The organism is Petrotoga sp. SL27 (assembly GCF_002924605.1).
Classification (GTDB): Bacteria; Thermotogota; Thermotogae; order Petrotogales; family Petrotogaceae; genus Petrotoga; species Petrotoga sibirica.
This window is the reverse complement of record NZ_JAIP01000015.1, coordinates 6319-62543: the sequence shown is the minus strand read 5'-3', so window position 1 is coordinate 62543 and position 56225 is coordinate 6319. Positions and strand designations below refer to the sequence as shown.

50 protein-coding genes and 3 tRNA genes are annotated in these 56225 nt (G+C 33.6%); 18 read left to right on the top strand and 35 right to left on the bottom strand.

All coding sequences use genetic code 11. The annotated features are described in order from the left end of the window. Positions 1-434 precede the first annotated feature (434 nt). The 18 genes from AD60_RS06355 to AD60_RS06270 all read right to left on the bottom strand — a co-directional run bounded on the left by AD60_RS06355 (position 435) and on the right by AD60_RS06270 (position 18293). Positions 435-1886 (bottom strand): lipopolysaccharide biosynthesis protein, encoded by a 1452-nt coding sequence (locus AD60_RS06355; protein ID WP_103927479.1) that lies wholly within the window; start codon positions 1884-1886, stop codon positions 435-437. After that, positions 1879-3090, bottom strand: a complete 1212-nt coding sequence (locus AD60_RS06350) for a glycosyltransferase (protein WP_103927478.1) — start codon at positions 3088-3090, stop codon at positions 1879-1881. The genes AD60_RS06355 and AD60_RS06350 overlap by 8 nt, the downstream gene beginning before the upstream one ends. Positions 3091-3134: 44 nt before the next feature. Further along, entirely contained in the window at positions 3135-3632 is a 498-nt protein-coding gene (locus AD60_RS06345; RefSeq protein ID WP_103927477.1) for a winged helix-turn-helix transcriptional regulator, read from the bottom strand. A gap of 81 nt (positions 3633-3713) precedes the next feature. Further along, the gene (locus tag AD60_RS06340; protein ID WP_103927476.1) at positions 3714-4880 is read right to left on the bottom strand and encodes a nucleotide sugar dehydrogenase; all 1167 of its coding nucleotides are present in this window, start codon (positions 4878-4880) and stop codon (positions 3714-3716) included. A gap of 352 nt (positions 4881-5232) precedes the next feature. Next, entirely contained in the window at positions 5233-6495 is a 1263-nt protein-coding gene (locus AD60_RS06335; protein WP_103927475.1) for a glycosyltransferase family 4 protein, read from the bottom strand. Positions 6496-6925: 430 nt separating this feature from the next. Continuing rightward, entirely contained in the window at positions 6926-7858 is a 933-nt protein-coding gene (locus AD60_RS06330) for a GDP-L-fucose synthase (protein WP_103927474.1), read from the bottom strand. A 26-nt stretch (positions 7859-7884) separates the two neighbouring features. Then, positions 7885-9006 carry a GDP-mannose 4,6-dehydratase gene (gene gmd, locus AD60_RS06325; RefSeq protein WP_103927473.1) on the bottom strand — a complete coding sequence of 374 codons (1122 nt, stop codon included), beginning with the start codon at positions 9004-9006 and terminating at the stop codon, positions 7885-7887. A 163-nt stretch (positions 9007-9169) separates the two neighbouring features. Next, positions 9170-9985 (bottom strand): glycosyltransferase family 2 protein, encoded by an 816-nt coding sequence (locus tag AD60_RS06320; protein ID WP_158248401.1) that lies wholly within the window; start codon positions 9983-9985, stop codon positions 9170-9172. A gap of 123 nt (positions 9986-10108) precedes the next feature. Beyond that, complete coding sequence (locus tag AD60_RS06315; RefSeq protein WP_103927471.1) at positions 10109-11149, bottom strand: EpsG family protein; 1041 nt, start codon at positions 11147-11149, stop codon at positions 10109-10111. Positions 11150-11518: 369 nt separating this feature from the next. Continuing rightward, positions 11519-12544, bottom strand: coding sequence for a glycosyltransferase (locus AD60_RS06310; RefSeq protein ID WP_103927470.1), 1026 nt, complete (start codon positions 12542-12544; stop codon positions 11519-11521). A gap of 33 nt (positions 12545-12577) precedes the next feature. Continuing rightward, positions 12578-13660 (bottom strand): ATP-grasp domain-containing protein, encoded by a 1083-nt coding sequence (locus AD60_RS06305; protein WP_103927469.1) that lies wholly within the window; start codon positions 13658-13660, stop codon positions 12578-12580. A 49-nt stretch (positions 13661-13709) separates the two neighbouring features. Further along, positions 13710-14387, bottom strand: a complete 678-nt coding sequence (locus tag AD60_RS06300) for a PHP domain-containing protein (protein WP_103927468.1) — start codon at positions 14385-14387, stop codon at positions 13710-13712. A 275-nt stretch (positions 14388-14662) separates the two neighbouring features. Further along, entirely contained in the window at positions 14663-15529 is an 867-nt protein-coding gene (locus AD60_RS06295) for a polysaccharide deacetylase family protein (RefSeq protein WP_103927467.1), read from the bottom strand. Beyond that, entirely contained in the window at positions 15526-16806 is a 1281-nt protein-coding gene (locus tag AD60_RS06290; RefSeq protein WP_103927466.1) for an exopolysaccharide biosynthesis polyprenyl glycosylphosphotransferase, read from the bottom strand. Before AD60_RS06290 ends, AD60_RS06295 begins: the two co-directional genes overlap by 4 nt. A gap of 294 nt (positions 16807-17100) precedes the next feature. Next, positions 17101-17496 carry a hypothetical protein gene (locus AD60_RS06285; RefSeq protein WP_103927465.1) on the bottom strand — a complete coding sequence of 132 codons (396 nt, stop codon included), beginning with the start codon at positions 17494-17496 and terminating at the stop codon, positions 17101-17103. A gap of 82 nt (positions 17497-17578) precedes the next feature. After that, positions 17579-17788, bottom strand: coding sequence for a DUF2922 domain-containing protein (locus AD60_RS06280; protein ID WP_103876959.1), 210 nt, complete (start codon positions 17786-17788; stop codon positions 17579-17581). A 17-nt stretch (positions 17789-17805) separates the two neighbouring features. After that, positions 17806-18006, bottom strand: a complete 201-nt coding sequence (locus tag AD60_RS06275; RefSeq protein ID WP_103076711.1) for a hypothetical protein — start codon at positions 18004-18006, stop codon at positions 17806-17808. Between the two features lie 71 nt (positions 18007-18077). Next, entirely contained in the window at positions 18078-18293 is a 216-nt protein-coding gene (locus tag AD60_RS06270; protein WP_103876958.1) for a hypothetical protein, read from the bottom strand. Positions 18294-19134: 841 nt separating this feature from the next. On the opposite strand from AD60_RS06270, the gene AD60_RS10200 reads away from it, so the two are divergent. The 4 genes from AD60_RS10200 (at position 19135) to AD60_RS06250 (ending at position 25923) form a co-directional block, all read left to right on the top strand. Further along, complete coding sequence (locus AD60_RS10200) at positions 19135-20112, top strand: hypothetical protein (protein WP_158248400.1); 978 nt, start codon at positions 19135-19137, stop codon at positions 20110-20112. 79 nt (positions 20113-20191) lie between these two features. Next, positions 20192-20788 carry an ATP-binding protein gene (locus AD60_RS10095; protein WP_158248399.1) on the top strand — a complete coding sequence of 199 codons (597 nt, stop codon included), beginning with the start codon at positions 20192-20194 and terminating at the stop codon, positions 20786-20788. Further along, positions 20772-24278 (top strand): N-6 DNA methylase, encoded by a 3507-nt coding sequence (locus AD60_RS06255; RefSeq protein WP_103876952.1) that lies wholly within the window; start codon positions 20772-20774, stop codon positions 24276-24278. The genes AD60_RS10095 and AD60_RS06255 overlap by 17 nt, the downstream gene beginning before the upstream one ends. Positions 24279-24639: 361 nt before the next feature. Continuing rightward, complete coding sequence (locus AD60_RS06250; RefSeq protein ID WP_103876951.1) at positions 24640-25923, top strand: alkaline phosphatase; 1284 nt, start codon at positions 24640-24642, stop codon at positions 25921-25923. A gap of 27 nt (positions 25924-25950) precedes the next feature. Here AD60_RS06250 and AD60_RS10195 read toward each other — a convergent pair whose 3' ends face one another. Further along, positions 25951-26121, bottom strand: a complete 171-nt coding sequence (locus AD60_RS10195) for a hypothetical protein (RefSeq protein WP_158248398.1) — start codon at positions 26119-26121, stop codon at positions 25951-25953. A 124-nt stretch (positions 26122-26245) separates the two neighbouring features. Here AD60_RS10195 and AD60_RS06245 point away from each other — a divergent pair. Continuing rightward, a tRNA-Ile gene (locus AD60_RS06245) sits at positions 26246-26322 on the top strand. Positions 26323-26589: 267 nt separating this feature from the next. Further along, a complete protein-coding gene (locus AD60_RS06240; protein ID WP_199177860.1) occupies positions 26590-26835 on the top strand; it encodes a hypothetical protein in 246 nt (81 codons plus the stop codon). Positions 26836-27028: 193 nt separating this feature from the next. On the opposite strand, the gene AD60_RS06235 is transcribed toward AD60_RS06240, so the two are convergent. After that, positions 27029-27196, bottom strand: a complete 168-nt coding sequence (locus AD60_RS06235; protein ID WP_103876950.1) for a type II toxin-antitoxin system HicB family antitoxin — start codon at positions 27194-27196, stop codon at positions 27029-27031. A gap of 255 nt (positions 27197-27451) precedes the next feature. On the opposite strand from AD60_RS06235, the gene AD60_RS06230 reads away from it, so the two are divergent. From AD60_RS06230 to AD60_RS06220, 3 genes are read left to right on the top strand one after another with little or no spacing between them, the layout of a single operon-like run. Then, on the top strand, positions 27452-27850 hold the full coding sequence (locus AD60_RS06230; protein ID WP_103876949.1) for a type II toxin-antitoxin system RelE/ParE family toxin: 399 nt from the start codon (positions 27452-27454) through the stop codon (positions 27848-27850). A 12-nt stretch (positions 27851-27862) separates the two neighbouring features. Beyond that, entirely contained in the window at positions 27863-28432 is a 570-nt protein-coding gene (locus AD60_RS06225) for a hypothetical protein (protein ID WP_103876948.1), read from the top strand. After that, a complete protein-coding gene (locus tag AD60_RS06220; protein WP_103876947.1) occupies positions 28401-28841 on the top strand; it encodes a hypothetical protein in 441 nt (146 codons plus the stop codon). Before AD60_RS06225 ends, AD60_RS06220 begins: the two co-directional genes overlap by 32 nt. Positions 28842-29880: 1039 nt before the next feature. On the opposite strand, the gene AD60_RS06215 is transcribed toward AD60_RS06220, so the two are convergent. Beyond that, on the bottom strand, positions 29881-31239 hold the full coding sequence (locus tag AD60_RS06215; protein WP_233186834.1) for an ATP-binding protein: 1359 nt from the start codon (positions 31237-31239) through the stop codon (positions 29881-29883). Further along, complete coding sequence (locus AD60_RS06210) at positions 31199-34048, bottom strand: TrlF family AAA-like ATPase (RefSeq protein ID WP_103876946.1); 2850 nt, start codon at positions 34046-34048, stop codon at positions 31199-31201. Before AD60_RS06210 ends, AD60_RS06215 begins: the two co-directional genes overlap by 41 nt. A 423-nt stretch (positions 34049-34471) precedes the next feature. Here AD60_RS06210 and AD60_RS10190 point away from each other — a divergent pair, with 423 nt between their 5' ends. Continuing rightward, positions 34472-34639, top strand: a complete 168-nt coding sequence (locus AD60_RS10190; protein ID WP_158248397.1) for a hypothetical protein — start codon at positions 34472-34474, stop codon at positions 34637-34639. A gap of 138 nt (positions 34640-34777) precedes the next feature. After that, positions 34778-35362 carry a hypothetical protein gene (locus AD60_RS06205; RefSeq protein WP_103876945.1) on the top strand — a complete coding sequence of 195 codons (585 nt, stop codon included), beginning with the start codon at positions 34778-34780 and terminating at the stop codon, positions 35360-35362. Positions 35363-35489: 127 nt separating this feature from the next. On the opposite strand, the gene AD60_RS06200 is transcribed toward AD60_RS06205, so the two are convergent. Together AD60_RS06200 and AD60_RS06190 are read right to left on the bottom strand one after the other, a co-directional pair. Further along, complete coding sequence (locus tag AD60_RS06200; RefSeq protein WP_103877193.1) at positions 35490-37238, bottom strand: proline--tRNA ligase; 1749 nt, start codon at positions 37236-37238, stop codon at positions 35490-35492. A 237-nt stretch (positions 37239-37475) separates the two neighbouring features. Then, complete coding sequence (locus AD60_RS06190) at positions 37476-38540, bottom strand: ERCC4 domain-containing protein (RefSeq protein WP_103877195.1); 1065 nt, start codon at positions 38538-38540, stop codon at positions 37476-37478. 164 nt (positions 38541-38704) lie between these two features. On the opposite strand from AD60_RS06190, the gene AD60_RS06185 reads away from it, so the two are divergent. Then, positions 38705-38780: transfer RNA gene (locus tag AD60_RS06185), tRNA-Pro, on the top strand. A gap of 33 nt (positions 38781-38813) precedes the next feature. Here the strand turns inward: AD60_RS06185 and AD60_RS06180 are convergent. The 6 genes from AD60_RS06180 to AD60_RS06155 all read right to left on the bottom strand — a co-directional run bounded on the left by AD60_RS06180 (position 38814) and on the right by AD60_RS06155 (position 43444). After that, positions 38814-39419 carry an isochorismatase family protein gene (locus AD60_RS06180; protein WP_103877196.1) on the bottom strand — a complete coding sequence of 202 codons (606 nt, stop codon included), beginning with the start codon at positions 39417-39419 and terminating at the stop codon, positions 38814-38816. 130 nt (positions 39420-39549) lie between these two features. Then, positions 39550-40095, bottom strand: a complete 546-nt coding sequence (locus tag AD60_RS06175; RefSeq protein WP_158248396.1) for a YdcF family protein — start codon at positions 40093-40095, stop codon at positions 39550-39552. A gap of 205 nt (positions 40096-40300) precedes the next feature. Continuing rightward, positions 40301-40678, bottom strand: a complete 378-nt coding sequence (locus AD60_RS10715; protein ID WP_370445635.1) for a prepilin peptidase — start codon at positions 40676-40678, stop codon at positions 40301-40303. 95 nt (positions 40679-40773) lie between these two features. Then, positions 40774-41850: a tetratricopeptide repeat protein gene (locus AD60_RS06165; RefSeq protein ID WP_103877199.1), complete on the bottom strand. Its 1077-nt coding sequence runs from the start codon at positions 41848-41850 to the stop codon at positions 40774-40776. A 245-nt stretch (positions 41851-42095) separates the two neighbouring features. Then, positions 42096-42527 (bottom strand): Hsp20/alpha crystallin family protein, encoded by a 432-nt coding sequence (locus AD60_RS06160; protein ID WP_103877200.1) that lies wholly within the window; start codon positions 42525-42527, stop codon positions 42096-42098. A 170-nt stretch (positions 42528-42697) separates the two neighbouring features. Continuing rightward, entirely contained in the window at positions 42698-43444 is a 747-nt protein-coding gene (locus tag AD60_RS06155; RefSeq protein WP_146049059.1) for a CPBP family intramembrane glutamic endopeptidase, read from the bottom strand. Between the two features lie 144 nt (positions 43445-43588). On the opposite strand from AD60_RS06155, the gene AD60_RS06150 reads away from it, so the two are divergent. From AD60_RS06150 to AD60_RS06130, 5 genes are all read left to right on the top strand, one after another. Next, the gene (locus AD60_RS06150) at positions 43589-44878 is read left to right on the top strand and encodes an SLC13 family permease (RefSeq protein WP_103877202.1); all 1290 of its coding nucleotides are present in this window, start codon (positions 43589-43591) and stop codon (positions 44876-44878) included. A gap of 92 nt (positions 44879-44970) precedes the next feature. Next, positions 44971-46128, top strand: a complete 1158-nt coding sequence (locus AD60_RS06145) for an amidohydrolase (protein WP_103877203.1) — start codon at positions 44971-44973, stop codon at positions 46126-46128. Positions 46129-46274: 146 nt separating this feature from the next. Beyond that, on the top strand, positions 46275-47324 hold the full coding sequence (gene tdh / locus AD60_RS06140) for an L-threonine 3-dehydrogenase (RefSeq protein WP_103877204.1): 1050 nt from the start codon (positions 46275-46277) through the stop codon (positions 47322-47324). Between the two features lie 2 nt (positions 47325-47326). Next, complete coding sequence (locus AD60_RS06135) at positions 47327-48508, top strand: glycine C-acetyltransferase (RefSeq protein ID WP_103877205.1); 1182 nt, start codon at positions 47327-47329, stop codon at positions 48506-48508. 222 nt (positions 48509-48730) lie between these two features. Then, positions 48731-49876, top strand: coding sequence for an SBBP repeat-containing protein (locus tag AD60_RS06130; RefSeq protein WP_103877206.1), 1146 nt, complete (start codon positions 48731-48733; stop codon positions 49874-49876). A 45-nt stretch (positions 49877-49921) separates the two neighbouring features. Here the strand turns inward: AD60_RS06130 and mnmG are convergent, their stop codons facing one another. The 4 genes from mnmG to AD60_RS06110 all read right to left on the bottom strand — a co-directional run bounded on the left by mnmG (position 49922) and on the right by AD60_RS06110 (position 54826). Continuing rightward, positions 49922-51799: a tRNA uridine-5-carboxymethylaminomethyl(34) synthesis enzyme MnmG gene (gene mnmG, locus AD60_RS06125; RefSeq protein ID WP_103877207.1), complete on the bottom strand. Its 1878-nt coding sequence runs from the start codon at positions 51797-51799 to the stop codon at positions 49922-49924. A gap of 239 nt (positions 51800-52038) precedes the next feature. Continuing rightward, positions 52039-53130, bottom strand: coding sequence for an N-acetylglucosamine-6-phosphate deacetylase (gene nagA, locus AD60_RS06120; protein WP_103877208.1), 1092 nt, complete (start codon positions 53128-53130; stop codon positions 52039-52041). A gap of 7 nt (positions 53131-53137) precedes the next feature. Further along, positions 53138-54070, bottom strand: coding sequence for an SIS domain-containing protein (locus AD60_RS06115; RefSeq protein ID WP_199177859.1), 933 nt, complete (start codon positions 54068-54070; stop codon positions 53138-53140). Positions 54071-54100: 30 nt separating this feature from the next. Then, positions 54101-54826 carry a GntR family transcriptional regulator gene (locus AD60_RS06110; RefSeq protein ID WP_103877209.1) on the bottom strand — a complete coding sequence of 242 codons (726 nt, stop codon included), beginning with the start codon at positions 54824-54826 and terminating at the stop codon, positions 54101-54103. A 159-nt stretch (positions 54827-54985) separates the two neighbouring features. On the opposite strand from AD60_RS06110, the gene AD60_RS06105 reads away from it, so the two are divergent. Further along, positions 54986-55675 carry a hypothetical protein gene (locus tag AD60_RS06105; protein WP_103877210.1) on the top strand — a complete coding sequence of 230 codons (690 nt, stop codon included), beginning with the start codon at positions 54986-54988 and terminating at the stop codon, positions 55673-55675. Positions 55676-55758: 83 nt separating this feature from the next. Here AD60_RS06105 and AD60_RS06100 read toward each other — a convergent pair. Continuing rightward, positions 55759-55833: transfer RNA gene (locus AD60_RS06100), tRNA-Val, on the bottom strand. Positions 55834-56225: the final 392 nt, after the last annotated feature.

Sequence of the window (56225 nt, the reverse complement as noted above, 5' to 3'; positions counted from 1 at the left end):
ATTTTGTATCTGAAAAATCAAATACATTATCTATTGATTTAATAACATTATAGACAAAATAAGATTGATTTGAAGATTCCTCTGGATTTCTTGTTCCAAAAAACAAAATAACTCCAACCCAAAAAATTAAAAAAATAAATGATATTATTATATATCTTCTTCTTTTCATATAATCACCTGTTTTATTCTATAACAAAACCACCTCAAATGATACCCCCAAAGTAAGTTAGGTGGCCTAAGATGGACAGGATGCAGGTCGGAACCCTCTTACTCCCCCGAATTTAAGGGACCATAGGGCCCATAAAAATGGATGGGAAGCGTGGGAAGGGCGCTAACAAAGCTCCTTTTCCTCACGGTTGGGGAGCTGGGTGAACGGAATGCTAAAAAACTTTTTCCTTATGGGTGGGAAGCTGGGGTGAAAGGGCGCTAATTTCTCACCTGCTAGCAACCCTCTCCTTCACTTCTCTCATCAAACCAACCCCCAAATCAAACACATATTTCACCTGATCTCTATACACAAACATCACAACCATCAAACCAAAAACAGCAGACACAACCTGAAAAAACATATTAATAACAAAAGTGTTTATAAAAGCAACGACCACAAAAACAAACGTACTAATAAAAAATTTACTCAAATGATAATTCACAGGGAACAAACTTCTAGATATAAACGTCCTCATACAAAAGAAAACTATATATGACACCCCTGTAGAAAATGCTGCACCCTTTGCACCATATACAGGAACAAGCATCAAATTCCCAAACACGTTAACCCCTGCTGCCACACTTGCTATCAACATATGCCAAAATGTTTTTTTCTTAAAATTGATACCAACAACCGTCGTTTCAGAAACGGTATACATAATAGGCATCAGAATCAAAAAAGAGCTAATCCCAGCAGCCTGCCTATAAGAACTTTCTAAAAGCAAAAATATCACGTCTTTAAACACAACGATCAGAAGTCCAAATACAAACATAGCTGCAGCAATAAACACAGAAGTCTTCTCAAAGATCCCCTTACTCTCAGGCTCTTTTTCATAACTCTCGTAAGAAACGGGGGTCCAAAACGTAGTAAACCCCGTTTGAATTAAATTCATCACCGCAACCACTTTGAAAGCAGCAGAATACAAGCCTATCTCCGTAAAATCAGAATAATTTCTTAAAGCCAACCTATCTATTGACTGAAAAAGCCAAGTTATAAGGAAAGTAGGAACAAAAGGAAGCCCATATCTAACAATCGATTTTATCGATTTAAAACTGACCTTGAACTTCCCAAACCACAATTCCCTTTCAAAAAAGATCGCTAATAAAGCGGTAACTATATGAGAAAAAAACAAACCAACAATAACAGCATAAAAACTTCTTGAAACGAATAATGCGTATAAAATCGTAAAAACCGCATTTGTTATTCCGTTTACTACCCTCAACGTCGAAAAAGCAATACCTCTTTTTTTCATCCGAACAGCAAGAGTGGAAAATCTCTCTAAAATACCAATTAATATAGTAACCCCCAACAAAAAAATCGGAAGAAAATGGTTATAATCCCCAAAAAGAACAAAAGAAAGCTCTTTCCAAAAGATACCAATTACAACAAAAACCACAACGCCTATACTCAAACTAGGCAGCAAAGAATCCCAAAGTAAATCCCTTCTCTTATCTTCAGACCTTTCATAAAACATCCGAACAAAACTCTGATCCGCTCCAAGAAGTGCAACATTGAGAAGTAAATTGAAAGCCAAAGTGAACATCGACGCCCTACCAAACTCTTCTGGGATTATAACCCAAGTGGTAATAGGAGTAGTGATGAAAGAAATCAAAGCAGCTATCCATTGCCCCATTGAAAATTGAAAAAAAGATTTAATAAATTCTCTCTCTTTAGGCATTGCTTCCTCCAAATCTATTTAAAGTTTCATTATAAACCTCTATTTCCTTTTCTACAATATTCTCCCACGAAAAACCCAAAGCCCTATTTCTTAAATAACTTCCATCAATTGGATTTTCTAATAAATTTACAACCGATTCAGCAAACCTTTTTTCAAAGTTTTCCCCTTCCTCGACGACTATTCCTCCATCTCCAATTGCCTCAGGTATACCTCCGTTACTGCTACCAACAACAGCCACCCCACATCCCTGTGCTTCTATAACAACAGCCCCAAATCCTTCATTCCTACTCGGAAGTATCATCACATCCATAGCATTCATATAATAAGGTACGTCTTCATGAGAAACACGACCAACAAATTTAACCTTCAAATTTCTTTTCTTACATTCATTTTCAATGCCTTTTCTTAACTCACCATCTCCAACAACTAAAAACTCAGTATCGTAGATTGAAGTTATATAAGAAAAAATTTCGGGCAATTTATCTGCCCTTTTTACATTAATAAGATTCCCTACAAACCCAACAACCTTTTTAGACAGCCCCAATTCTTTTTTTATCTTTTCTTTATCCAAAGGCTTAAAGGTATCTGGTTCAATCCCGTTGGGAATAACAACAGAATTCTCACCAGCATATCCAAATGATTTAGCTTTGTTCAATAAGGCATTACTTACAAAGATAACCTTTGCAGCATTTTCTAAAACATCAACGTACAATTCTTTTGCCTTAGGCATCGCTAAGTTTATATCGCTACCATGGCAAGTAACCATATATGGAATATTTAACTTTTGCGATAAAAGTTTTGCAATTAATCCAGCAGGTGCGCCATACATCCCATGGGCATGGATTATATCAAACTCATTATCCTTAATTTTATCAAACAGATCCTCCGCAACTTCTTTTGAATCTTTAATTTGATTATTTTTCTTTAATATCTTTGAGTTAAAGATATCAATTACATTCCTCCTAAAAGACGCATATTTGTATTTTACACCATGGACTTCATAAAATGAAGCAGTAACACTTGCATTAGTTTTTGAAAGAATCTTTCTTAAAAGTTTTACTCCAAAAGTATCTTTAGAAGTAATGCCATAAACATCGAAATTTATATCAAAGCTTTGTAGAGCTTTAAGTCTGTTTGTTATGAATGTTCCAGCCGAAGGAATATGAGGAAAAGGAAACAAATTTGTTATGAACAGTACCTTCACTATTTATCAACTCCGAATGTAATTGTAGTTATAATATTGAGAAATTAAGAATATATCAAAAACTCACATTTCCAACCTTCGAGCTTCTCTCTATCTTCAACATTCCAGTACAGTACAACGTTTGTACTTTCTATTTTCTCAACATCGTTTTCTGTTATGTATTTAACTCTTAACTCTTTCAATATCCCTTCTATTATTTCCTTCATTTCTTTATCTTTACTAAATAGAACGTAAGTTCTATTTCTTCCATATGTTTGTATTATTCTTTCTATGTTTTGTTTTATCAGCAATGTCCTTCTGTAGTATATTTTCATATACTCTATTGTCTTTTTACTCTTTTCTTTGAATCCTTCTGGGGTTAGTATGTACCTGAAACTCTTGCTATTCAACCTTTCTAATTTGACAAACCCTTTTTTGATGAACTTTTTTAAAAGTAAATTCACCATTCCTAAGGATAACCCTGTTTTTTCTGAAAGGTCTCTTTGAGTTATATCAGAATTCTTTTCCAATTCTTCTAATATGAGTATCTCATTATCTTGCATAATATTCAACACCTTCGTTCAATTTTTGAACAATGTAAAAAGATTATACTATAAAAAATAGAATTTTGCAAACATTGTTTTTCAATCCCTCTGGTACAAATCTCTAGTATAAACTTTTTCTATAACATCTTTTAATTCTTCATGCATTCTGTTCGTCAGTATTAACTCTGATTTTTGTTTGAAATGGTTGATGTCGTTAATCACTTCTAAATTGTAAAAGTTGTTTTCCTTTAGTTCTGGTTCGTAAATAATTATTTCAATTCCATATTTTCTTAAGATCTGCATAACATCTAAAATAGCTGATTGCCTGAAGTTATCTGAATCCTTTTTCATTGTTAATCTATATATTCCAACTACTTTTGGATTTCTTTTTATTACCATGTTTGCTATGTGTTCTTTTCTTGTTCTGTTTGCTTCTACTATGGCTGTCATTAAACTATTCGGTACATTTTCATAATTTGCCAATAATTGCTTTGTATCCTTCGGAAGACAGTACCCACCATAGCCAAAAGAAGGGTTGTTGTAGAAATTTCCTATTCTTGGATCTAAACATACTCCCTCTATTATTTGCTTTGTGTCTAACCCTCTTATTTCAGCAAAGGTGTCTAATTCATTGAAGAAAGATACTCTCATAGCTAAATATGTGTTGGCAAATAATTTTATCGCTTCGGCTTCTGTGGAGTCTGTGAATAATGTTGGGACATCTTTTTTTATCGCTCCTTGTAATAACAGATCTGCAAATATTTTTGCCTTTTCACTCTTTTCTCCAATGACTATTCTTGAAGGGTATAAGTTATCATATAAGGCCTTTCCTTCTCTCAAGAATTCTGGAGAAAATATAATATTCTCGGTTTTAAATTTTTCTCTTGCTTCTTTTGTATATCCAACAGGAATAGTTGATTTTATTATCATTGTTGCCTTTGGGTTGATCTCAAGTACATCTTTTATTACACCATCAACAGAACTTGTATCAAAATAGTTTCTTTCCGTGTCATAATCTGTGGGGGTTGCTATTATTATATATTCTGCATTTTTATAAGCCTTTTGCTTGTCAGTTGTGGCTGTTAAATTGAGATCTTTTGTATTTAAGTAGTCTTGTATTTCTTTGTCTGTTATCGGTGATTTTTTATTGTTAATCATGTCTACTTTTTCTTCTACCACATCTAAGGCTAATACTTCATTGTGTTGAGAAAGCAGTACTGCCAATGATAGTCCCACATATCCCAGACCTACAACTGTGATTTTCATTTGTTAATCAACTCCTTTTAGCGAATAAAATAAATCGTTAAAGTTAAGGAAAACTATTTCTTTTGATTTCCTTCCAGAAATAGTGAATAGGTAAAATAAAGTATGAGCAAATGTTTAAAGAATTTGGTATTATTTATAAAAGTGCAAAATATAAGAGGTTAGAAAAGCACTACCCAAATTGTTTGAACACATACCGAATATGACAGAAGCAGACTAAACATCAAAGATAGAACAACAACGTAATACAATTAACCTATCTCCGAATTCCAAAAAAAGCAGCTAAGTTCCAATTCTTCAGTAAAGTTTTTTTGCATTTCTTTTTGGACATGCGTATACTTAATTCAATTCCAACTTAATTGCCTGCTGTTTTCGTTAGAGAACCATTACCATTCAAAATTTCTCGATAAAGATCTATATATTTTTTAGCCACTATTTTGCTGTCAAACTCCCTAACTACTTTTTCTCTAGCATTTTTACAAAGTTCATCATAGTTTTCAGCGTTTGAAACCCACTCGATACCATAAGCTAAATCTTTGCTTTCATATGGTTTGGCTTTATATCCATCAACTTTATGCGTTACTATATCTTTTGGCCCTGTTGCGTCAAAGCATACAACAGGAGTACCACATGCCATAGACTCTGCCAATGTTTTACCAAAAGCATCCATCAGACTTGGTGCAACAAAAAGATCTGCACTACTGTAAGCAAGCCTTAAAGAAATATTATCATGCAAATATCCAAAACTTTTATATTCAAATCCTAAATCTTCAACTACACTTTTATCTACATTACCAAAAAAGCATAAAAAGTAACTCTCTTTATCTAAATAATTCAGCGCCTCTATATACTTACTAAAACCTTTATAAAAATCATGAAGATTAATGGCCCCACATAAAACCACTTTTTTATCTGTGTTAATACCTAAAATAGCTCTCGCCACATTTTTATTCACCGGAAAAAACTCATTTGTATCAATATTGTTAGGTATTGTCCGAACATCGAACTTCCGAAACAGTTCGCTTTCCTTTGCTTCATCAGACAACCACTGGCTTATTCCAACCAATTTCATGCTTTTTGGGAGATATTTCTTTTTTCTATTTAAGACTAACTTTGAAAGATCATAACTCCTAGTACTTTTCAATTGTTCACAATTACCGCAGCCTGTTTTGTACTTTTTGCATCCCATAGAATAGTGGCATCCACCTGTCATCGGCCACATGTCTCTCATAGTCCACACTATTGGCTTATCTACCTTTCTCAAATGCTTGATATTCACAAATCCTCCATTTATCCAGTGTAGATGAATAATATCAGCTTCCTTGTATTCTTTTACTTTTGTAAAATTTACTCCGAACATTCCAGTGCTGAATGGTACCCGTTTCCCTTTGGGATAAAAGAATAAAAGCAAGTTATCAACCTGCCCTCGTATGATATTAAGAACTTTATCTTTTTTTGACTTCACAGTCGTAATAACATTATCGTCGTCATAAGTGATTTTACTATTTGTAAATACCTTGCTTTCTACTCCCAGTTCTCTTAATCCACAATGTAGCCAATATGCTCCCCGTGCAGCACCACCGCTTAATTCGCCTGCTACTATGTGTAATACTTTCATTATTTTTCATCCCCTAACAACTCCATTAATTCGCTTGATATGGCTAACCGAATACTGGTTCTTTCCACTGATTGTTGAATTATCCATTATTCCCAAGAAAAAGAACTTTCTGTCTCAACATCTCAAATTTGTTTCTTCCATACATTATCCTTTTAATAACTTTTAGTTTATTCACAGAACCTTCTGCTAGTCCATTGTTGTATTTATATATAATGCTTTTCTAACCGCTTGCATATCTCTTTTTAACCCATTCACAAATTTATCTATCTTTCTGATCTTTAAATTATTGGCTTTTTCTATCTATTCTTCAACTTTTTCAACGTTCTTTGATTTCAACATCTGATTGATTTTTGTTAACTATATCAACTAAGGCTAATCAACGCAATTGTTAGTAAAAAGAATCACTTTTATTTTAGTGAATGCAACCTCTTTAACTTCCCCAATTCTCCTTAAACCACTGGTATGTGAGTTTTAACCCTTCTTTCAATTCTATCTTATGTCTCCATCCAGTGTTATACAATCTTGTTACATCTAAAAGCTTTCTTGGTGTTCCATCAGGTTTGGTTGTGTCGAATCTTATTTCTCCTTCGTATCCTACAACTTCTTTTATCAATTGTGCGAGTTCTTTTATCGTTAAATCTTCTCCTGTCCCTATGTTTATTGGTTCATTTCCATCGTAGTTGTTCATAAGATGTAATACAGCGTCTGCCAAATCGTCTACATGCAGGAACTCCCTTCTTGGATCCCCCGTTCCCCATACCTCAACGTATGGTTTGTTGTTTATTTTTGCTTCATGGAATTTTCTTAGTATAGCTGCTAATGCGTGGGATGTTTCCAAATCAAAGTTGTCGTTTGGGCCGTACAAGTTTGTTGGCATCACACTTATGAAGTTAGTTCCATATTGTTTGTTGAAGTATTGGCACATTTTTAATCCCGCTATCTTTGCTATTGCATACGCCTCGTTTGTTGGTTCTAAAGGTCCTGTGAGTAGATAATCTTCCTTTATTGGTTGTGGACATAGTTTTGGATATATACAAGAACTTCCTAGGAAAAGTAATTTTTTCACTCCGTAGTCATATGATGCTTTGATTACATTACTTTCTATCATTATGTTGATGTAAGCAAAATCTGCTGGATATGTGTCGTTTGCTTTTATTCCTCCAACTTTTGCCGCTGCTAAAAATACATATTCAGGCCTTTCTTTTTGAAAGAACTCTTGTGTTTGTTGTTGGTTTGTTAAGTCTAACTCTTTGTGTGTTCTTGTTATTATATTCGTGTATCCTTCATTTTTCAACTTTCTGTATATAGCTGATCCTACCAACCCCGTGTGTCCAGCTAAGTATATCTTACTGTCTTTGTTCATTAAAAAGAACTCCTTTCAAATATTTTCTACTCTTTTATCCATTCGTTTCTTTGATTTTCTTTCAAGGCGAGTTTTAGATCGTTTTCTACCATTATTTTTACAAGTTCTTTGAATTTCACTTGTGGTTCCCAGTTTAGTTTTTCTTTTGCCTTTGTTGAGTCTCCAACTAACAAATTAACTTCTGTAGGTCTAAAGTATACTGGATCAACTTCTATTATTGTATCCCCTAATTTTAGCGGTGTTTTTATATCGTCAAGCACTGCTTCGAGTTTTTCTTTATCTAAACTGTCTACTATTCCTTTTTCATTGCTTCCTTTGCCTTTCCATTTTATGCTAACTCCTAAGTTACTAAAGGTTTCTTCACAGAATTCCCTTACACTGTGTGTTTCTCCCGTTGCTATGACATAATCGTCTGGTTCATCTTGTTGGAGCATCAACCACATGGCTTTTATGTAATCAGGTGCGTATCCCCAATCCCTTTTGGCTGATAAGTTTCCTAAGTATAACTTTTGTTGCCTTCCAACAAGGATCCTTGTCGCTGCCCTCGTGATTTTCCTTGTAACGAAAGTTTCTCCTCTTCTTGGTGATTCGTGGTTAAATAGTATGCCGTTTGAGGCGTGTAATCCATAGGCTTCCCTGTAATTTATGGTTATCCAATAGGCATATAATTTTGCAGCAGCGTATGGGCTTCGTGGATAAAAAGGTGTTTTTTCTGTTTGAGGTATTTCTTGCACTTCTCCATATAATTCAGATGTGCTTGCTTGATAGAACTTTGTCTTTTTTTCTAATCCTAATAGTTTAATCGCTTCAAGAATCTTTAGTGTACCTAAAGCTACCGTTTCAGCTGTATATTCAGGTGATTCAAAAGAAACCTTAACGTGACTTTGAGCAGCTAAATTGTATACTTCATCAGGTTCAACTTCTTTCATGATTCTTATTAAGTTTGTGGAATCAGTTGAATCCCCATAGTGTAGGATCAATCTCCTATTTTTTTCATGAGGATCTTGGTATATGTTATCTATTCTTTTTGTGTTGAATGAAGAAGATCTTCTTATTATTCCGTGAACTGTATATCCTTTTTTAAGCAGATATTCTGCTAAATAGCTTCCGTCTTGTCCGGTTATTCCTGTGATGAGTGCAGTTTTCATTTGGGCTCCTCCTTTTTCCCCTTCACTACAGCAATCTCAAAATATAATTAAAAAACAAAAATTGCAGTGTTTACGTCTATCGTTCCCCTGTTAGAAAGGCTTTTATTTTTGAACTTTTTCAATTCCATGTTAAATGATTTAGATCAATGATTAATCATCACGTTTATTCATTTTGAAATATAGAATTTCTCCACCTTCTAAGCTGATAGATGAATGAAGGAGAAGATAATTTTCTTATAATAAATTTTAAAATATTAATATAAAACACTATGTGTATTTTTATTTTTTGCGTTTTTTTGGGTGCATATTTTAGTGATATTTCTTTAGTTTCGCGATAAGACTTTAGTTTGTTCTTTGAGGAAACACCTGTTTCTTCAAAATTTGATATAATGAGACCTATTTCTTTAAATTTTCGTTTTTTTTGGTACATATGTAGAAAGAAATCATAATCTGAACATATTTTATAACTATTTGAAAATAAATTATTCTTTAATAGCTGAGCTCTTACGAAAACAGATTGGTGTGCAAAAATCATTCCATAATTTATATTCTGTAATCTTTTAGGTTTGCTGATCATCTCTAACTTTTCATTAGCTATTAAATTGGTTTTTCCATAGATAATGTCAGCTTCCTTAAAAATAGAGTCATCTTCAAATATTTTGGAAATAACTTCTTCATCAAAAAAAGTATCCCCAGCATTCATAAAAATGATCCAATCTCCCATTGATGCTTTTATCCCCTTGTTCATTGCATCATATATACCGTTGTCTTTTTCATATATATACATAAATCGTTTTAATTTATTCTCTATTAAATTTTTATTGGTTTTTATGTATTCTTCTGAACCGTCTTCTGATTTTCCATCGACAATAATTAGCTCGATATTATTATATTTTTGTTTTAAAACTGAATCAAGAGTCTTTTTTAAACCAGTTTTATTGTTCAAAGTGACAGTTATAATAGTAACCAACGGGCCCATTAGTGTCCTCCAGTTTTTATTAGGCGGAAGCTTGTTCATCCATAAATAATGTGCTAAAGTAATTGGTTAAAAAAATCTTTTCGCTAGGTGTTCTTTATTATTTGAAATTTTTTGTGTGCATTTTTATATTTTACCAATAACATTTATCGCATTTATAGCAAAAGCATAGCTTAAATTTATAATTAGGGCACCTTTTTTATAGCCTTTTACATAAGATAAAGATAATATAAACATTTCCAAAGTAAAGTAAAAGCCCAAAATTCTAGAAGCCATTTCATTTAAAGAATTGAAAAAAATGAACATAAACATAAAAATTATAAAGAATGTTCTAACAATCCTTAATTGAGAAAAAATGTAGTCTTCTTTTTTTATCTTTCCGAAAAAGTACTCACTTAATAAAAATATCAGTAATATAGGTAAATACTTTATTGTAAAATCAACTCTACCTTCGGTAAGATTCCTATTAAGATAACCAGAATAAGGAGTATAACTAATTATAATCGGAAGTAATATTATAAGAACTATACTGATAGTTAGAAATAACAACTTTACTAAATTAATATTAAGACTGAGTTCTAATCTAGAAGTGGGGTCTTTTTTTTCAAAGAAATATTTCTTTTTTGCAAAGTAAATTATAAAAATAATAAGAAAATAAAACATCGACGAACTTAAATGAATAAAAGGGGCAAAAGCAAAAGTAATTAAAGAATAAATAATTTTATTATTCAAAAAAAACCAAATAGCTATAAAAACAATTAAACTCGCCATGTATTGCCTTAGCCCATTATTAACCCCTAAAGTAAAAGCGGTAGAAAAAAAAGCAAAAATTAATGATATACATTTATTTACCTTGTTTTTAGAATTTTTGATATATAGTCTAATGCTTAGGTAAGTTAATACTCCTATCAAAAACTGAATAACAAGGATTACGTTTCTATTATTTAAAAATGGCCTTAAAAGTATTATTAAAAAAGAGAATAAAGGTTCATAGTAAGGATAATCTACGTAAGCGACGTAATTTGGAATGTCGTAAGTGTCAGGTTTTAGTAAATATATTATAATAAAAATAGCAACAGAAGAAACTATGAAGAAAAACTTAAATTTTTTGTTATAAACAAGTATAGATATAAGATGTTGCAAAGAATATAAAAATCCTAAAATCATTTTTTCTCTCCTAAATATATTTAATTATTTAATGGCTTCCTTCTATCGCAAAAGTTGTGGTGTCTCTTCTTAAAATTTGCTATGTCCATAATTAGAACAAGGTTCTATTACAAAAGGTGTAAGAAAAATGCTGAATTAAATTAAGCTTATCAAGGGCAATAAAGAAAACTTAAAATCGACTTACATGTTGATTGCATCTCCTTGTTGTTCTATCTTTGCTATGTACCACTGCACTATTATATTCAGAATCTGCTCAAAGAATTTGGTTAGCTATTTTCTCATTTGATATCACTTCAGATGTATCTAGGGTTCTTCCAATTATACTAGATTATTTAATCATTTATTCATATTAATTTTTCCTTCAACTTTCTAATATTTTACTCTATACAAAATATTGTCGAACTTATTAATTTGTCTCATAATAGCTATATAAAGACGAGGAAAATGTAATAATAATAACAATAAGATTTTGGCAACTTTCACTTTTTTCGTTTTAGGTTGGTAGATTTTTAATTCTTTTCTTATAAACTTATTTTTTAATAATCTAATAACCATTTTTTTGGTTTTTTTATCTTTCTTATCGAATGACACCAGTCCTCCACTTACCATATTCCAATAATATCGTGGTTTAAATTTATTTCTAAAAATTTCTTTTTCTTCTGTTCCATTTTGGAGAAAACTTTCAATTAAAAACATAGCTTTCATAATATGCAGAGATTTAATACTGGATGTGTGTGTAGCAGAGTTTTTATGATAAAAATAGTAACTTAAAACTTTTTTTATACACACGATGAATTTTGCTTTCAAAAAGGCATTAAATGTGAACACAATATCCTCACCCTGCGCTATTCCTTTAGGAAAGTAAATATTATTATCATTCAAAAAAGATTTTTTGTATAAAGCACTCCCTATTCCAATCCAAAGGTTCTTTAGCATATATTCTTTTATTAACGAATCATTCTTTTCTATATACATGTAATGATCTTCATATTTTCTTAATGGTTTTCCCTTTGGATTTATTATATCGTATCCCCAATAAACAATATCTGGTATAGTTACCATCTTTAATTTCTGATTTATATCCTTAATTAAATCCTCATGAATAATATCATCAGCGTCTAAAAAAAAGACGTAATCTCCTTTTGCTTCTTTAATGCCCACATTTCTTGCAACACTCACTCCTTCATTTTCTTTATCTATTATTCTATACATAAAATCACAATCTTTTAATAATTCCTTTAGAAGCTCTTTTGAATTATCCTTAGAACCATCATTGATAAAGATTACTTCAAAATTTTTTTCTTTTTGTTTTTTTATACTATTCACACTGTTACTGATTAATTTTCCAGCATTATAAAATGGGACTATTATAGATATTAATGGTTTCTCTTTCATAAGAAATTTCTCCTTTTACTATCTTTTTATTCGCTATTTATTTTTTAAAATTGAATATAATAATGTTGTAAAAATTGGTTTTATGTCATGAACATCTATTATTTGATAGATAACATTATCATGTTTTTCAAAAATCTTTTGCATTTTTTCTTTAAAACTTAGCTTTTTATCTTTCAAAATACTCATCAAATCTCCTGGGAAAAACCATCTAAAATAATAATTTTCGTTGTAAGTTTTATCTACTTCACAAGGTTTTATATTTTCGAGATAAACTTTTAGAAGTGAATCAAGAAAATTTTTTCCTGCAAATAAAGCTAATCCAATTGTTCCCCACATTCTAGGATTTATTTCCATTAACACAAGCTGTGAATTCCTTGGGTCCTCTTTGAATTCAACCATGGCAAGGCCACTCCAATTTAAACTGTTCAAAAGTTTTCTTCCAATAGATAAAGCATCATTATCATAAACTGAAATAGCCAAAGTACTTGGTCCACCACTAGGTGGGTATTCTCTGATTCTTTGATGGCAAAACCCGAATACCTCTTCTCCATTGTAGTATAAAAATGATGCTCCGATAGCCTTCCCACCATTTGGTATGTACTCCTGAATTAAAGGGAAACCATACTTTTCAATGTATTCTGAATTTAAACTATTCAACAAATCTTCTTTGTTGCTTAAATAAACGATACCCCTTGAACCCGAACTTTTTCGAGGCTTTAATACGAGTGGGAAGAAGTCGATTTTAGCAATATTTTTTTTAAAATCTTCAAGATTTTCAAAAATAAACGTTTTTGGTACGCGAACACCTAACTTTTCGGCAAATTGGATTGTTTTTAGTTTATCTTGACATATTTCAAAACTTGTTAAATCTGGAGCCACTACAGGAACTTTAAACGTCTGGGTATTCTTAGCAAAAAATTCGACACTTTTTTCATTACATGGTATAACCAGATCAATTTTATTTTTATTGATTATTTCCGTTATTTTGTTCCGACTCAGTTCTTTAAAATAATAGTTTTTTTTAACGTATTTACTAGAACCACCAATAGAATATTTATTTAAACTGAATGTATACACGTTATGCCCTATCCTTCCCATTTGCCTTATTAAAGGCAAAACTTTTCTGTACTCCGCCTCAACAAATAAAATATTGTATATTTCTTTTTCACCTCAGCTTTTTTAAAACTGTTTTAAAAAAGCTTCTTTTTATTTCAACAGTTTTCAAAATTTTAGATTCGTCTGATAACAGTTTTAGTAATGTCTCTCTGTTTACATTATCATTGTCTGATCTTACTGTAATATAGCCTTTGGCTAAATCCTTCGATTTATGAGCATCGCTGCCGTAGCCCTTGATTTTTTTGTATCTTTTTGCCAACTTGTAGGATTTTTGAATTTCAAACTTGGTAAAATATTTTGCGTTGAAAACTTCTATTATGTCAATTTCATCTATGTAAGGTAATACTATCTTAAGTTTTGGTTTTCCTTTTCTGTATAAATCATATGGATGAGGTAAATAGGCTATTCCGCCTTGATTTTTAATTTCTTTTAGTGTTTTGCTAAAAGTTAATTGGGGGGGAATCCTTTTTTTTATAAAAAGACCAATAACTTCTCCTGCGTCTGAGGTCATAATTTCTTCACCGGTAATGAACCATTTATTTTCTATTTTATAAAACTCTTTTCCTCTTGAGTATTGTTCATGAAATTCAAAATTATCATGATCTGTAACTGCAAAAACGTCTATTTCATCATTTTTTAAAAAATCTTCTAAACTTAATTTAGCGTCATACGAATAAGAACTATGATTATGAAGGTCAATCGATAATTTTCCAGATTGTTTATTCATTGTTAATTATATCTCCTAAACTTTATCAATATAACTATTCCTCCCAACTAACAAAAAGCAAATCAATTTCACAGACATAAATACTATCTAACTAAATATCCAATTACTGTGTCAACTAACTACGAAATAATATGTTTCAAGGATTTTTTAAATTTTTCCATTCAAACCAATTTCTATCTCTATTTAGAGCAAAGTGTTCTTGTTGTGAAAAGACAGTCTGATTTAAATATATTATTTGATCAATATCTTGTTCAGTATATTCTCTTATGACCAATTTAAATGGACCTTCCTTCGTAATTATATATTACTTCGGATATTGTTCTGCTTTTATCAATTCTAACAATTTTACGAACCTTTTTATGAAAATTTCTTACGCCTATGTATGTTTTTATATACTTATTAACCTTCAAATTATGCAATCTTGGATGATCCCCTATCACTTCTCTTGGATGGAAATAAAACATGAAGTAATTATTGTTTTTCTTTTTTGTTTGTTTTATTAAATGTTTTTGTACAAATAATGGGATAATTCTTGAAAATCCCCCGCCTATTGGTATTCGAAAAAATCTGTTTTTGTATACAGAGATAGGAAACTCATAAAACTTTTTGTTTTTAGATTCTATGCTAAAAGGGCACGAAGTGAATTGAGAATTACCTCCTGTTTCTCTTTTTGCAGGGAAAACACTTGCATCATAGTTAAAACCTATTTCGGATAAAATATCTATTAAATGTAAATAATCATGAGATGAAAATCCAGGCGCCCTATAACCGATTACTTCTTTGCCTATTATTTGTTCTAGAAGAGTTTTACTTTTGAGTATGTCGTGGGATATTTCTTCATCATTTAATTTGTTTAATTCTTTATGGTAATAACCGTGGCACCCTATTTCATGTCCCCTTCTGTCAATTTCTTTTATGAGCGAAGGATGCTTTTCAGCGATCCAACCAAGGACAAAAAAAGTAGCTTTGCTATTATTTTCATCTAATAAATCTAAAATTTTGTGGGTACCTTCCTCTACTATTGATGGTAACTCATCCCATCGATCGTACGGGGGAATGTTCGCATTCAAAATGTGGAACCAGTCTTCCACATCTACCGTTATAAATGTATAGGGAATATCTATATAATTTATTCGATTCACCTTGTCCCCCTCATTCCTACCATTGTTTCAAGTGTCTTGAGCATTATTTTAATATCTAGAAATATGTTCCTGTTTTTTATGTAATACAGATCGTATTCTGTCTTTTTCATGTAGTCTTCAAGGGTTGATGTGTGTTTGTAGTGTATCTGTGCCCATCCTGTTATTCCTGGGTTTAGTTTGAGTCTGTAATTGTAGAAAGGAATTTGGTTTGACATCATGTTATGAAACTCTAACATTTCTGGTCTGGGACCTACAATAGACATATTCCCTTTTATTATATTCCAAAATTGGGGTAGTTCGTCAAGTCTCAACTTTCTTATTATTTTCCCACTTTTTAAAACACGTTTTTCTATATCTTTGTTTGGGTCGTTTGGGTCTATTTCCGCTTCTTTCAAAGATCTAAATTTGTTGATAATGAATATTTGTTCGTCTTTTCCCATTCTTTTTTGTTTGTAAATAATGGGTTTGCCATCTTCAATCAGTATAGCTAAGCTTATTATCAACATAAATGGAGAGAATAGTATTAAAAGTAAAGTTCCAAAGAATTTGTCAATTATCTTTTGTGACGGAGATGGTTGAATGTTTTGAAACACGACCTCGTAATACTCTTTGAATTTTTGAGTAACTTCTATTGGTATGCGTTTTAGGTATTTTTCTACCATGTTCGGTAAGTATTGAATCTCTAGACCTTCTGCTTTGTAGTTTTGTATTTGTGGTTTTACCCTTTCTTCTAGTTCTGGGTCTGTTATTACTATGCCGTGTATTGTTTGAGTTAATGTTTTTTGTGTGTTTTGTTTTATTATTTCATCGAGTGCTGCTGGGTTTGGGTTTATGTATTGTGTGAACTTTATTTTGTTGAGCGATTTTTCTGAGATTTCTTCCATTATGTGACCTATTTCTTCTTTTTTGCCTATTACGAGGTAGTTTTTTACAGACATGTGTTTTTCGTAGATATTATATTCTATTTTGTGTATTATTGGCAAGAGGGTTATTGTGTACAATTGGTTGGTGAGGAAAAAGTATCTGTTGAAGTACTTATTGAGGAAGAAGTAGATAATTAGTATAACGATGAAACTCACAAGAGTTCCAACGGTGGTTTTTATTAAAGTTTCTGTGTAACTTTTCATCGTTTCTGTGTCGTATGTTCTGAAGGAGTATATCCCAAGGTATATTATTAGAGATGAGATTATTGAGATGGTTATTGGTAGGTTCAATAAGAATGCGTTCATAATGAATATGAGCGCTATGTCTAATAAGTGAACCGCTGCTTTTCGCATCTTCGAGTCTAACCCCCTGTTAGATGTTGTGAGTTGCCGTTTTGATAAAATCCCTGTGGTTGTTTAAAGTTAAGCTTTAATTGTTGTTTTAAGTTGAAATTGTGAAATTTGTTTGTTTTTCGATATTTATTATAGCATATTCTTTTAAAAAATCGACCACTTGGTGGAGTTAATTTTACTGAAGATTAATTAAAAGGGGATTAAAATGGGCGGAGGGCTCCCCACCCATGTGGAAAAGGATCTTTATTAGCGCCCCCTCGCCCCGCTCCCCACCCATTTTAAGGAAAGGGAAATTTATTCGTAGTGTGCTAGGTCTTCTTCGACAATCATTACTTCTTCTAAGTTTCTTAGGTAAAAGGGGTATTCTTTTGGTACGTAGGGCATTTTTGCTTTTCTTTTTCCGATGTCGCTTTTTATTTTTAGCTGTACAAATTTTTTCATGTATCCTGTGAAATTTCCTTTGAGATTGAAACTGTCTATCGCACATAGGAAGAGGTAAGTTAAACTTCCAAAGCTGTCTTCAAAGTCTATGCCGCAACTTTTGGTGAGTTTGTTTGCTTCGTTGACAAGGAAGCCTTTGTATTTGGTGAATAGGGTTTCTTTTGATTCTTTGTCGCCTTTTTTGGAGAGTGTTACTAATTCGTTGTCTGTTAGTTTGGTGTAGTTTTGATGTTTTATGGTGGTTTCCACCTTTTTTACAAGTATATTATACGTGCGTATACTAATATATCAAAAAAACTCATGCCCCGTCAAGAGGCATGAGTGTGTTTCTTTATTGAATGAGGTTAAACACTTCATTTGTCGTTGTTTCAACGATTTCTGCTTCGTCTACTTGTGCAGTTGTTGGTACTAATACCCCTATCAAGCTTTGCATTATTGGTTCTATTTCTGCTTGCGTTAGTGTTTCTAATACTCCGTCTACTGATAGGGTTTTGCTTTTTCCTTCTGCTGGGTCATAGAATTTCATTCTTAATCTTCTCATTCTCTATTTCCTCCTTTTTAGATTATTTCGTAGCTTTCGTCGAAGTAATAAACCGCATTGGTGTTTTCACAGAGTGAGACTAATCCTTGTAAGGCGGTTTTTATGTCTGCTTCTACGTCTGTGAATAAGTCGTAGCTTTTATACTTTTTTTGTTCTTTTCCGTCTACTATGCTTATCCAGACGATCTTTGCTTTTCTTGATTCTAAGTTCATTGCCATGTGTTACCTCCTCCTGTGTGTTTTTGTTTTCTTTGGTTTGGCCTGCTTTACTTCCCCGGGGAGAAATCATTTTATGCTTTTTCTGGTTCTTTTGGTTTTGGAAATAGTAACGCTACTACTCCGTCGATGAGTATGGAGATTATTAGATCCATGATCGGAGAGTATTTACCAATGGATTTTAGGAATTCTCTAACTGCGTTTAGGACGATTTCTTTTTTCTTTTTGCCATTGCCAGGTACTTCCACCATTTGTACAAGGTCTGGGATTAATCCTACTATTTCTTTCATTTTCTCACCTCCACTAATAGTATCCGTAAGAATACTTAAATTGAGGTAAATAATTGTTTACTGTTTGATCTTTTCCCGCCCGCCGCCCTTTGTGGAAGGGACTCCGTCCCTTTTGATCCCTAAGCTTTAAGGGGTTTTGCCCCTTATGAACACTTTTTTAAAGGCTTTGACTTTAAGATTTATTATCTATTCCCACCCACCACCCTCAGAGGATAAATTTTTGATCCACCTGGGTCAAAAATTGGGACAGTTTTGGGTCAAATTTTGACCCAGTAGTGGGTCAATTTTTGGGACAGCCTATAAGGTATTTATATTTATTAATATAAATATATAAAAATATATAATATATTTTTTTCTCATTTTGTAGGCAGAAAACAAAGGTTTGCAGTCTAAGGTAAAAAAGTCTGTTGTGGTTAAAGGGGCTTCGCCCCTTAGGATCCCTTTTAGAAAACTAAAAAACTTGTTTTAGTAGGGACTTAGTCCCTTATGATCTTTTTTTCGAAAGCTTTGCTTTTGAGTTTTTTGCTGGATTTTATTAAATCTTTTCCCACCCACCACCCATTACGTCGCCCGCCGCCCATAGAGGATTTCTTTTTATGATGCGTATCGCCCATAGAGGATTTTTTATTTTTTGAAACTTTTTATTTTTTTATTTTTTTTGCAGATATTACTATTGGGAAGAAAAAAATTTTTGGAATGCTGAGGTGATTTTGTGAATGTTTTTAGTCTTTTGAACCATTTTTTCAGGGAAAATGAGAGGGAGAAGGTTTCTTCTTCTGCCACAAAACTTTATTTCTTTTTGATTTACGAGGCGAATAAGAGTTATTGGGAGGGACCTTTGATGTTTTCTGAGCGAAAGCTTTCTTCACTTCTTTCTTTTAGCAAGAATACAGTTTCTAAGTCTTTAAGCGAACTTGAGGATAGGGGATTGATTATTTGCTATCCGCGAAAAGGGAACAGCCTCTCGGCAGATAAGGAAAACAGCCTCACGGCAAATGAGGAAGGGGGCCTCTCGGCAAACAAGGAAGACAGCCTTACGGTGAACAAGGAAGGCGGCTTCACGGCAGACAAGGAAGGCGGCTTCACGGCAAATGTGGAGGGTAAAGGGGCTAGTTCTAGTGCTTTTTGGTTTGCTGATTTGGAATTAAGTGAAACAGCCTCACGGCAGACAAGGATGACGGCCTCAAAGCAAATGAGGATGGAGAAAAAAGAGGTTTACGATAAAGGGGTGAGGTATAATGTTCACGGACCAGGAGGACACAGCCTCGCGGCAAATAAGGAAAACAGCCTCAAGCATCCCGAAGGGGGTTCAAGGAAAGAGAGCTTCACGGCAAGTGTCAAGGGTAAAGGGGCTAGTTCTAGTGCTTTTTGGTTTGCTGATTTGGAATTAAGTGAAACAGCCTCACGGCAGACAAGGATGACGGCCTCAAAGCAAATGAGGAATGAGAAAAAAGCGGTTTACGATAAGGGGGTGAGGTATAATGTTCACGGAGCAGGGGGAAACGGCCTTACGGTGAATAAGGAAAACAACCTTAAGGCAAATGTGGAGGGTAAAGGGGCTAGTTCTAGTGCTTTTTGGTTTGCTGATTTGGAATTAAGAGAGACGGCCTCACGGCAGACAAGGATGACAGCCTCAAAGCAAATGAGGAAGGAGAAAAAAGAGGTTTACGATAAAGGGGTGAGGTATAATGTTCACGGAGCAGGAGGACACAGCCTCGCGGCAAATAAGGAAAACAGCCTCAAGCATCCCGAAGGGGGTTCAAGGAAAGGCAGCTTCATGGCAAATAAGGGAGGGAGCAAGTACGCCAAATTCTTCTGAGAAGCGATGCTTTTGTAAGGATCCTGAAAATTGCCCAACACATGGGATTTTAGGCAATAATTATATGTGTTCGATTTATATGAATTATTTGAATGGGAGTAGGAGTTATAGGGATATTTCTCCAAAGATTTACCTTGATGCCTCGTTTGATAATTTTCTTGCACTGAATGAGCATTTGAGGAAGGGTTTAACTAAGTGCCGTCACTTCGTTGAGGAGAAGTTATGGGAGAAGGGTGTTGGTTTGATACTGTATGGAGGATACGGTACGGGGAAGAGTAGGTTAGGTTTTACGGTGTTAAAAGAGGCGGCTGTTATGGGTTGTACTATTGGTGTTTTGGATGTGTTGAGGGATTTTGAGAATTTTGAGGGTGCCGATGCCGCTGTTAAGAGAGCGCTTGATTCTGATTTGATTTTTATAGACGATCTTGGTGCCAAAGGTTATGATTGGATAGGGCAGAAGATAAGAATCGTTATAGACGAGGTCAATAGGAACCAAAAAAGCGTTATAATTTCTACAAACTTGAATCCCAAAGAGCTGGTTAATTTTTTGGAAGATAGAACCGTTTCAAGGTTGCTGGAAATCGTTCCAAAAGAAGGTTTGATTTATTTGGGTGAAGAGGATTTTAGGATGAAAAAGCGAGAAGAGAAGGTGGCTTATTTTGAACAGATCCGTTAAGAAAATGGCTTTGGAGCTTAAGAGTATCCTGCAAAGAGAGGTCATAAATGAAAAAGACAGCCTCACGGCACATAAGGAAAGGGGCCTCAAACGCCCCGAAGGGGGTTCAAGGAAAAATAGCCTCAAGCACCCCGAAGGGGGTTCAAGGAAAGACAGCCTCACGGTAGATGAGGAGAGTGTTTTGTTGGATGTTTTTTTGAGTTTTATTGTCTTAAGAGTTTTACAGGCAAAGGGAAACATCCTCACGGCAAATATGAGAAACAGCCTCAAGCACCCCGAAGGGGTTTCAAGGGAAGACAGCCTCATCGCAGATAAGGATGGTTTGGAATCAGATCTTTTGGGTGATTATCTTACTGGGGTTCAACTTCTGAATAGAGCTTTTGATTGTTGTTATTTAAGTGATGAGATTAAAAGCCGAATTACTTGCCAAACGATAGAAAAAGTCAGAGATTTGTTTCAAATTGTGAAAGATGAAGATTGGAAGAAAGAGGAGATTATTTCTTGGTCTTACGAGTATTTCAACGAAGGCAGCCCCCTCGCAGGTAAGGATTTAAAGGGTAAAAATGGAGTTACTTCACAGTTTTATACACCAAAATGGATTGTGGATTATTTGGTGGAAAATACGTTGGGGAAATGTTACGGAGAAAACAGCCTCACGGCAAATGAGGAAGAAAGCCTCAAACGCCCCGAAAGGGGTTCAAGGAAAGACAGCCTCACGGCAGGTGATGAGAAGAGTTTGGACATTGAGGATGTTAAGGTTATAGACCCGGCTTGTGGATGTGGGAACTTTGTTATAGGGGTTTACGATAAGTTGAGAGAGATGTATCAAAATAAAGGTTACGATGATGCTTTGATTCCAAAACTTATAATTACTAAGAATTTATACGGTATAGATATAGATGAGAACGCTGTTGAAATTACGAATTTGTTGTTGAGATTGAAGGCTTTGGAGGATGGAGCATATGAGAAGATTGAAACAAACATAGTAGCTGTTCCGAAAGGGAACAGCCTCACGGCACATAAGGAAGACAGCCTCAAGCGCCCCGAAAGGGGTTCAAGGAAAGACACCCTCACGGCAAATGAGGAAGGGCAGAATGAGTATTTGAAGAAGTTTGAAAAGATAGGAAGCTTAATGAGAAGAGAGGATGTTTTAAGTTTAAAGGAGTCAGGTATAAACGATGAACGATTGAAGAAAGCTTTAGATATTCTTTCTTTGAAATACGATATTGTTTTGACTAACCCTCCTTATTTAGATTCCTCTGATTATGATTTTGAATTGAAGAGGTACATAAACGAGGATTATAGTGAGTTTAAAAAAAATCTGTACGCCTGCTTTATTAAAAAGAGTTGCGAATTGGTGAAGAAGAATGGATTTGTTGGTATGATTACCCCTCAAACCTTTATGTTTATTGGAAGCTATGAGAAGACAAGAAGGTTCATATTAGATAACTTTCAGATAGAGAGATTGGTTCATTTTGGCCTTGGAGGGGTGTTTGATAACGCTTTAGTGGATACAGCGATGTTTGTTTTGAGAAGAGCTGAAGACAGCCTCACGGCACATAAGGAAAACAGCCTCAAGCGCCCCGAAGGGGGTTCAAGGAAAGACAGCCTCACGGCAAGTGAGGAGGGGAGTTTGGGTGAATATATAAACTTGACCTCTTTTAACGGGAAAGATTCTAAGAAACGGGCTTTATTTTCTATTTGGAAAGACAGCCTCACGGCACATAAGGAAGACAGCCTCAAGCGCCCCGAAGGGGGTTCAAGGAAAGACAGCCTCACGGCAAGTGAGGAAAAGAAGCGAGAGGATTATCTTTCTAAGTATGTTTTTAGGGTTGATAAGAACGTTTTTACAAAGGTTCCGAGGGTTCCTTTCATTTATTGGGTGGATTCAGACGTTGTACGTACCTTTGAAAACGAGCCTTTGGAGAAGTTCGCTGATGCACGACAGGGGATAGCTACTGGTGATAACAAAAGGTTTTTGAGGTACTTTTGGGAAGTTAGAAGAGAAGATATTAAAGATGGAAAGAAATGGGTCCCATATGCCAAAGGTGGACCTTACAATAAATGGTATGGCAATTTGTGGCGGGTTATAGCCTTCGATGAAGAGAATTATAATCTATTGTCAAAAATGGGGAACTATCTTCCAAATAGAAAGTACTATTTCAAAAAGGGGATAACTTACACGATGACAACCTCGAAAGGGGCAACTTTTAGATATCTCCCTTCTGGGTTCTTGTTCGATTGTAAGGGTAGTAGTTTGTTTTTTTCAAAAGATGAAGATATCTTTAGGTTTTTGGGCTTGCTCAATAGTAGTTTGTTTTCTTACTTGGAGAGTTTTATAGCAGGAAGCGTGGATTTGGAGGTTGGGGATTTGAAAAAGCTTCCCGTTCCACAAGGTTTGTTTGAGGGTTCTTCTGAGACTCAGGCGTTAGAAGCGCTTGCTAGATTGAACGTAGCGATTAAAAAGCAGAATACCGAGATATATCCAAACGAACTGCACTTCAACGAGGAGAGTATCGATGGTGTTTCTAAGTTTTATGATTTCATAGAGAGTAAAAACGCTCTTGATACCTATCTGCTTCTTTCTGAAGGTTTGATAGATATACTCATAATGGAGTTGTACAGTTTGAAAGAAAGAAAATTTGAGGAGATTTATAAAACAGTGGGGATTCCTACGGCCTTTTTCCCTTTTTCTAACGGTAAAGGTGTAAAGGGTTTGCCCCCATTAAGAGAACTATTGAAAGACCAGTATCTTTATGAATTTGGTTTGAATGAAGCTGAACTTTTCAAAATAGAAAATTTTATTAAGGAGGCTTATAATAATAAAATCAGGTCTTTAATTTCCATTATGCCTTTTGATGAAGGTGTAACCAACTATCATCGAAGAGAGCCATACGATAACTATGTGGAAAGAAAAGCAGAAGAAAGTTTTCAAAGTCCTATTTCCGTCTACAACAGTATGAGTAACCAAGATCAGATTTTAGCAAAATTAGCTTTTGTAAGAATAGATAACGGTATCCAAAGGTATCTTTTGAATGCGGATACGGGTTTTATCCCCTTTGGATTTTCAATCGATGAAGAAAATAGATTGTTATCCTCAATATTCGATGAAAACAGCCTCACGGTAAATAAGGAGCGTTCTGAATTAGAGAGTATTGTGAAGAAAAGTTTGAGGGATTATATCTTTAAAGATTACCTAAAACTTCATGAAAAGTTTTATAAAGATAGGCCTATCGTTTGGAAATTGGGAAAGAGAGATTGTGGTTTTTTAGTTCATTATCATAACTTGAACGAAAAAACGAAGATCAATATCTTGAACTTTTTGAAAAAGAGGGTAAAAGAAACAGCCTCACGGCACATAGGGAAGACAGCCTCACGGCAAATAAGGAATGAAAAGGAAAGTTTCAAGGAATTGATAAAGATAATAGAGTCGAAGAATTTTGAATTGAACATAGATGATGGAGTTTTGAGAAATAGAGAGCTTTTTTAGTAATTCTTTATATATCTTAAAACCTCTCAAATGATTTTTGGTTATAATAATTTTGGTAGTTCGGGCTGCGCTGCGAGGCCTTACTCCTTTATCCTTATGGGTGTTTGGAGGGTTTAAAGGGACCCCAGGTCCCTACCTTGAAATGGGTGGAGAGCGGGGGAAGGGCGCTATAAAACTTATCATACAGAAGTTACGTGAGAAGAAATAACACACCTTCAAAAAGATATGGTATAATTAAGTTGACAGAGCAAACACTTCACTAATTTTATGGGTGGGTAGCGGGGCGAAGGGGCGCTATATACAGGGTTTTAGAGCTTCTAAAGAGAGTAACTAAAAATTCAAAGGGGGGTAAAAAGAAAGTATGAAAAAGGGTATTTTGTTGGTTATGTTGGTTTTAGTGGTGTCATTGCTCACATTCGCGGGCGATGTAAAAAACGTGATATTTCTCATCGGTGATGGTATGGGTTCAAATCAGATTTTGTTAACGAGTTATTTAGAGGGTCGTGAGCTTTACATGATGCAAATGCCCTACACTGGTTACGCCATCACTTATTCTGCGGATAGCAACGTTACCGATTCTGCAGCAGCGGGAACAGCTCTTGCCTCTGGTTACAAAACTAACAACGGTTTTATAGGAATGCTTCCAAATGGTGAAGTCGTGCCATCAATAGCTGAAGTTTTGGCTGAACAAGGCTACAAAACGGGCGTAATTGCAACTTCAAGAATAACTCATGCCACACCAGCATCTTTTTATGGTCATGTGCTTAGCAGAAATGAAGAAGACAAGTTAGCTGAACAGCTGGTTAATAGTAACTTGACCGTTGCTTTAGGAGGGGGTTGGAGAAATTTCGATCCTACCAGAAGAGCTGATAGAAAAGATCTTATATCTGTTGCAAAGGAAAATGGTTTTGACTATATAACAACTAAGCAAGAGTTAATGGATTACTCTGGAGAAAAGGTTTTAGGATTGTTCGCTTCAAGTCATATGAATAGCGTTACAGAAAGAACGCCAGCTGAACCACTTTTACCTGAGATGACAGCAAAAGCAATAGAGATTTTGTCTAAAGATGATACGCCTTTCTTTTTGATGGTTGAAGGTTCTCAAATCGATTGGGAATGTCACGATAACGATGTCTTTGGTATGTGGAAAGAAATAGTTGAATTCGATGAAGCAGTGAAGGTTGCTTTAGATTTTGCAAAAGAAAATCCTGATACTTTGGTAGTTGTCACCTCTGACCACGAAACCGGAGGTTTGGGTTTATCAACAGGTGGATACACGATGGATTTGGAAATGGTTAGAAAATATCAGAAAACTACGGATTGGGTTGTAGCTAATTCTAAAAATACTGAAGAATTAAAATCTAACGTGAAAGAGTATTATGGATTTGATTTGTCAGAAGAAGAGGTCGCTTATTTGGAAGCCGCTGGTAACAAAATAAGGGCTTTAGCAGAGATCACAAGTGCCAGAGCAAGTATTGGCTGGACAACGCATGATCATTCCGGTGCGTTAGTACCTGTATTAGCTTTTGGACCTGGAGCTGAGAAATTTGTAGGTATTATGGATAACACAGACCTTCCTAGAAAAATAGCCAGTTTGGTGGGAGTTGAGCTTTCCTACCCTTTAGTGAATGTACCAAATAATTAAAATTAAAGGGCTGATTAAATCAGCCCTTTATCGTTTTAATAACTTGACGACTTCGTTTTCTAAACTTTCCAAATCTATTTTTTCTTCATTGTCTAAGAGGTTGAAGGCCGCTTTTAGCACTATAATTCTTGGATATTTCTCTATTAGCATTTTCACAGGGTCATCTTGGTTTTTTAGGCTTTCTACGTTGCTGCTCATTTCACTAAATGCTCCTTTAAAATTTATTTATCCCTTCGCTAAACCATCATAATAGAGAAAAATTTTCTTCATTAAAAAAGTATTGACAAATGTCATTTTAAATGCTATAATAATCAACGTGATTGGGCTCGTAGCTCAGTTGGTTAGAGCTTCCGGCTCATAACCGGGTGGTCGGTGGTTCGAATCCACCCGAGCCCACCAATAAAAGCCAAGGGTTCCTTGGCTTTTATTTTTTTACACACCTCAATTTTACTATTTTTATCGGCTTTTGTCAACTTTTTTCACAAACCTGTCTTCAAAAAGAAATGATATGATTAAGTTAACAAAGAAAACACTTCATTAATCTTATGTGTGGGCTGCTGAGCGAAGGGGAGTTAATAAAGATCCTTTTCCTCACGGGCGGGCAGCAGGGCGAAGGGCGCTATAAATCTCATTATACTTTATTTAGAAGAAATGGAGGTGCCAAAAATGTTTAACACATTAGAAGAGATAGCAAAAAGAGACAGAGAAAAAGCTAGATTGGAAGGTAAAGTTGAAGGGAAACTTGAAGGAGAAAGAGAATTAATCATAGAAATTCTAAACCAAAGTTTTGGAGAAGATTTTGATAAAAGTTTAGAAGAAAAGATCAGAAAAGCAAACGAAGAAACTATAAACCCAATAAAGAAAAATATTCTAAGTATTACATTAGAGGAACTAAAAAACTTAGTAAAGTAGTTGTAGAAGGTAGATTTTTGAGTATTTAAAAGAGATATCACTCTTCTTTTTTGCTTTAGGAGGAGTGATATCTTTTTAATAATTTTATTTGCACCCCTTCACCCTCGGACCGAGAATCAGGTGAAGTTTCTTTTAAAGTAAGAGCATATAGTTTGGAAAATCTCAAGATTATTCCTCCAGTTTCTTAGCAAATTTAAATTTCCACTGTTATTGTGTACTCTATAGTTTCATCTTCAGAAGGTATCTCTTCTCTGTGTTCTTGCAAGCTTTCTATGTATAATTGAATAGCTTCTTTCGCCATTTTTATTGCTTCTTCTATTGTATCCCCGTGTGTGACACAGCCTGGAAGAACAGGGACTATATTTGTCGTGAGGCTGTCTTTCCTTGAACCCCCTTCGGGGCGCTTGAGGCTGTTTCTTTTATCCTCTTTTTTAAAAAGTTCAAAATATTACTCGTGGTTTTTTCGTTCAAGTTATGATAATGAACTAAAGAAACACTTCGCATCTATATATATGATAAAATATACTGTAAGGATAAGTATAATAACGACAAAAAACGACAAGTAGTAAAAATTAATTGAATTTTAATAATAAAATGATATAATGGGGTGTAGAGAATGGGAGAAAGAGAAAAAGACTTGCAAGAATTATCCCCAAAACAGTTAAAAGAGGAAATAATAAAAGCTCTTGAAAATCCACCTTTCCCAATCTTCAAACGCTCATTGAAAAAAATAAACAATAGGGACCTTCTATTAAAAATATTGCAATCAGTCTTGGAAATAAATTATGATTACACAATAGGTGAAATGAAAACAGGAAACTTAAGAGGAATCAGGACGTACAAATTCATACATGATAGAGTATATTACCGGTTATCGTATTGGGTAGAAAATGATGGGAGAATAACAATAACTTATATAGACATAATGAAAAGAGAAGATAGTTATGATAATTTAAAAAAATACTTTCAATCAAGAAAATCTTTATTGAAACAAATAAATGAAAATGGGAGGTAAGGAGGGAAAACAATGCTCAAAATACATGAATTATTAAACATTTTCTCTGATTTAAAGTCTAAAAATAAAGAAGTTTTGTATAATTTTTTAGTAAATCCAAAAACATATGAAGACAAAGAAGAAATTGAAGAGTTTATACAGATATTAAAAGAAATGAAAGATGATCTGTTGTATTATGATGAAGAATTTGACGACATGGAAGAAAAAGAACAAAAATTATATTTCACACAAAAAGATTTAGCAACAATGACAGACCAATCAATAAGAAATATCCAAAGAATTATCAAAGAAAACAATATAAACCCAATTAACCCTGGAAGAAAACCATTATATTATGACCTAAAAGAATTCAATAACTATTATTTTATTCAAAAAAAACTAACACCCTCTTTGAAAAATCAAGAAATCAAAACAATAAGAGTATTTGGAGATAAAAAAGAAGTAAAAAGAGAAATAGCTATGCAACCATATTTATACGAAGTTTTAGAATCGATGCCACACAGGAATAAAAACATAACCTTATCAGTGTTTGACAAAGGAAGTGAAAAATGTGAAAATGAGCAATATTCAAATGCGGTATGACATAATAAAAAAATTAAATTATGAATTAAAAGACGAAGATCTAAACAACAAAAAACTAACACCAAAGGTAGACATTTCGGTTACACAAAATTTCCAACCAAAAGAAAAAGAATACTTTGGAACAATAGGATTAAACATTAAATTTCATTTGAAAGAATCAAAAAAAATAGTATTAAAATTAGAACTTGAAACAGAAGCAGGATTTTATGGCAACCCAAAAATAAAGGAAAACGAATTCAAAGAACTAGTAATAAAATCTGGAATAATGAGCTTATTGCAGATATCAAGAGCAAAAATAATATCAATATCCGCAAATTTTGGGTTTGTTCCACCAATATATCTTCCAATGTTGAACATTAACGAACTTGTAGAAAAAGAATTAGAAAAAGCTAAAATATCCGCCAAATAAGAGCTGTTGAAAAACAGCTTTTTTTTAAAGATTTTCAAAAATAAGATTTCGATTTTAAAATGGTTAAAAGGCGCATAAAATATATAAAGAATTCCTAAAAAATTGCACTATTTTTGACTACCCCATCGTCTATCTTCACTTCAAAATTCTTCGACTCTATTATTTTTATTATTTTTATTATTTTTATCAAATCCCTTAAACTATGGTTTAATTTCAAAAACATTGAATTATGATCTAATCAGTTTTTTATAGTTTTCTATAAACACATGGTATAATATAAACAGTTCAACAAGCTATGGAAAGAGTTGATAGGAATGACAAAGATCGGAACTTCATTATTTGAAGAAGGCTTTGAAGAAGGAGAAAAAGAATTGACAATTAAAATATTAAACAGAAGATTTGGTAGACGATTAACCGAAGAGTTATAAGATAGGATAAGAGAAGCGGGCAAAAAGACAAAGGATTATATAGGAGATAACTTGTTAGAGATAACCATAGAAGAACTAAAAGAAATATTGAAGTAGTTGTAGAAGGTAGATTTTTGAGAGTTTTAAAGTGAAATGTTGTAGTAATAGAGATATCACTCCTCATAAAACTAAAAAGAGGAGTGATATTTTTTATCTCCTAATTTTGATTGCCGAAACATAACATTTATTCATGCCTGTTTTAGAATTCTTACGTTTTTGTAACTGCCAAACTCAGGAAATTTTTTGAATCTATTTTCTTCTATAAATTTTTTTAAAATAGAGTTTATTCATCTTTGTCTTTACTTTTCCTTTTGATTTTAAATGGCATCTTTTTGTCGGCGTTGGTATTCTACTTTTCTTTTTGCCAAGTAATTGCCAAAATCGCCAAATACTCTCCAACTAATTGCCAAATTATTTGATAACATAGTGGCTATTCCTACCCTTCCCCTCAAATTTAAAAATTTTCTTGTTTACTAAATCTATTGAATCTTTCAAATCGTTTGCGGCTGTGGTTCAAAACAAATGTTTAATTCTTGATATGTTTTTTTCATTCTCCATCAGTCAAATATTGGTCATTTATTAGTCAATTTAGTCAATTGGTAGGCAACTCCCTTGCCTGCTTTTCCAATCCTTGCAAATACCCCCTTCTTCACAATTTCTGCGAGATCAATAGTTGCCATTTGCCTAGATACATTAGCAATTTCCTGATATTCCTTATTCGTAATCCTTCCCTTTTCTTTTACATACAAAACTGCTTTGACTTGCCTTTCATTTAACCCCATTTTTCTTAAATTATCTTCAATATAAATGTCTTTATAGAAATAGACTGCAAAACCGCCAAACTCTTCTTTAAATTCTGGTTCTGGCAGTCCAGCTTTTTTACATTCATCTGTAATTTTTATTGTTCCTCTGCCCCAAGCCTCTATTAGTCCAGCTTTGAAAAATACATCTGCCAATAACTCATTTCTTGGATAAGATGAATGGTTTTTCTTTAATTCATCAACCTTGATTTCTTTTGGAAGTGTGCCAACATTCCAAAGAATTATTTTATCAGGATAAATTTTTAACTGGGTATGTGGACCGATATAATCTCTATGTATAACCGAATTAATTATGGCTTCTCTCAATGCTTCTTCTGGATATTCAAGTTCTTCTTTACGATAAATTCCTTCAAATCTTATTTCAGATATAAGATATTTTGTCCGCAATAACTCCATTGTTTTTTCTACCTGTTCAAAGAGATTGCCTTCAATATCATCAGAACTTATAATATCTGTATCCGTCAAGAATTTACCCACTTTTATATAGGAGCTTGTCCAGAATCTTTTTGGATTTTTACCGAATAGTAAAAGGGCAGCCCTTGTTAATTTACCATTTTTAATCAAATTTAATTTCTCAAGCACCTTTATCGGCTCATTTTCATCTTTCACAAATGGAATTCTTTTTATCGCGATTTGTTTGAATTTTTCAATTGTCTCATTATTTATATCCTCAATAGAAGCATTTTCCTCAATATACTCTTCCCAGTGCTTGCCTGAGTTGGATATTAGAAACCTGGTCAGGTCCTTGCCTTTTAGTTCCTGAATTGTGCTTCCGCTTCTAACATAAAATCTCCCATGATATGAAATTGGTACATAGGAATGCTCAACTTCTATAATAATTATTTCCTTACCGTTTTCCTTTTCTAATCGGACACTTGGTATAATGCCAAGGGTATCTCTTAATTTATTGGGTAAATCCTCAAGTAATTTCTTAGATTCTTCGACGCCAACAGGCTTACCATTATCATCAACTCCGATGAGCAATCTTCCGCCATCGGTATTTGCAAAGGCACAAATCCATTTTAGATATTCGTCCCGCCATGAGGACTTGAATTCGGTTGTATGAGATTCAACTGATTCTAAATCCATATTTCTTTTCTCTTTTTTCAAAGGCTATCTGACCTCCCTCCAGGACTTCACAAACATGTTGGCGGATACCCTTCCTGAATAATATAGCTTTTTGTTTAGCTTCTGGCAACTCAAAGGAGTTTTCTAAGGCTCCTGAAATATATTCAAACTTGAACTTTTTATTATCTCGCCCTTTTTCCTGTCCTTCTTGATTTGCGACAATAACTTGTTCAGCGTCTGCTCCAACAACTAAATTAGGATTATGTGTAACTATAATTATTTGCCGTTTCTTTTTCTTATTTTTGATAAATGAAACCAGATCATCATATACCGATCTATTATCTAAATCGTCTTCCGGCTGGTCCAAAAGTATCGGCCATTCTTCATTACTTAAATCAATAAGGAACCGTAAAAGAACAAGTCCTTTCTTTCCAGGAGACATTTTATCAAGTGGATCGTTTTTATATGAAATCTTAAAGTCCAAATCAAAATAATTTTCTAAAATCTTTACTGCGGCATCCTTTGCCGCTCTATTTCTCACCGTCTTTATTTTCTCATCTACAACAGCATTAAAAATTTCGCTGATGAAAGAGAGATGTTTATTCGGATCGAAGTGGTACTCGTATTCGTCTTTCCATGATATACTGCTGATATTACGTTTTATATCCCTCTTGTTTAAAAAAGCATCGATAACTTCTTCATTGAACACCTTTTCATTAAATCCAACCAAAACATTTAAAGATATGTCTTCAAACTTATTTTCGTACCTCTTAAATTCATTTCTTACCTCTCCGTAGACATTAAAAATTTGCTGATAGGTTTCGATAAGATACTTTTTCTCTTTTTCATAAAGATCCTTTTTTGACTCAAGCTTTTTCTTTTCAAGGTTTATTTTGTTTAACTTGTTCTGCTCATCACTTATGGCCTTATTCTTCTTTTTCAACTCATCCTGTAATTTAACCTTTGCCATAAACGGCATAAGCTCTTTTTTGATTTTTTCCAACTCTTCCTGATGGGTTTTAATCTTAGAATCGGCATAAGTTATAACTTTATCAGTGGCTGTTAAAAGATTGGTTCCCAATTGCCCAATTCTATCAAATTCTTTTGTGAATTCTTTTTTGATTTCATCATTACCCAGATAAGACGACTGTTCATTGTACAATTTCTCTAAACTTTTTAACTGCTGCATTAGATTTTGTTTGAAAGACACGAGACTCTTTTTATCGTCAGATAAAACAGTAATGCTTGTGGTTGTTTCTGTTTCTTTTTCAAGTAATGCTTCATAATCTTTGATTTCGTGATTGGATAGCCCGGATTTACTTTTGATATCCTCAGCTTCTTTTTTCAATTGGGCGATGTATGTTTTTATACCATTCTCTTCACCAAATTGCTTAATGTTTTCTTCTACCTCTTTAATTTCCTGTTTTATTTGATAAAGATCTGCAACATTGGTAGGTATTAATTTAGTTAATCCCTTAATTCTCGTAAGTTTGTTTTCATAATTTTCTCGGACAGTTTCATCTTGCAGAAGAACATCTTTGACGAACTTGTTTATAGTGTCGCGACTTCCAGTGCTTTCCTCCGAAAGTCTGTTAAGGTAATTTTGTGGTATATACAAAATTTTTCTTTCGTCCGAACCATTGCTGCCTTTCGTGTTTTTTAGATACATTCTAGCACCATCTGCCCAAACCACTTCAAAATTAAAATCAGCTGATTTATCAAAATCATATTGGGAAGCTTCGGAAAGGTCGGCAAACCTGGTTTCTACTTCTTTTCTGTCAATTGTTTTAGCTATGTAGTAAAGAAGTAATGACTTCCCCGTTGATTTTCCGCCAATTATGGTTACCAAATTTTGGTTTATTTCAATAGCATCAGAGGGAAAGTTGCCCTGTCCAGTATTATCAAGAAATCGCACTTTATCGATAAGATAGTAAGGCCTTTTGAGTTCCGGTTTTTCGAAACCAAAAGCAACCCGATCAAATGGTTCAAAAATAATCTGTCTCAAGCCTTCAAAGTTTGGATCGGCTTTTATCCAGCTAAAACCGTATCTTTCAAGGTCTTTCTCCTCATTGTTTGGTACTGAATATTTTTTCCCTAATCTATTCTTGCAATCCTCAAGAGTATGGCAATCAGAAATAGAAACGACCGGTTTCGCCTTTGCTTTTAAGCTTTTATTCTCATATCTACTTTCGTTTAGATAATATTCTCTATTTTCCTCACAGCCAAAAAATAAATCGCAAAAATCATCGAAAATATCCGATAATTCCTTTTTGATGTTTGAATTGGCAATTGCTCTATTACTGCCCATACCACTGGCTACACCAGCGATTAAGAATGGGCGATCATTTCCAAAAGAACTTTTTAAAGATTCTTCAAGTTTTTCTTTCGTGATACTAATTTTATCGTAACCGCCACAGGCTGTAATGTCATCCTCAGTACAATAAGCAACAGCACCGTTTGGCATTTTATTCTTCAGAGGAAGATGAGCGAGAAAATCCTTTATTTTGTTAATATCGTAATTACTATCAAAAATTAAATGGCATTGTAATTGCTCTGAATCTATATTAACGTTGATATCCAGTCGAAGTTCGACGCAAGGAAAAAACTGCTTATTTTTCAATTCTTCAATATTTTTGATTTTATCCCGGAATGTTTCGTAACCTACGACAGAAAAATAATCAGTAATACCAAAAACAGTTATATCAGAATTCTTGATATATTCAATAAATTTTTCCCAAACATCATTACCTTTTTTTGTGCTGTACTGGTCTGCATGTTTAGATCCTGGAACGTGAATTTGTAAATCCCATTTTCTCCATTCCGAACCTTTTGGAAAGTTGAAGTTACTCATATCCTTTCTAACCCCCCAATCAATGGTTTAATAAGTTTGTATTCCAAGTTTTTAATTAATTTCTTTTCCACCATCAAATTTCAATGCTACTCCAGCGACTTTTTAACCATTTATTAATATTCATTAGATCATATTAGGTGTTCATGAAATAAATTGGTTAGATGATAATTCGATGTCTTTGAAATGTTGTTATAATAATAAATAAAACACACAAAAGCTTGAATATGGTAAAATTAAGCGAAGAAATAAAAGTTCTTAGGAATAAATTATATAACATTCATTTAACGAAAAACAAATCAATTTCAAAGACATGAATAAATCTAAACATCACCCTATTTCGATGACAATTAATTATGATCTAAAGCGATTTTCAAAAACATATGATACAATTTAAATACTTCAATAAACTATCAAGGGGGAACAATGAAAGACACTAACAGAACGGGAAACATTCACAAAGACGAAACCGCCGAATATCATGAACTCAACTTTCCAAAGATAATTTCAGTAAAACCAATAGACATTCCAGTAATCAACGTATCAAACCAAAACACGGATTTTGCTGGTTTGTGCAAAAAGTTTCACTTGTAATGCTTCTAAAACACTTTCCAAAACCTCATTTGCGAAGCAAATGACGTTTCCACATGGAAAAAAGCAGACTTACTAAGATTTGCACAATACGACACAGCGTTATACCAAAAAGAAAGAAAAAAGATAAATACGGTGGTAATGTACTCAGGGAAATACGAAAGTGCAGAAAGTGAATTGGACATGGGATCAAATAAATACAAAGTACAACAAGTATTTATGACAAAGTACGATGGAATAAAAAGGTATGAAGAGATAAAAGAAAAGATAGAAAAAGAAGAAGAACCAACGGATAAAGATCTAGAAGAAAACAGCCTCACGGCAAATATGGAGTTAGTATTCTTGCCCTTGATGAGAAACGAAAAAAGTGAAGAAGAAGTGACAAAAGATGTCTTTGAGTTAGCGATCAAAATACCAGATGAAGACAAAAAAGAAGCGGTAATAGGATCGTTATTAGGGTTCTCTGATAATTATGTAATGGATGAATACATAAACAAACTGAAAGAGGTGATACGAATGACAAAGATCGGAACTTCATTATTTGAAGAAGGCTTTGAAGAAGGAGAAAAAGAATTGACAATTAAAATATTAAACAGAAGATTTGGTAGACGATTAACCGAAGAGTTAAAAGATAGGATAAGAGAGGCGGGCAAAAAGACAAAGGATTATATAGGAAATAACTTGTTAGAGATAACCATAGAAGAACTAAAAGAAATATTGAAGTAGTTGTAGAAGGTAAATTTTTGAGTATTTAAAAGAGATATCACTCCTCTTTTTTACTTTAGGAGGAGTGATATCTTTATTAATAATTTTATTAGCGCCCTTCCCCCGCTCCCCACCCATAAGGAATGTGTTAGATTGTTAAATTTTGAGTTGGATCATAGTTTTCTAATGTTTCTTTTACTTTATCGTATAATTCTTTTACGTTTTTGAACTCTATCAATGTGCTTTCTTCTTTATCTCTTTGTTTTAACTCGATTTTTCCTTCTTTTAAACGTTTGCCTATAATAATTTTTATAGGTACTCCGATTAGATCTATATCTTTGAACTTAAATCCAGCGGAGACTTCTCTATCGTCTATAATAACGTCTATTCCTTCTTTTAAAAAGTAGTCGTAGATCTCTTGCGCTGTGCTTACGATAGCTTCATCGTTCATGGCAACAGGTATTATTGCAACCTCAAAAGGTGCAACGCTTTTGGGCCAGATTATTCCGTTTTCATCGTTTAATTGTTCCACTATAGCCCCTAGGGTTCTTGATACCCCCCAGCCATAGCACCCCATTATGTAAGGTTTTTGTTCTCCATTTTCATCGGTGAATACCGCGTTCATTTTTGAAGAGTATTTGTCGCCTAGTTCAAAAATTTGGCCCACTTCTATGCCTCTTGTCCGCTTGAGTGTGGAATTACATCCTTGTGTTGGACATTTTTCGCCTTCTTTTACGTATCTAATGTCTGCTATCAAATCTATTCTGAAATCTCTATTAGGGTTGGCATTGAGGTAATGCTTTTTTTCTTCCATAGCCCCTATAACACCATTTTTTATGGATTTTACACTTAGATCTGCAATTATCTTGACATTTTCTGGAATGTTTACTGGACCTATAAATCCAACGTTTACACCAAATTCTTTTAGAACGTCTTGTGGATCGGCTAGTTCTAGACTTTGATCTTGAAGAACTGATCTGACCTTGGCTAAGTTTATCTCATAGTCGCCTCTAATTAGAGCCATCACCCATCCTTTACTGGATCTTAGCAGTATCGATTTTATTAACTTCTTTTCAGAAACGTTCAAGAATTTTGCGACTTCTTCGATGCTTTTGGCGTGTTGAGTATCAACTTTTTCCATTTCTTTGAGGACTTCATCATCAACTATAGAAAAATTTTCGCTTGATCTAGCCTTTTCATCACTGGCTGCATAGCCACATTCTTCACAGTAAAATATTTCACCTTCGCCATTTTGCGCCAGTACGTGAAATTCATGTGAGAAAGAACCACCAATTGCACCGGTATCCGCTTCTACAACTACATATCTCAAACCTATTCTTTTTAAGATGTTTTCGTAGGCATCATAGAAACGTTGATAAGATTCATGCAATGAGTTGTAGTCGGTGTGAAAGGTGTAGGCGTCTTTCATGATGAACTCTCTTGCCCTTAACACCCCAAACCTTGGCCTTATTTCATCTCTAAATTTAGTGGCTATTTGAAAAAGGTTGACGGGGAACTGTTTGTACGATCTGAGCTCATTTTTCATCAAAAATGTGATGATTTCTTCATGCGTAGGACCTAAAGTAAACTCTCTATCGTGTCTGTCCTTGAGTTTCATCAATTCTGGTCCGTAATCTTCCCATCTTCCCGTCGTTTTCCAGAGCTCTGCAGGATGTATTATGGGTAGCATGATCTCTTGAGAACCTATCTTTTCCATTTCTTTTCTGACTATCTGTTCGATTTTTCTTATGACCTTCCATCCAAGAGGAAGATAACTGTAAACACCTGATGCAATCTTTCTTATAAACCCTCCTCTGATCAATAACTCGTAACTTTTTATATCAGAATCAGATGGAGTTTCTTTTAAAGTAGGAGCATATAGTTTGGAAAATCTCAAGATTATCCCTCCGATTTTTAGCATATTTTATATTTTGTACTTTGAGAAATTATATCATAGAAACATTGTTAAGTTAAATTTTTATTGTAATAAATATATTGAGTCTTTTAGTACAATTAAATTAAAAAATAAAAAGATCCTTTTCCTAACGGGTGGTATTCTTTTAGATTTGAAGAAGTGTGAAAATCGATTCTTTATAAAATAAATTTTTCTTTTTTTATAAAATATATCCCCCATCTATGTTTTTTTCCACACACTTTTTTTGCCTTGACCAAAATTTTCTATATAACCTTCTTTTCTGAGATCGTTCAATACTTTTCTAATCTTAGTGTCAGAAGTTAATGGGAATTTTTTTCTAAGTGTATTTATAGTGAAAGTATCCTCAGTATTTTCAAGTATTTCTCTTCTTATATCGTAGTATATGCCCCCGGTAAAATCTTTTTTAGTTTCATATTTAGATGCTTCTTCTGAAACAATAGTAGGGATGTTGTCCTTTTCATGTGATATGACCGCTTGAAAGAAACGTAAAGTCCATTCATTTGCCAATTTCCTGTTCCCAGCGAATATTATTTGAAAACCAGGATGATAAGCAAAAATCTCCGCTAAAACTTTAGATAAATAGGATGGTGTGTACACCTTCAGCTTGCTAGGATTCAAAAAATCAGAGTAATTTGCTTCAACAACGAAAGCAGAATGTTTGTACTTAGCTAATTCTCCAAGTTTCATGTGTAAAAGTGACAAATTTCCAATATCTGCAATAAAATTGTTAAAGGTTTTTCTTTCAGCTACAGCTATTATCCCGCTTTCATTTAATAAGGCATAATCACCGGCTTTAAGCTGTGCTCTTTCAACGTTACAATTGGCGAATTTCCATGGATATTTCTCATTTATGTCGATCAATATATGAAGATGATGATCCCCCTTCGCTGTTAGTTTAACTTTAGGACGATGTTCTTTCAGTCCTTGTTCTGTTCTCCAAAATATCTGTTCATATTCTCCTTCTTTATTTTTATATTTCTTTTTTAAAAAGAGAAAGTCACATCTTTTGTTTTGGGTTCTGTCAAGAACTACCGACAACCTTTTTCCATAGCGATTTATCGATATAATTGGAACTCTTTCAATTTCTTGGTAATTGCTCGATGTTTTTTCCGTGTCTCTTATGCAAAAGATATTTTTACCAGCACCTGGCCACTTGTCCTGGACAAATAACGCTAATATTACTTTTTCTTCTTTTCTAATGGTTACCCTGTAAGGGAATCTGTATTTTTCCGTTGATTCAAGAACCCATAAAATAGAACCCATTATGTATTCACCTTTTTTTACAAAATTGATTTTCTCGTTTAGGAATAATAACTAGCATACTTGGAATGTTTTACCTATTCATACCTTATCAATTGAAAAAGCGGAATATTTCCTAAAAATTTGACGTTCATTAGAAAATGTGATATAATTTTTTTAGAGTAAACCGGAGCGTAGCGCAGTTGGTAGCGCGTCAGCATGGGGTGTTGAAGGTCGCTGGTTCAAATCCAGTCGCTCCGACCAAGAATACGGGGTTGTTCCCCGTATTTTTTAAATCTAGATTATTCTACCAAATTTTTCTTCAACGATTTCTTTAATATCCTTTTTGTTAACAGCTTTTATATATTCACTTACTGGGAATACCCTATATCCTCTTTTTAACGCATCTTCTATCGTTGCTATTACGCATACATCTCCTGCTAATCCTAAAACAACTAAATTTTCTATTTTATGCTTTTTCAAAAGTTCGTCTAATTCCGATTCAATTCTTTTTTCAATGTCTTTGTAAAATGCTGAATAGCTGTCTCCATCTATTTCTTCGCCTTTTTTTATAACGAAATCATAAGTGTTTATAAATAGTTGGTTTCCATAGGTACCCTTTATACAGTGAGGAGGCCATTTTTCAAAAGAGATGTGATTTTCAGGGTGATCATCCATACTGGCAAAGATCTTAAAATCTTTATCTTTCATTAAATTTAAAAATTCGTTTACCTGATCTATCCACTCTTCAGTTGTTCCAGCTACTGGAAGTTCAGTAGGGCACCTTTCGGTAAATCCGTTTTGACAATCAACACACAATATCGCGGTATTTGAAGGTGATAATTTCAATGCGTTTACTATATAATTGGTAAACTCGTTAGGTGTCTTGTTGTTTTCGACCATTTTTGACCCTCCTTTGAAAGTTTGTTATAAAGTTCCCCTTCGCCCCGCAGCCAGCCCTATAAGGATAAAAGAGTCTAACCCCATTTGCCCCTGCAGCCCGCCCCCTTCTTTGGCCGGCTTGGTCTTAATTTTAGCCACCGATCTTAAATTTGACCAATCCTAAGTATTCATGCCAAGCAGAAGAAGTTGCTTCTAGGAATCTCATATCTGGTAAAAAGTCATACCATTTCAATTCTTCTCGGGAAACCTTATAATCTGTGGGAACAGGAACAACATCAATGTTTGTGTAAGTTTTGAAATAATTCATAGCTCTTGTTAAATGTATTGCACTGGTGACTAAATATATTCTTTGTACTTCATTGTCTTCCAGTAGTTTAAGCGTAAATTCCACGTTTTGTTTGGTGTTTTTAGCAAGTGGTTCTACAAAAATACCGTTTGGTTGGACTCCCATTTTTAACAATTCTTCTTTCATGATTTGAGCTTCTGGTATCTCAGTACCTAGGGGGTTTCCACCAGTTACAACTATAGGAAGCTGTAAATTTTTGTAAAGTAAGAAACCTTCATATACCCTTTTCATAGCGCTATCGGATAACTCCCCTGATCCTTTTCTTGGAGTTTCGGGAATTATTCCACCCCCGAGTATAACTATTGCTCCTTTTTCTTGAGTATTATGCAACTGAGAAACATCCACAGGCGGATATCTATTTTCTAAAGGTAAAACGATTATTTTTGCAAACCATCCAGAAGAAAATATATAGATTACAACGCAAAGCGTTAAAAGAGGAAAAGATATTTTCTTCCTTCTTATTAGTTGGATAATTAAAAATATTATGCAGAGGGAGATAAAAATACCTGGAATTTCTATAAAAGATGTGAAGATATCATAAAGTATTATAAAACCCCCTAAAAATATATAAGATGAATGTACTCAACATTATATAAAAACCAAGTGGAACTTTTTTGATTGCCTTTTTTTTGTTCGATAAAATGATTAGAATTGTGCTGATGATTATCAGAGGAAATATATAAATGCCTAATAGAAGAGAAAGAACTGATAGAAGTTTCACGTCTCCAAAACCCATTTTTCCATTTCTCCAATAATAAAAAGTGATTAAAAAGATAATGATCATATACAGAAGATTAATGGATTCAAAGTTGAAGAATGCAATCAATAAAATAGCTATTATTCCTAAATCTGGTATGATAAAGGCAAAATAATCATATAGCCCTATATACAAGAGACTATTAGCAAAAAGAATATTTTGCCAGTTAGGAGAAGTGAGTATGACAAAAATATTTACAATTATATAAGATAAAAGGATAATTAGAACCTTTTTATTTGTGTGTAGTATTTTTACACCCTTTTTATTACTTCCATTTCCTCTTTCGTTAAATTTTTATTCAGAATTTCCTCAAGTCCATAGATGTACCACATGTACTTATCTTTTATTTCTTGGTATATATTTTTGGCTTCATCAAATTTCTTAACTTTTAAGTAGGGTATAACTAATAACAACTTGAAATGTTCATTTTCTTTATCTTGGTCTATATATTTTTCTAAAAAGTTTTGAACTTCTTTATATTTACCATTTTCAAACATTACCTTAGCCCATACCTCTATGTCGGTAGAATATTCAGGTCTTGTATTGAGAATTTCCTCTTTGAGCTCATTTGCTTCAGTAATTCTCGATAACTTCTCGTATATAGTAGCTAACTCATACTTACCCAATACGCTGTTCGGAAATCTATTTAAAAATTTTTCTAAAACGTGGGCGGCTTTTTCATAATCTCCTTTTTGCATGTAAGCATCTGCAATCATGAAGTAGGTTACATAATTGTTGGGGGAGAACTCTAACTCTTTTTTCCAAATATCAGCTGCCTTTTCGTATTCACCTAAATTAAAGTATAATTCACCTAATTCAGACAAAGCAGCTATATTCCAAGGGTCTAATTTAACAGCTTTTTCTAAATACTCTTCCCCTTCTTCCATCTCACCTTTTTCTACTAAAACTGAACCCATTAATTCGTAGGCGGGAGCGAAACTGGGATCAATTTTGAGTATAAAATTGACTACATCTTTCACGAAATCGAAATTCTTTTTATCAGCTTCTAATAAAACCGTATCGAATAGTCCATTCAAAGATATATGTACCAAGTCGGAGTAATTAATTTTGAATTCAGAAAAGTAAGACAAAAATTCGGAAAGAACGAAGGGATAAATCACAAAGTTAGAAGTTAAACCGGGTAAGTGGTCAACAAGTTTTTCGATTTTCTTTGTTTCTTCAATAAATTTTGAGTTGTTTTTTAAATCAGCCTTCATTAACTCAAAATCTCCTTCATACAAGAACTCACAAAGCAAGATTGGAAAAGGTGTTAAATCGGTTATTTCAATCTCTTCTTCTCCAAAGTTAAACTTCACAATGCGCTCCATGGGTATCTCCTCCTTTTAACTGAATGTCTTCTTCTTTTATATTTTATTATACCATAATTAAGATTTATTAAGGAAATTTATTTACATTATTTTGTAATTATTATCATAGAATAAAAAAATAAAGCTCTAATTGTTGATATGACTAATCTTCCTGAAGAACGGACAAAGATAGATTTAAAATTACCCTGTTCAATTATAAATAAAAAGCAGGCATACGCCTGCCTTTTTACGTATTATCATTATTCTTATTGTATTTTAATTTCTTTTCCTTCACCTTTAGCTGAATCAACTTTTGGTATAGTTAATTTTAAAACTCCATTTTCATATTCAGCTTTAATTTTGTCTTTATCAATGTACTCTGGAAGCCTTATGGATCGTTCAATTCTACCAAAGTATCTTTCTCTCCTATACACGTTTCCAGTCCTTACTTCATCGGATGCTTTCTTTTCTGCGGATATGGTTAATAGATCGTTTTTCAATTGAACTTTTATATCTTTTTTGTTTAAACCTGGTAATTCACATTCTACAATGTAATCGTTGTCAGTTTCATAAACATCCATCTCTCCTCGTGATGTTGTTCCAAAGGGCAATGATCTAAAGAAATCCTCAAACTCTCTATTGAAGAAATCAAATGGTGATAACAAACCTTCTCTATCCTCTCTTCTCCTTTCTAACATTTGTCATCGCCTCCTTTTTCACTGTTCATTCTTTTCATTAAAATTATACAACCAAAGAATCGAATATGTCAAGACTTTTTTAAAAAAATGTTCTTTTTTATTTTTAGCTATAATAGAAGATCATATATATACTAAATTTAATTATAATAAAACATTTTATCATTTGTTATCTAAGAGTGATAATTATTTATGAATCTTCTCTTTAAGATAATTAAGTAAGTGATAGTGAGTCCATCAGAGAGGGTATGTATTATAATGGGATAGATCAAGCTATTTGTAATTTGAAAGGTATATCCCAAAATCGATCCCATTATGATTCTTCCTGCTAAAAGACTTGTAAATTGTTTGATATTTTCTCTGCCAAAGAAAAGGTTGTTGAAGTGGGCTAAAACAAAAAGTATAGTTGCTATGATCGTTGCAAATTCAATAGAAAAAATAGAATCCTGTAAAATCATTCTTAGATTCCCTTGGATAAAGCCTCTAAAAAACAATTCTTCTGCTGGCCCCACGACTAACCAAACATGTAATAATATAATTTTGTTATTTTTGAAATTTCCGTAAGGAATATTCATGAGATCAGAAAGAGACATCTTCCTCATACTACCTAAAGATCCCAATATTAAAACAAAAGAGATTAGAAGCATAATAAACCCTTTTTTAAAATTCCCAGTTTGAAATCCTGCTTGTTGGAAGTTTATTGTTGAAAGATAGATAAGAAAGATTGAAATGGCTATATTGAATATTCCTAAAATTAAATTACCCAAGTAAACATCTTTTCTTTTTAAAAGAAATCTACTAATCGTATAAATAAGTAAATAATAGAGAATAATTAAAACGATAAATTTTATAAAAATCATTTCTTCACCAACCTTTATATCTTCTATACAATTATACAACAGCAGACTGATAACGTCCATCACTGTATTAAACGCCTGCAATGTGAATTACAAGGAGATTTATATATATTTGACTTTGTTTTTTTTTTAAACTATAATTAGTTGGGGAAACTAAATTCCCTAAAAAATATGTAAAAAAGTATGGCTGCCTTTCGGAGGAATTATATGTCAATATATGCTATAACATCTTTAATAGTCTTCATAATAGTTATTTTAGGAATGGTTTTTCAGAAAATAGATAGAACTCTTATTGCTATGTTGGGGGCTATATTTTTATTAGGCGCAGGTGTATTCTCCGATCAAATTGGTGCAATAAAAGAGTACATAGATTTTAACACTCTCTTATTGTTGCTAGGAATGATGGTGTTTGTTGAAACTTTAAGAAAGACTGGTATATTTACATTTCTAGGCCTCTCGATGTTAAAATTGTTTGGGAACAATACATACACCTTATTCATTTCTTTAATCTTTTTGGTTGCTTTATTTTCCGGATTTATTGACAACGTTACAACTATTTTAGTTTTCATCCCAATGACTTTTGCTATTACTGATTCTTTAAATATTAATTATCTACCTTTTGTTTTAGGGGAAATTTTTGCATCCAATATTGGAGGCATGGCAACAATAATTGGAGATCCTCCTAATATTATGATTGCGTCTGCGGCAGGTTATTCTTTCACAGAGTTTGCGCTTATTATGTATCCTATCACAATAGTTAATTTAATATTCGTCATTATCTTATTGATATACTTCTTCAAAAAAGATTTATCAATTAAAATAGATAAAGAAGCGGTTAAAAATTTTGATGTATCCCACATTGTAGAAGACAAAAAAGAATTTATCTTGTCTATACTTTTGTTTGGAGCAGTTATCTTCGCTTTTGCATTGCAGCATGAACTTAATTTAGAAAGTTCAACCGTTGCCTTAGCTGCAGGGTTTTTCTCGTTATTTATTCTTAGGCCAAAAGATTTGAAAGATACATTATCTAATGTTGAATGGGAAAATATTCTATTTTTCTTCGCTTTATTTTTAATAGCAGGAGCACTTGAAGAAACTGGTATAATTAGCATTTTTTCTAACATTCTGGTCGATTTTTCTGGTAATTCTTTACTTATTTTTAGTTTTTCTATCCTAATAATTTCTTCCTTCTTTACTGGTTTCATGAATAATGTTCCTTTAACAGCTGCAATGATACCTGTCGTTGAAAAATTGACTATTTCCGGGTCTTCCGTTTTTGCTAGTATCGATTCTATTTGGTACTCGTTATCTTTGGGGGCTTGTTTAGGAGGGAACTTAACTCCTATAGCTGCTTCGGCAAATGTTATAGCGTTAGGTTTTTTAACACAATTTAAAGGAAAAACAATTTCATTTTGGGAATTTGCAAAATATGGTTTAATAATAGTATTGGGGAATATTTTAATTTCGGCGATATATATAAATTTCGTTTTTTTCTGATTAAAAATGGGTGGGGAGCGGAGCAAAGGGGCGCTAAAGAAGCTTTCTAAAGGTATTAGCAAAAGAATAATACTTAAAGGGGGAATATTTTTATGAAAACACTTTTATTGAAAAATGGATACATTTATCCTATTTCTAGAGAACCTTTTGTTGGAGATATTTTGATAGAAAATGGTACAATCAAGCAAGTAGGGAAAGATCTACAAGTTAAAGCAGACGAGATGATAGATGCAACAAATAAGTATATTTTACCAGGATTTATCGATGCTCATTCCCATATTGGTTTGTTTGAGGAGGGTGTTGGAGCAGCTTACCAAGATGGTAATGAAGCGACAGACCCTGTTACACCACAAGTTAGGGCGATTGATGCCTATTATCCGGAAGATGCTGCTATAAAAAGAGCTCTATCTGGGGGAGTTACAACGGTGATGATAGTACCAGGTAGTGCAAACCCTGTTGGAGGACAAGGTGCTATAGTTAAGTTAAATTCTCAAATAACCGATGAAGCTATTTTAAGAGAACCAGCTGGTCTTAAAATGGCTTTAGGAGAAAATCCTAAAAGAGTCTATGGTTCTTTCAACAAAACTCCCTCTACTAGGTTAGGAAATGCCGCCATAATTAGAGATTATTTTACAAAAGTTAGAAACTATATTGAAAAGAAGAAAACCACAGAAAAAGAAGGGAAGCCTTTCACTGAAACAGATATTAAATTTGAAATTGGTGAGAAAGTTCTAAATAAGCAAATTCCCGCAAGGATTCATGCGCACAGAAAAGACGATATTTTAACGGCGATAAGGTTATCTGAAGAGTTTGGGTTTGATCTTGTTATTGAACATGCTACAGAGGCTTATAAGATTCCTGATTTTATCAAAGAAAAAAATATTCCGTTGATTTTGGGCCCTCTACTGGGTTTTAGAACAAAGTTGGAAACAAGGGATATGCGGTTTGAGTCGATAAAAATTATTAATCAGAAAGGTATCTTGGCGGCGTTGATGTGTGATCATCCAGTAACACATTTAGAACACGCTTCAATACAAGCAGCTACTGCTTTAAGGTATGGAGCCAAAGAAGAAGATTTGCTAAAAATGTTAACAATAAATCCAGCGAAAATCCTAAAGGTAGAAAAGCATTTAGGAACGATTGATGAAAACAAGGATGCGGATTTGGTGTTATGGAGCGGTCATCCTTTTGATCCCAGAAGCGTGGTAGAAAAGACACTGATAAACGGAAATGTGGTTTATGAATTATAAAGTTACTTGCTAATTTTGTTTTAATTGACCATAATCACCTATTATTGTCAATTTTTGACTATAAATTACTCTCCCGAGGTTTGAAAAAAATTTCATGATGAGTTAAACTATATATAGTAGTCATTTCTTTAAGGAGAGTGAAAAAAATGAAGGCTATTGTAAAATCTAAACCAGGGAAAGGGCTAACCCTAGTGGAAGTAGAAGAACCTTCTTTACAGTCTCCACACGATGTAAAGATTAAGATTTTGAAGGTGTCGATATGTGGGACTGATGTGCATATTTACGAGTGGAATGATTGGGCAAAAGATCGTATTAAGCGTTTCCCACAAATCGATGGACATGAATTTGTAGGAAGAGTAATTGAAGTTGGAAATGAAGTTAAAAACGTTAAATCTGGAGATTTAGTTGTTTCAGACAGCCATATCCCTTGTGGTTATTGTTATCAGTGTAGAACAGGTAACATGCATGTATGCCAGAATTTAGAAATTTTAGGAGTGGATAGAGACGGAGTCTTTTCTGAATATGCTGTTATTCCAGATAAAGTTTTGATTAAAATAGACGAAGGCATACCTTTGAAATATGCATCTGTAATGGAACCTTTAGGAAATGCGATTTTTACGACAACCGCAGCCGATTTAAGAGGTAAGGTAGTTTTGATTACTGGTGCGGGACCTATTGGTGCTATGGCAATAGAAATTGCTAAATTATCTGGAGCAGCTTATGTTGTAGTGAGTGAACCTTCTGATTATAGGATCAATATGGCAAAATCGTTGGGAGCTGATTTAGTTATAAATCCAAAGGAGAAGTCTTTAGTTGATGAAGTGCTAAAAATAACCTCTGGATTGGGAGCGGACGTTTTTCTTGAAATGTCAGGAAATGAAAACGCTTTGAATGATGGCATAAAATCCTTAAAAAACACTGGAGTGGCATCTATATTAGGGGTTTATCCTGAAAGTAAGGTAAAGTTCGAAATGAATACCGCTGTTTTTAAAAATCTAACTATTCACACCATTACCGGAAGAAAGATGTTTGAAACGTGGTATATGGCAATAAACTGGTTGAAATATCATAAATTGGATTTAAGTAAAATCGTAACCCATGAATTTGACTTTGAAAATTTTGAAGAGGCTTTTGAATTGATGGCCAGTGGGAAAAGTGGTAAGATTGTTTTAAACTTTGCCAAAGAGGAGGTTTGATTATGGATTTTTATAATCAATTGGAAGAAGATTTGAAAAAGCGTGAAGATGCTGGTTTACGTATCACTATAAGAACACTTGAAAGTGCACAGGGAGCTTGGATCAATATTAATGGTAAAAAGGTTTTAAATATGTGTTCTAACAATTATTTGGGTTTGGCAAACAATGAAAGATTAAAAGAAGCCGCTATTAATGCAATTAAAAGTTGGGGTGTAGGCCCAGGAGCGGTTAGGACAATAGCTGGCACTATGAAGATTCATGAAGAATTAGAAGAAAAATTAGCTGAATTTAAAAAAGTAGAGGCCACCCTTGTTGTTCAATCTGGATTCAACGCAAATCAAGCAGTTATTCCTACTATAACAAACGAAGAAGATGGTATTTTATCAGATGAACTTAACCACGCTAGCATAATAGACGGGGTTAGATTATCAAAGGCAAAAAGATATATTTGGAAACATAAAGATTTAAACTCCTTGGAAGAGCAGCTTGTTAAGGCTCAAAGGGATAATTGTAGAAGAAAATTAATTATAACTGACGGTGTTTTTAGTATGGATGGAGATATTGCGCCTCTACCAGGAATTGTAGAATTAGCCAAAAAATATGATGCTTTAGTAATGGTGGATGATGCACATGGGGAAGGAGTACTAGGAGAAAACGGTAGAGGAATAGCGGATCATTTCAATTTGACAGAGGAAGTGGATATAGAAATTGGAACTTTATCGAAAGCCTTTGGTGTTGTAGGTGGATTCATCGCAGGTAAAAAAGTATTAATTGATTATTTGAAACAACAAGCAAGACCATTTCTATTTTCTAGCTCTTTGTCTCCAGCAGAAACGGCTGCAGCATTAGAAGCGATAAAAACACTTTATGAATCTAACGATTTAGTGAAAAAACTGTGGGATAACGCTAAATATTTTCAAAGTAAGATAAAAGAAATGGGGTATGATATTGGAGGTACTGAAACCCCTATAACCCCTGTAATGATCTATGATGAAAAGAAAACAAAAGAATTTAGCTCAAAACTATATGAAGAAGGAATTTTTGCGTCTAGTATAGTTTATCCCACCGTTCCAAAAGGAAAAGCCAGGATAAGGGTAATGATAAGCGCATTACACAGTAAAGAAGACTTAAACTTTGCTTTAAACAAGTTTGAAAAAATAGGTAAAAGTTTTGGTATTCTATAAATAAATTGTTGTGCAATTTTTAATTTTTATGATATAATAAAAAAGAATGTGTTTTCTGTAATTTTCATTTTGAGTTCAAGAGGGGCCAGGGGATGCTAAGATAGTTTCAATATATCCGAATATTGAGGCAAATATTTTCGAATTTAGAAATGTGATTGAAAGAGGTTTTTAAAAATTTTTATAGGTGGTAAATTATATAAAGAAAAGATAGGAGGGATTGTGGTGAAATCAAAAATTGTTTTGGTATTGGTGTTAACAGTATCTCTTTTTACGATGGCTTCTTTAACCCTTGATTGGGGAAGAGTATACACCCTTGGTGGATCTCAGGAAATCTTCGATGTAAAATCTACAGATGACGGTGTGTACCTTTTTGGATACACCAACGAAAAAGGATTCAACGAAGATATTTTAATTTTGAAATTTGATCAAAAGGGTAACGTCGTTTATGAAAACAAGTTGGGTGGAAATTACAACGATTGGGCAAATCAAGGGATTCTAACTTTGGATGGGGATATCCTTATAGTTGGAACTTCGGGCTCTTATGGTAGTGATTTAGATTTCTATGTATCAAAAATAGGTAAAAACAAATTCTCTACTAATATTAATAAACTAGGTAATGACAAAGGCACAGCTGTTGTAGAAGTAGAGGATGGTTTTGTTGTAGTAGGCTACGGTTCCGATCCTGATACATTAAACATGCGAGGTAAAATGGTAAAATTTAATAAAGAAGGGGAAGTTGTATTTGAAAAGTGGCTCCCTTATTTTGTTCCAGGTTCCGACACAAAACCTTCGAGTATTCAAAAAACTTCAGACGGTAACTTCATCGTTGCCGGTGCCGTGGTAGAGCTATTTGAAAATAGAACTAAGTTCTATCTGGCTAAGATTGATCTCAATGGAGAAGAAATCTGGACAAAAGTTTTTGCTCCCAGAGATTATGCTAGAGGGTTCGATGTTAAAGAAGTACCCGGAGGATACGTAGCAGTTGGTTATGAAGGTTCATGGAAGACAAAATGGTCAGATATCTATGTTGTAAAAGTTAACCCCGATGGAAATATTTTGTGGGAAAGTTTTTATGGAGATGTTGAAAGTGATCACGGTTATTCAGTTGCCGTAGGCCCCAATGGAAAAATATACGTTGCAGGATATGTTACAACCCTTAATGGAGACAAAGATTTTGCTATACTTGAATACGATAATAACGGTAATTTACTGAGCGAAAAGTCTCTTGGTGGATACGGCGATGATGTCGCTTATGCCCTCGATATTGATAATAATGGTAACCTTTATGTCGCTGGGTATTCTCAATCACCAGATCTAGGGGCCGATGCTAACAAAGATGTCTTTATCTTAAAATACACAGTAAAATAAAATTAAAACCGCCCCTATAAAATGTTGGGGCGGTTTTAATTTTAACTACCTTATTTTATCTTTTTGCTTCAAATAAATCCTTAAGTTTATAGCATCGGCTGGATTTATGCCAGGAATTCTTAGGAGTTGTCCAAAAGTTTCTGGACGAATATTTTTTAATTTTTCCTTCGCTTCGTAGGCTAAATTATTGATTTCGTCAAAATTTATATCTTTCGGAATCTTTTCTTTTTCGAGCTCTTTCATTTTTGCGATCTCATCCTGCATCCTTTGAAAATATCCGTTATATTTGAAGTGAATGTCGATTTGTTCTATCACTTCTTTTTCTTCAACTGCTTCTTCGTCGAAATGTTTTAAATCAGCATAAGATATTTCGCTTCTTTTGAGTAATTCACTCATGTGAACAGGTTGAGTGATTTTTGAAGAGCCTTTTGAGACTAAAATGTTGTTAACTTGATTAGGTGATACTTTAATTTGTTCCAGCCTCTCAATTTGTTGATTTATTAGGTTTTCTAATCTGTTAAGCTGATCGTATTGTTCTCTACTCAATAAACCATATTTATATCCATACTTATACAACCTTAAATGAGCATTATCATGTCTGAGTAACAACCTGTATTCAGCACGGGAAGTTAGCAATCTGTATGGCTCATCTACTCCTTTTGTGATAAGGTCGTCGATAAGAACCCCAAGGTAAGCTTCGGACCTGTCAAGAACAAAAGGTTCTTCTCCCCTAATTTTTAAAGCAGCATTAATTCCCGCCATAAGCCCTTGACCTGCGGCTTCTTCGTAACCGCTTGTACCATTGATTTGGCCAGCTAAGAATAATCCTTCTATTTTTTTTGTTTCAAGGTTGTGTTTTAATTGATTCGGATTAACAAAATCGTATTCAACAGCATAAGCGGGCCTTTCAATTATAGCTTTTTCTAAACCAGGTATTGTTTTCAAAATCTCAATCTGCGCTTCAAAAGGTAAACTCGTACTCAATCCATTTAAATAGATCTCTTTAGAGTGTTTAGATTCCGGTTCAAGGAAAAATTGATGGGTATCCTTATTGAATTTCATAACTTTATCTTCAATGGAAGGGCAATACCTAGGACCAATGGACTGGATTAATTTTACATCTCCATACAAAGGAGAGAATGCAATATATTTTCTAATAACTTCGTGGGTCTTGCTGTTGGTTCTCCCTAAATAACAAGGGTAATCCTTCGATAAAACTTTTGGCTTACTCCAATAAGAAAAAGACAGAGGTTCATCGGACGTTTCTTGAATATCAAACTTAGAAAAATCGATAGAGTCTTTCCTGACCCTGGCGGGTGTCCCCGTTTTAAATCTCGATACTTCTAAACCTTCTTTAATCAAAGAATATGTCAAGGAATTTGCAGGAAGTTCTCCCATTCTACCAGCTTCAAAAGCGTTCCTACCAACAAAGATTTTGCCTCTCAAAAATGTTCCTGTAGTTAAAATCACAGCTTTAGCAAAGTATTTCATTCCTAATTCTGTTTCTAACCCGACTACTTTACCGTTTTCTACTAAAATACTTTTCGCTATTCCGTGTCTTAGAATCAAATTGTCTGTAGATTCTAAGATTTCTTTCATTTTTTGTGAGTAATCATACTTATCAATTTGAGCTCTTAAAGCCCTAACAGCAATGCCTTTACTTGTATTGAGCATTCTGATGTTGATCATCGTTTCGTCTGTTACCTTCGCTTGTACTCCGCCAAGCGCATCTATCTCTCTAGTAACAACACCCTTAGCGGGTCCTCCGATAGCAGGATTACAAGGAGCCCATCCTAGAGTGTCTAAATTTATGTTCAATATTAAAGTATTCATTCCCATTTTAGCAGAGGCTAAAGCAGCTTCTATACCGGCATGACCTGCTCCTACAACAATAACATCAAAACTGTTTTCTTTGTTTTCCAAAAATTATACCTCCATTTTTTATACTTTCTTTATATACTCTAACTTTTATTTAGCGCCCCTTCGCCAAACATTAAGGGGTTAACCCCTTAAGATCCCCAAATTCAAGGTCAAAATCTTTTAAAGATCTACTTTGCATACTACAGCAAACCATAAGGATAAAAGAGTATGGCTGCTTTGCCCCGCAGCCCGCCCAGTAAAGAAAAACTATTTTTGCTATGTTTTATTATAGCACACAATGTTTAAAATACCTTTTCACCTTCGAATATGGTTTCTTTCACGTTCAGGTCTTTGTCTAAAATGACAAGGTTTGCGTAATAACCAACTTCAATCCTTCCCTTATCGTAAATATGTAGGTCTTGAAGTGCGTTATATGAGGATACCTTTGCAAGTTCTTGTAGTGTACAATTGGTAAATCTTTTAAAATTTTTGACACCTTCGTTGAAAAGTAGAGTACTCCCAGCGATTGTTCCATCACTAAGTCTTGCTTGATTGTTTTTTACTGTGACGGTCAAACCGCCCAACTCGTATTCACCGTCTTTTAAACCTGCCGCAGCCATAGAGTCGGTTATCAATATAATTTTGTCTGCTCCTTTTATTTTGTATACTAACATCACAAACTCAGGAGAGAGATGAATCCCATCACATATCATTTCTATGTTAAAATCGAAATAAAAGCCAGAACCTGTTCCTCCAATGTTTCTATGGTGTAGTGGTGTTAACGCATTTGAAAAATGGGTGATTCTGTTGACTCCTGATTCGAAAGCTTTTTTGAAGATATCAAAATTTGCTGAAGTATGGCCTAATGAGATTATTATATTTTTTTCTTTAAGATAATTCATTGCTTCAAAAAAACCGTTAACTTCTGGTGCCATGGTTATTAATTTCACTTTATCGTTAATTATATCTTTTAGTTCCTCCAAAGAAGGATTTCTTATATATTGAGGGTTCTGTGCTCCCTTTTTTCCTTTGTTTATATAAGGACCTTCCAAATGAACTCCTTCGATTGAAGAATTCACATCTTCTATATTATCCAAAACTTTTAAGATCTGTTCTTTAGAGGCTGAAACAGTTGTTGGCAAAAAGGTAGTTACACCATATGAAAAATTATTTTTTGCCCAACTTTTGAACTCTTCCTTTGTTGCATGCATCGTATCTATACCCTTTTGTGCATGAGTGTGGGGATCTACAAAACCAGGCATAATGATGGTATTAAACTCTTTATAATCAAAATCTTTTCTTATAACTGCAGAAATCTTTTTGCCTTTTATTTCGATGTCTCCATTAAATTCTCCATTTATAGGATCAACAATTAACACTTTTTCTAATTTCATATTTATCTCAGCCGCCTAATTTAACAGACTTCGAAAGATTCTTAGGTGAATCTGGATTGTACCCCATTTGTACAGCCTTTTTGTAACCTAAATACTGTATGGGGATGAGCCTTAGAGGAGCTTCAAATCCTTTCATATCCGGGATTTTAATGTGTCCATCAGTAGAAATCACTAGGACTTTTCCACCCAACCTTTCGATATCATCGATCAATTCTTTCTCTTCTTTCCTACCCTTTGAGTTTAAGATAACCAACGTTTTGTTTGTGAGTGTGGATATAGGTCCATGTCTGTATTCTAAAGGCTCATGGTATTCAACGTACTGTAAAGCCATCTCTTGTAGTTTAAGGGCGCCTTCTTTTGATATGCCATAATTTTCATCGTATCCAAGAAAGACAAAATGCTCGTACTTTTCTAAAGCTAATTGATCAATAATCTTTTCTGAATCTTCCAAGATTTTTTCACTGAAATTATAATAATCATTTTTTTCTATTCCATTCAGCAACATTGCCAGTATAACAACAAAAGAACCCGTCATCACCACGCTTTTTTCTTCAGTAAAATCTAAGGTTATATTCTCTTCACATTGTTGAGTAATTGAAGAATTCTTTGATGATGTTATTCCTATGGTTTTAATACCTTTCTGTCTCAATTTTTTTGCAGCTTGAACAGTTTCTGTTGATTCACCGGTTCTGGTTATTAAAATTGCAACATCACTATCAGGCATATTATCAAAAAGCATGCCATGTCCACCGGTAAGTACTTTTGCTTTATAGCCATTTTTGTTCATTATTTCTTTCATTATAAATCCAATGTTATATGAAGAACCACATCCAACAAAAAGGTATTTTTTTTCTTTTGAAAAAGAAAAATCAAACTCATTTAACCTATTCAAGAGATTAGGTATCCTTTTTATTTCATCAAAAGTATAGTACACTTTCATACTACCTCCTCAGAATTGTCTTTATAATTTTTATGCCTTTCTGACTATCTTGAACTTGTATTTATCCCCTCTGTAAACTGACTTTACGTATTCAATACACTTTTTATCTTCTATATAGGTATATCTTGTTCTCAAAGCAGCAATAGATCCTTCGTTTTGGGACAAAAATTTTGCTTGCTCTTTGTTTAAACTTGTTACCTCGAGAGTTTCAACAGCATGAGTGAATTTTATCCCGTATTCGTTAGTTAGTATTCTATATAACGATTCTTTTGACATATCCCTTTCTATTATGTTCAATACCCTTATATCTGCATTAGGATTTAAGTATGCTGTTTCGATTGCATAGGGATCTTCATCTAAAAATCGAATTCTTTTTAATAATACTACTCTCCCATCCTTTGGAACTTTAAACTCTTCAACTAACTCGGGAGGAATTTCTATTAATCTGTTTTCTAACACAACTGATTTAGTTGAATGGCCTTGTTTAACTGCCTCATCGGTAAAACCTGTAAGCCTGGTTAATTCTTCTTCTTGCTTTTTCCCTGTATAAAAAGTACCTTGCCCTCTTTTTCTTGTTATTAAACCTTCTTTTGAGAGCTCTTCCAGTGCTCTTCTTACGGTCAAACGCGAAACACCAAATTTATCGCATATCTCGTTCTCTGTTAACAACTTATCTCCTTTTTTATAATCTTCCTCTAATTCTCTTTTTAAGTCCAGATAAAGTTTATAATATAGCGGAATAGGGGCTTCTTCCATTTTAATCTCACTCCCTTCTTATTGGTATATTCCAATTATATAATAGTTATAACAATAAGTCAAATTGAAGATTGATTTTTCTAAATTATATGTGCTAAAATATTCAATAAGAGAACTTTAGAAAAAATAATTTTCAAAATAATTAAGGAGCCACCCGCCATGTACAAAGACGAATTAGAAATGCTCGTAAAATTTTTAGGGGAAGACCTGTTAAAAGAAGAAAATCAAAAAAAACTTCAAGAGCTTGTTTTTAGCAAAATTAAAAGAAAAGAAGATTTTCAGTCTACACATGAATTACTCAAAACACTTGAAAGTTATGATTTAAGGGACTTTTTATATTCAAAACTTTTAGAAAGTTATTTTTCTATTTTCAATATTATTTACGAAAAAGGAAGCCTAAAATACGGAGACGAAAATTACAAAGTTACCATAGATAACGAAACTTTTGATTCTCTTATCGAATTACTGGATGAATCAGATATAAATGGAGAAATTCTATTTTATCTGCTCTCTAACGATTTAAAAAAGAGGGTAGAAATTATACACCAGTTGATAAGTGGAAGATCAAGAAAAGAGTGGAATGAAGAAGAACTAAAAAGTTTTGTGAAAAACTTAAAACCACTAACTACAAGTTTTCTTGAATTATTGATCGAAAAAGGGAAGTTGAAGTCCGAAGAAATCATGGCAACCTTAGAACTTAAAAACAAAAAATCGGTTTCCGCCCTGGTAAGCGCCATAATCAGAAACGCCCCAAACGATAAAGAAAAATTAATTTTTAAAGATAATGATTATATATGTATTAATGAAAAATATAGAAACAAAATTTTTGAAATTAGGAATAAATCATAAAAAACAAAAGCAGGACGAACTTAATCCTGCTTTTTTTAGCAACATATATGAGAAAAGCGAAAAAGTTGAATAAGAATGAATGGTGGTGGGTGCGGTAGGGATTGAACCTACGGCCTCTTCCGCGTCAAGGAAGCGCTCTCCCACTGAGCTACGCACCCTTTCTGATCGTATAAAGTATATCATATTTTTTTAACTCTGTCAATAAAAGAAAAATAAGAAAGAAAGAAAGATAAATTTTATAAACAATGAAAAATTTTTCATATTTTAATTATTTTGGTAATATTTGCTTTTAATTGGTCTTAATCGTTTATAATTCTTTCAAACAGACCGTAATTGAACTTGATATAAATCTTATTTTGTGTAATACTATTAATATGATGATTTGCGTCAAACTTGCAAACAAAAAGCACTTTTTTCTTTCAAATTAAAATTGGTTACTTGTGTATTAAGATGAAATGTGATAAAATATATGAGGAGATTATTTATGAAAGTATTGTTAGAGTGTACAAAAGCTAATAAATTTGCAAAGGAGGTAGAGGTATGAAAAAGG

Excerpts from the sequence above, each read along its gene's own strand:
- AD60_RS06180 (WP_103877196.1), bottom strand. The coding sequence starts at position 39,419 with ATGGTCGAAAACAACAAGACACCTAACGAGTTTACCAATTATATAGTA.
- AD60_RS06270 (WP_103876958.1), bottom strand. The coding sequence starts at position 18,293 with ATGAAAGAAATAGTAGGATTAATCCCAGACCTTGTACAAATGGTGGAA.
- AD60_RS06225 (WP_103876948.1), top strand. The coding sequence starts at position 27,863 with ATGCTCAAAATACATGAATTATTAAACATTTTCTCTGATTTAAAGTCT.
- AD60_RS06250 (WP_103876951.1), top strand. The coding sequence starts at position 24,640 with ATGAAAAAGGGTATTTTGTTGGTTATGTTGGTTTTAGTGGTGTCATTG.
- gmd (WP_103927473.1), bottom strand. The coding sequence starts at position 9,006 with ATGAAAACTGCACTCATCACAGGAATAACCGGACAAGACGGAAGCTAT.
- AD60_RS06160 (WP_103877200.1), bottom strand. The coding sequence starts at position 42,527 with ATGTTAGAAAGGAGAAGAGAGGATAGAGAAGGTTTGTTATCACCATTT.
- AD60_RS06300 (WP_103927468.1), bottom strand. The coding sequence starts at position 14,387 with ATGAATAAACAATCTGGAAAATTATCGATTGACCTTCATAATCATAGT.
- AD60_RS06330 (WP_103927474.1), bottom strand. The coding sequence starts at position 7,858 with ATGAACAAAGACAGTAAGATATACTTAGCTGGACACACGGGGTTGGTA.
- tdh (WP_103877204.1), top strand. The coding sequence starts at position 46,275 with ATGAAGGCTATTGTAAAATCTAAACCAGGGAAAGGGCTAACCCTAGTG.
- AD60_RS06145 (WP_103877203.1), top strand. The coding sequence starts at position 44,971 with ATGAAAACACTTTTATTGAAAAATGGATACATTTATCCTATTTCTAGA.
- nagA (WP_103877208.1), bottom strand. The coding sequence starts at position 53,130 with ATGAAATTAGAAAAAGTGTTAATTGTTGATCCTATAAATGGAGAATTT.
- AD60_RS06290 (WP_103927466.1), bottom strand. The coding sequence starts at position 16,806 with ATGCGAAAAGCAGCGGTTCACTTATTAGACATAGCGCTCATATTCATT.
- AD60_RS06150 (WP_103877202.1), top strand. The coding sequence starts at position 43,589 with ATGTCAATATATGCTATAACATCTTTAATAGTCTTCATAATAGTTATT.
- AD60_RS06155 (WP_146049059.1), bottom strand. The coding sequence starts at position 43,444 with ATGGACGTTATCAGTCTGCTGTTGTATAATTGTATAGAAGATATAAAG.
- AD60_RS06335 (WP_103927475.1), bottom strand. The coding sequence starts at position 6,495 with ATGAAAGTATTACACATAGTAGCAGGCGAATTAAGCGGTGGTGCTGCA.
- AD60_RS06340 (WP_103927476.1), bottom strand. The coding sequence starts at position 4,880 with ATGAAAATCACAGTTGTAGGTCTGGGATATGTGGGACTATCATTGGCA.
- AD60_RS10190 (WP_158248397.1), top strand. The coding sequence starts at position 34,472 with ATGAAAGACACTAACAGAACGGGAAACATTCACAAAGACGAAACCGCC.
- AD60_RS06320 (WP_158248401.1), bottom strand. The coding sequence starts at position 9,985 with ATGGGCCCGTTGGTTACTATTATAACTGTCACTTTGAACAATAAAACT.
- AD60_RS06165 (WP_103877199.1), bottom strand. The coding sequence starts at position 41,850 with ATGGAGCGCATTGTGAAGTTTAACTTTGGAGAAGAAGAGATTGAAATA.
- AD60_RS06135 (WP_103877205.1), top strand. The coding sequence starts at position 47,327 with ATGGATTTTTATAATCAATTGGAAGAAGATTTGAAAAAGCGTGAAGAT.
- AD60_RS06110 (WP_103877209.1), bottom strand. The coding sequence starts at position 54,826 with ATGGAAGAAGCCCCTATTCCGCTATATTATAAACTTTATCTGGACTTA.
- AD60_RS10200 (WP_158248400.1), top strand. The coding sequence starts at position 19,135 with ATGTTTTCTGAGCGAAAGCTTTCTTCACTTCTTTCTTTTAGCAAGAAT.
- AD60_RS06345 (WP_103927477.1), bottom strand. The coding sequence starts at position 3,632 with ATGCAAGATAATGAGATACTCATATTAGAAGAATTGGAAAAGAATTCT.
- AD60_RS06310 (WP_103927470.1), bottom strand. The coding sequence starts at position 12,544 with ATGAAAGAGAAACCATTAATATCTATAATAGTCCCATTTTATAATGCT.
- AD60_RS06275 (WP_103076711.1), bottom strand. The coding sequence starts at position 18,006 with ATGGCAATGAACTTAGAATCAAGAAAAGCAAAGATCGTCTGGATAAGC.
- AD60_RS06190 (WP_103877195.1), bottom strand. The coding sequence starts at position 38,540 with ATGGGTTCTATTTTATGGGTTCTTGAATCAACGGAAAAATACAGATTC.
- AD60_RS06115 (WP_199177859.1), bottom strand. The coding sequence starts at position 54,070 with ATGAAAGTGTACTATACTTTTGATGAAATAAAAAGGATACCTAATCTC.
- AD60_RS06315 (WP_103927471.1), bottom strand. The coding sequence starts at position 11,149 with ATGATTTTAGGATTTTTATATTCTTTGCAACATCTTATATCTATACTT.
- AD60_RS10195 (WP_158248398.1), bottom strand. The coding sequence starts at position 26,121 with ATGAGCAGCAACGTAGAAAGCCTAAAAAACCAAGATGACCCTGTGAAA.
- AD60_RS06355 (WP_103927479.1), bottom strand. The coding sequence starts at position 1,886 with ATGCCTAAAGAGAGAGAATTTATTAAATCTTTTTTTCAATTTTCAATG.
- AD60_RS06105 (WP_103877210.1), top strand. The coding sequence starts at position 54,986 with ATGTACAAAGACGAATTAGAAATGCTCGTAAAATTTTTAGGGGAAGAC.
- AD60_RS06230 (WP_103876949.1), top strand. The coding sequence starts at position 27,452 with ATGGGAGAAAGAGAAAAAGACTTGCAAGAATTATCCCCAAAACAGTTA.
- AD60_RS06210 (WP_103876946.1), bottom strand. The coding sequence starts at position 34,048 with ATGAGTAACTTCAACTTTCCAAAAGGTTCGGAATGGAGAAAATGGGAT.
- AD60_RS06205 (WP_103876945.1), top strand. The coding sequence starts at position 34,778 with ATGTACTCAGGGAAATACGAAAGTGCAGAAAGTGAATTGGACATGGGA.
- AD60_RS06280 (WP_103876959.1), bottom strand. The coding sequence starts at position 17,788 with ATGAGAAGATTAAGAATGAAATTCTATGACCCAGCAGAAGGAAAAAGC.
- AD60_RS10095 (WP_158248399.1), top strand. The coding sequence starts at position 20,192 with ATGAATTATTTGAATGGGAGTAGGAGTTATAGGGATATTTCTCCAAAG.
- AD60_RS06240 (WP_199177860.1), top strand. The coding sequence starts at position 26,590 with ATGTTTAACACATTAGAAGAGATAGCAAAAAGAGACAGAGAAAAAGCT.